Genomic DNA, 47,088 nt, shown 5'->3' on the forward strand with positions numbered 1-47,088 from the left:
GCCTAATGCTGGTCAATGTGCTACAAGTTTTACTTTAAATACTACAATTATTCCTGATAGTGGTTTTACATTTACTTATAGCGTTAATGATGATTTTGATGTAGAACAAACCATAACAGTTCAAACAAATGGTGGAAGTGGTCAATTTTTATACAGTTTTAACAATGCACCATTTCAAAGTAATGCAACTTACACAACATCACTAGTGCAGCAAGTTTTAGTCAAAGTTAAGGATGTAACAGATACCGGAGATTGTTTTGTTATAGAAGAATTAGTTTTACTATGGAATTACCCCAAATTTTCACACCAAATGGTGATGGATATAACGACAATTGGAACATAACTTCTGATAAAGAAATCAAAATTGAAATTTATGATCGTTTTGGTAAAGTGCTAAAGGTTTTGAAAAATAACGAAACTTGGAACGGAACTTTCAAACAGCAACTTTTGCCAGCTTCTGATTATTGGTTTGTAATTTATTACAACGCTAAAGTTTTTCGAAGTCATTTTAGTTTGAAGCGGTAAAATAGATTAAATTTTAATTAGGATTTAAGTTTAATTTTAACTATATTTAAACTGATTATATTCTATGCCGAAACACGATAAGCATAATGAAGCGAAATCATAAAAAATAAATTTAAAACTCAAACCGAAATAATAATAATGACTAAATCAGAAACTTTAGAAAAATTAAAATCGATTGTTAAACCTTTTGTTAAGAACGAAGAAGCCTTTCAAAACATCACTGAAGAAACCGATTTCATTAATGATTTACAAATAAATTCGGCCAATTTGGTAGACATAGTTTTAGATACAGAAGAAGCTTTTGATATTGAAATTGACAATGCTTCGATGGAGAAAATGCTTACTATAAAAGCGGCTTTAGAAATAATAAACACCAAATTAACAGAAAAATAATGATTGGAAACGACATTGTAGATTTGGCTTTATCGCAAATAGAAAGCAATTGGAAACGCAAAGGTTTTATAGATAAAATTTTTACAGTACAAGAGCAATCCGCTATAAATTCTTCTGAAAATCAAGAGATTATGATTTGGAATTTATGGAGTAGGAAGGAAGCAGCTTACAAAATCTACAACCGTCAAACCGGAATTAGAAACTACAATCCCATACAATTTGAATGCTCCGATTTGGATTTAGAAATAGGAAAAGTAGTATTTGACAACAAAGTTTTTTTTACCAAAACCGAAATTACTTCGGACTATATTTATACAGAATCAGTTGTAAAAATCATTGATTTTGATAAAATTAAAACCATTGCTCGACCAGAAAATATTCAAAAGGAAGAAGGAATTCCGTATTATTTTGATGTTTTAGATTTAGTAAATAAACCACTTTCGATTACACATCATGGACGTTTTGAGAGGATTATTTCTATTTGATGAAATTATTGTGTGTTTATTTAATTTTGGAAATTGTTTTGGTTTTAAAATAACTATAGATGAAGGTACACAGTAGAAACTTCTTGATTGTCTTTTCGTTCTAGTTTATGAGTATAATTTGGAAATGGAAGCACCAAAGATTGTTCCTCTTTAAATGAATTGGATTCCTTGTTTATCCATGTTAACAGCAATCGACCAGTAGATAATTTGAATAATGGAATAGTCTCTTTTGATTTAAATACAATAGAATCTTCATTTTTAGATAACTCAGTAAATACCCATTCGTTATTTTTATCTGTAATTGTGTAGATCCATTCCTTATGTAACTGTTTAAAATAAATAGTATATACCCAAATCGTTTCCTTAACCTTTATAGTAATAGCAAACTGTTGCTTTAATGAAACGTTATTTAATTTAATTCCTATGCTTCCAACTGCATTTTTTGGTGGTGTTTCTATTGGTATATTTTGAAATTTATGTTCCTCAAGAATATTACTTTCTCTAGAGTTAGTCCAATAATAATAGGGAATTGCCAAATTAACATCGATTGGATAAGCAGTGTAATTGTAAAAGTCAACATTGTTGCATACTACCCAAAAAAATAATAGTTCAACTTGTTTGTTAATTGCTTCATAATCTTCAATATAGCAATCGATACTTCCTAATTGATTTCTAAAAAAAATGCGATTATTTTTCACAAATTCTTTGTTGGTTGTCGCCAGAATAATTGTTAAATCATTATTGAAATCAATTTTTGGGTCTTCGTTAAAATCATGACGAAGTGCTATTGAAAAAAAGTGTATCATTTGGTTTGGTTATAATGAAGTTTGATAATACAGCTGCTGTTAAAGCCAGCGGTAATTATTTTTTTATATTTCTAGTAACCAGTTGAAATATTACGCTATAAAAACTCAATAAATATTTTATACATAACGCTAACAAATAGTAATGTAGTACTTAGATCGTAATAGATTTTCAAAAAGGCATACTGTATCGAATCATGAACAAATAAACTTAGCAATAGTTTTTTATTGTATTGTCAATTAGTGCAATGCCTTCGAAAAAAAACTTAAAACTAAATGATTATTTATCACTTTACTTCAATCCCAAACGAGATTTTAGTTTAAGAAACAAAAGTGCAATGGTGTAAGCATCATCGGTTGTAGAAATTCGTTCTGTTTTGGCAATTTTAAATAAATGAGACAATTCATCCAAAGAGAAGTTTTTATCATTTATATCATGAAGTTTTTTATACATGACTTCAATATCAAGGGCTTCATTTTTTAGCCTTCCACAAGCTAATTTTTCCAAAGCTACATTGATCATCTCTACATCAAAGTTGATGCGATGCCCAACCAAAGTGGAATTACCAATAAAATTAATAAAGTTTTCTATCGCTGCTGGTTCGGCTAATTTTGGCTGATTACTTTCTAATAAAAAATCATTGGTAATGCCATTATCATGCAAATATTTGTATTGTGGAATTGCAATTTCAAAAGTATCACCTATATAAATGTTATCGTTAACAACACCAATAGCTCCAAAAGAGATTATCACATCTTTACTAGGATTTAAACCAGTAGTTTCAACGCTTACAGCCACATATCGATTTGATTTTTTATCAAATTTAGATACATAGTTCTTCCAAAATTCTGGGTGTTCTTTGCTAATATTTTTTAACCAGTCGAGCATAATTATGAAAATTGTGTCAGTTGAAACCTATCTTTTATCAATTCTTCCAAATCACGCATAGGAGCAAGGGCATTTTTTAATTTCTCTTTATCTACTTTATTCAACTCGTCCAAATTGATGTATTGTCCCGAACTATCATTTTTTAATCCTTCTAAAGTTCTAAATTTTGAAAGTACTAAAAAGGCATCAGCACAATTTAAATACACTTCAGAAAACTTAGGATCAACCATTGCTAATTGTTTATATCGTAAGTAAGTACTATTAATTCCTTTGATGTTATTGCTTAAAACCAACATTCGTGCGCCATCAATTAAAGGCATTAAAGCTCTAGTTTTAATATCAAATTTACCTTTGTTTTCGCCTTCTTCCTCAATGTTAAATTTCTTAAAAAAGTTAAGTGGAGTAGGTTTCTTTAAAGCATCGTTTCCTAAATAATCAAAGAAAAGAACATTATTTTTGGCATTTTTAAAAATGGTATCGGTAATAGCATCTTCAATTTTTTGTTCGCCAAACGCCATTTCATAATCAAAGAAAACACTACTAATTTCGTTAGAATTTTCACCTGGAGTATTCATCCAGCTGTTGTATTGTTTTGTCCAATCAGTCAGTGATTTACACCATAACATATTACTTGCCATGTGACCTTGTGGACAAAAAGAAAAACCTACTTTTTCTAATGTAGCCGTAGTCTTTTTAGCCATTTTTAAAAAGTAGTCTTTTACATCACGATACTTATCAGCAGAAACGTCTTCAAAAACCAAAATACTATCTTGATCAGTGTACAATAACTGTTCCTTTCGGCCTTGACTTCCTATACTTAACCAAGCAAATCGGGCTGGAGGCGAACCCAAATCTAGAATTGCTTGTTCGACTGCGCGTTTTACAATAGCAAGTGTAATCTCGCCGGCAATGCTATTAATGTGCGTAAGCGGAATATTTTTATTTATGGAGGATTGGACAATATCGGTTAGTTTATCACGAACCAATTTCAATTCTTTAGCCGATTGCGAACGTTTAATTTCTTTAAGCAAAACACCTGGATTGTTGGCTTGAGCAACTACTAAATCATGTTCAGAAATAATGCCTTTCACATCAGATTTATCTGTTCCGTCTTGCGTTACACAAAGATGCGTTACACCATGTTTTAACATGACCAATTGCGCTTCGGCAACAGAAATATTCTCGGCAACAGTAATAACAGGCGATGCCATTATTTTATCAATGGTATTTGACAACGGAAAACGACCAGTGGCAACTTTAGATCTAAAATCTTTATCGGTGACAATACCAACTGGATAACTTTGTTCGGTAATTAAAACACTGTCCAACATATTGTCTGTAACTAATTGTGCTGCTTCTTTAATAGTAATTTCAGTACTAATTTTTAAAGGAGTTTTATTGTAGGATAGCGATTGAAAATAAAGCATATCAGATTGATTGTCTGAAAAACCTACGTTATCCGAAATTAATCCATGATTTTGACTGTCAGAATTACTTTTGGTATTTGCAGCAAAACTTTCTAATAAGAAATTTAAAACTTCAGAATTTTGAGCAACAAAGGGTTTAAAAGTGGCAATAGGAATGGCGTAAACAATAGATTCTTCGCGTGCTTTTGCATTCATTTGATAATTGTTTTTCGCAAAAAACGGACGCAATCCAAAGATATCGCCAGCATAACATTTATTTAAAAGCGATTCTTCTGCATCAGAAATAACCGTCAAATGAATTACGCCAGAGGCAACAACATAAAAACAATCGTGCAAAACATCATTTATTTGAAACAATGACTTGTGCTTTTCTAGATTGATTACACGAATTGTATTGGCAATTTTAATTAAATCCTCGTAAGGTAAATAATTGAATGGCTCATACTCTTTAAGAAAATCGGCTACACGCTGTGAAATCGCATTACTCATAATCAAACATATTTTTATAAAAATAGAAAAAAACACTGAAAGTGCAAAAGTAATAAAGATATAAATTGAAATTGAATTAAAAATGTCGTTTTATAGCTATGTCAATTCATAAATTATTTAATTTTACAATTCAAATAGTTAGTATGATAACAAGAAATAACAATAAAAATTATTTAGTAATAGTTTGTTTTCTAGTATGTTGGACTACAATTGTAAGTCAATTTATACTAATAATTCAAAATAGAGTAGTGTCAATAGCCGAAACGCTGGCTAGATTTTTCACTTTTTTTACTATTCTTACTAATATTATAGTAGCTATAACATTTACAGTCATTTGGCTTCAACCAAAAAGCAGAATAAATTTCTTTTTAAAACCTAATACTCAAACGGCAATTGCAGTATATATTTTTGTAGTAGGTTTTATTTACAACACAATTCTCAGATTTATTTGGCAACCACAAGGAATTCAGAAAATAATTGACGAAATGTTGCATTTAATTATTCCCACAGTTTATATTTTATACTGGTATTTTGAAGTTAAAAAAACAGCGATTATTTGGAGAAATATTTTAGGCTGGTTGATTTATCCAATACTTTATTTGATTGTAATTATGATTAGAGGAACTTATTCTAATTATTATCCGTATCCCTTTGTGAATGTTTCAGAACTTGGATTAGTAAAAGTTGCTATAAATTCTGTTTATCTAACAATTTTTTTCGGAACAATGTCGGTAGTTTTTGTTGGAATAGCGAAGTATATTAGCAGCAATAAGAAATAGTTCATACAAAAAAGGTTTGATTATTAAATATTCTATTTTACATAATATAAATTATAGTTCAAAATAATGATAATAAGAAGAGATGCTTTTTAGCAATTAATCAGCTTCATTCATAACTTTTATTCGGTATATTCTTCCAATAGCGATTGTAAGTTTTAAAGAATAATCTTCAATTAACCAGCTTCTATAGTTTTTAGTAACGTTTCCTAAGCAAACACAATATTGACGAATTCTATATTCGATATCGTCGTTCAATTCTTTAGATAATTTTCGGGCGTCAATTAATTCTTCGGTATTTTCAACACACATTGTTGCATGTTGTTCTAACGATTTTTCTAAAATTGATTTGGCTTTCAAATTGTTTTTGACTGTAAATTTAAATTCTTCATTGATATCCATAGAAATATCAATTGATTTACTGAATTTTTTACGTAATTCTTCGGGCATTACATATTTGAAATTGCTCTCAATGTCAGCATCTTCGCGAAGGCTTTCTAAATAATATTCTGGCGATTTAAAGATGTGTTGCCAATCCATTGGATTATTCCATAAACCAAATCGTAAAGCGTTGTTACCTAAGTCAATAACATTAAAATTATCTTTATGAGGTAATTTTCTAGATCCACGACCAATCATTTGAAAATAAAGTGTTAACGACTTTGTAGCACGATTTAAAATAATTGTTTCAACTGTTGGTTCGTCAAATCCTGTGGTTAAAATTCCAACTGAAGTTAATATTGCATCAGGAGTTTTCTTAAACCAGGTTAGAATTTCTTTTCTGTCTTCGGTTGTTGTGGTATTGTCTAAATGTCTAATATTGTAGCCAGCATGTCTAAAACTCTCGTAAACATGCAAGGAAGTATTGATTCCGTTGTTAAAAATCAAGGTTTTCTTTCCAAGTGATTTTTCGGTATACGCATGCAATAATTTTTCTTGCATCACCATATTACTGTACAAATCATCGGACGATTTTACAGTATAATCGCCGTTAATTCCGACTTTTAAAGAAGTTAAACCAACATCATAACTGTAAGTTGTTGCCTTTGCAAGAAATCCATTATCAATAAGATTCTGAATGGTATCGCCAACTATCAATTCGCTATAGTTTTCATACATTGGCAACTTAATATTAGAACTTAATGGTGTTGCTGTAACGCCTAGTATAAAAGCATTTTCAAAGGCACTAAACAACTTTCTAAAAGAGTTGAAGTGAGCTTCGTCAATTATCACTAAACCAATATCTTGTATTTCTAACTTTTCGTCGTTAAGTCGGTTTTTTAAAGTTTCAACCATGGCCACAAAACAAGAATACTCTTCTTGATCTGGAAGTTCCTTAATGGCGCTATTTATAATTTTATTTTTAACATCAAATGTCTTTAGCATTTTGGATGTTTGCTTACAAAGTTCAATTCTGTGGGTTAAAACAATCACTTTTTTATTGTGTTGTTCTAAATATCTTCTGGTAATTTCAGAAAAAATAACTGTTTTTCCGCCACCAGTTGGCAATTGATAAAGTAAATGATAATTATGAGGTGCGTTGTCTAGCCGTTCGAATATCTTGTCGATATCGCCTTTTTGGTAACTATAAAGTTCCTTTTTATCTTCAATTTCGACAAGTAAATCTTTTTTAGACATAGTAATTTTTACAATTTTGCAAAATTACGTCTAAAAAAGAGTTTCAACGCTATGTTTTTAGAAATATATCAAAAATTTAATAATCAAATCGTTCTACGATGGCATTGAATTCATATTTATTAATCCAATTTTGTCGTACAGATTCCTCTTTTATAGCCACTACTCTACTTTTAAAATCCTCTAGAATACCTTTTTCTATCATAAAACTTATAGCTTGTTCAAACGAATTTAACATACTTTTATAGAATGCTTCTTGGTTTATTTGTCTTTCGGAAGAAAGAGTTTGTGCAATTTCTACATTATAAAGCATTACATCTACAATTATAAAAGCATCTACACCAAGTGAAATAAAGTGTTTTATAAATTTTTGAGCAGTAGAACGACGCATTTTGGGTTTTTTACCACGAATTGGATAATATTCGTTAGAGATTTTAAGCTTGGCATCTTTAACTAAATTTCGTTCGTTTGGGTTAAAAACAAAATCATAATAGACTTTTACATCTTTAAATTTGTCATATAACTCAATAAGTTGCTCTTCAAGTTGCTCTTTATTTAATTCAGATAAATACTTTTTTAGATCTCGTTTGCTCATAATAAATGCTAAATTATTACAAAAGTAAGTTACTTTATGGTTTTAAATTAATCCTATTAGCTTAATTTTGCAATCTAAATAATTACTATGATTAAGATTTTCAAATTTACAGCAATTTCTGAAGGAATTTCCTATTTGGTTTTATTTGCCAATATGTTGTTTATTAAACCTAATAACTTTGATTTATACAAAACCTTGCTTTTTCCAATAGGAATGGCACATGGTATTTTATTTATTGGCTATATAATTTTAGCCTTTCTTGTTAAGAAAAGTCAGCGTTGGTCAATAAAAGATTTTTTGATAGTTCAAGTGGCGTCACTATTGCCTTTTGGAACTTTTTACATTGAAAAAAAGTATGTAAAAAATGCATAATTTGTTAGAAAAAATATTTGGTTGGTTGTATCCATTGCTTCGTAAAATGAGCTTTGGAGAAACGCTTTCGTCGTATATTAGTTTGGTGATTAATATATTGATTTTATGTGTTTTAGCCTATTTTATTTATATTCTTTTTAGATTAATTTTAGTTACTGTTATGGCAGTTGTTGCTAAAAAAACCAAAACTAATTTTGATGATTTATTAGTTTCCAATCAAACTGCCAAATATATTGCACATCTTACACCATTTCTATTTATTTTCAAATCGGTTCCTGTAATTTTAGAAAATTATGTGTATTGGGAATCAGTTTTTGGAAAATTAGTCGGAATTTATATTATTTTATTAACACTTTGGATTGTTCGAAGTGTGTTAAAAGCTATAAGAGATTACTTAAAAGAACAACCTAGATATAGTGACAAACCTATTGATAGCTACATCCAAGTAATAATGATAGTTTTATGGATATTTGGAGTTGGGGTAATTATTTCTAAAATATTTGACATCAATACCAATACATTATTTGGTACTCTTGGAGCAATTTCGGCAATTGTAATTTTGATTTTTAGAGATACCATTCTTGGGTTTGTAGCAAGCGTTCAGGTTTCGCTAAACGATATGGTTCGAATTGGTGACTGGATAACGTTTGATAAATTTGGTGCCGACGGCGATGTAATCGAAATAAATTTGGCAACTGTAAAAGTTAGAAATTTTGACAATACAACCACAACAATTCCCACATACAGCTTGATTTCAGATTCTTTTAGAAATTGGCGTGGTATGCTAGATTCTGACGGAAGACGAATTAAAAGACATATTCTTGTTAAAGCCAAAAGTATCCGTTTTTTAACCGAAGAAGATTTGGATAAAATGAAAGAAATTCAATTGATATCCAATTATATAGACATCCGTCAAGATGAAATAAATAAATATAATAAAATTTATAATGTAGATAAATCACTTTCTATAAATGGGCGAAACATGACCAATTTTGGACTTTTTAGAAAATACATTACCAATTATCTTGAGAATTATCCTAGTTTAAATAAAAACATGATTTTATTATGCCGTCAATTGCAACCTACGGCACATGGAATTCCTCTAGAAATTTATGCCTTTACAAAAGACCAACGATTTCAAGAATATGAATATGTCATGGCAGATATTTTTGACCACATTATAGCTTCAATTTCTTACTTTGATTTAGAAATTTATGAAATGCCCACAGATAAAAACAACTTCGAAGCGTAATTATTTTTTTAATCTGTCTTCTACATATTCAATTTTTGTTTTTCCATGAGGATGTGGTTTTCCGTTCAATCCAACACTTACCATTGTTATTGTATCAATAGAAATAATGGTTTCTTTGGTCATCATGTTTCTAACTTGGCACATTAGTGTTAATGAAGTTACACCAAATTTTATTACATCAATTCCAATTTCTACAATATCACCTTGTTTAGCCGAGCTTCTAAAGTTTATTTCCGACATGTGTTTGGTAACAATTCTTGGACTTTCAAGTTGTATTATAGAATAAAGAGCAATTTCTTCATCAATCCAAGCCAATAAACGCCCACCAAATAAAGTACTGTTGGGATTTAAATCTTCGGGTTTAACCCATTTTCTAGTATGAAATCTCATTTATAATTTAATTTTTATGCTACAAATTTAAGGATTTCAAATCGTATTTATCAAGTTTTGTAGCTATTGTAAATTTTAAACTCAAATCTTTAGTTTGATTATTCTTGTTAAAAATAGAATGGATAGATTTATGTTATTGATCAAATTTATTTAACATATTTAGTTTAATAAATTAATAGTTATTCAGTTATAAAATTAATTTTTAAAAGTTAAAGTGTATGTTTTAATGGTATTTGTACTTTAAAAAGTTGTTAATTTAGTGTAAAACATTATATTTGCAAACTAAAATAGTTTTTAACTTAATAAATAATATGAAAAAAATTACATTATTGTCTTTAATGTTGGCCTCAACAGCAAGTTTATTTGCACAAGATAAAGAAGTAAAAAAAGACACAGCTTCGTCTGGATACAATCAATGGACAATTGAATTAACAGTAGGTCAAGCAAAAGGTGTTAAACCATATTCTGTGGGATATTATTCTAGTGACGCTGGTTCTTTTCTAGGTAAACCACAAGCTAATGGATATTCATTATCTGCACGATACATGATTAGTCCAAAATTTGGTTTTAAAGGTGGTTTACATTATGACGAAATAAAAAATATTAAAAATAACGGAAGTATTCCTTTCAAAATGCAACAAATGGGTTTGTCTATTGAAGGTGTTATCAATGCAAGTAGATTGTTTGACATACAAGAATCTTTATCAAGATTTGGATTGCTTTTTCATGGTGGTATAAGAATTGATGCAATGACATCTAAAACTGTAGATCAATTTTCTTACCAAGATCATAATTTAAATATGACAGAATATAATGGTGGATTAGTTGTTGGTGTATCGCCTCAATTTCGTTTTTCTAAAAAAATGTCATTATTATTGGACGTAACTATTCAAAACAGTTACAGACAACATTTCAATTGGGACGGATCATATTCTGACGCTTCTAATAATCTAAACGGACAATTAGTAACAACTTCATTAGGTTTAACTTATTCGTTGGGTAGAAATGATATTCATGGAGATTGGGCTATTATTAAAGACAAAAATATCGAGCAAATTGAAGCGTTAGATAAAAGAGTTGGCGATATGGAAACTCAAATGAATGATACAGATAAAGATGGTGTTCCAGATTATTTAGATCAAGAAAACAATTCAGTAGCAGGTGTTGCTGTTGATACTAGAGGTAAAATGGTAGATATCAATAGAAATGGAGTTCCAGATGAGTTGGAGCGTTATATTGATAAAACATCTAAAGAAAATACAGATAAAAATAACGTTGACATGGTTAAACGTTTGATCAATGAAGGTTATGTAACAACTTATTTTGATACGGCTAAAGTTAATCCAACAAATGTTTCTACAGAAGGAATTGATTTTATTAGAACCTATTTGAAAAATAATCCTTCAGCGTCTATTGATATTTATGGTCATGCAGACGAAGTTGGATCTACTGAACTTAATAATGCTTTATCTAAAGGTCGTGCAGAAGCTGTAAAAGCAATCTTAGTGAAAACTGGGATTAGTGCATCTAGATTAAACATAGTTTCATCAGGAGAAGATACTTCTGTAGATGTAGATTCTGAAGGTGCAAGAAAACTTGTAAGAAGAGTAACATTCAAAATCAAAGAATAATTAACAATTTATTCTTAATAAATATAAATCAACCTCTGTTTTTTGACAGAGGTTTTTTTATAACTTTAAATAAAAAATGGAAACTAGAAATTTATTGATTTTAGAATTAAGAAGTGAAGCAATTGGAATGGTTTCCAATCAATCATCGCCTGAGGAATCGTTTCAAAATAAAACCTTACGCCCTATTTTAAAATTTCAAAATGATATATTTATTGAAGTTTTTAGAAACTATGCGATCAAACAAAAGAACGTTTTTTTTACGTTGTCACCAGATAAGAAAAATGCTTACATTGAAAATGTAATTCAGCGTGATATTAAATTTAGAAATTCGCTAAAAGGAATGGTTATCGGATTATTTACAACAGATGAATATAATGAATATATAAAAAATTCATCTAATCTAAATAAAAGGATGATGAATATGTTGATAGAACGATTAAAAAGTCAGGTGCTTTTGTTTGAAAATGCAACATTATAAACAAGATTATATTAATGAAAAAACATTTTTTATCATTACTCTTTTTGTTAAGTCTTTATTCCTTTTCTCAAGAAAAACAATCAAATAAAAAATATGATTTAGCTTTTTCTCCAGGAATTATTTGCCAAGGAAATATGTTTAACGAATTAAATGTAACAGTTGGAAAAATCTCCACGGAAAATTGGACAGTCGGAATTGTTGGTTGGCGAATAGGAATTGAATCAAATTTTAAATACAACAGCGAATTTATCATTGCACCCAAAGTTGGATATGACATTTCTATGACATATTTTACCGTAAGACTTTCGGCTGTTAATTATTTTCAAAATAATAAATCTGAATTTAGAATTTTACCAGAAATGGGTATAAGTCTAGGAGGAAGTTTTTGTTTGACCTATGGATATGGAATTAGCCTAAAAAATTCTGAAATTGCAGGAGTTTCCAATCATAGAATTGGTTTAAGTTTTAATATCAACAAACAACTCAATGATGCTTTTTAATTAGTTCTTCAAAAACTCATAAATCACTTTCCAACTAATAGTTTGAAGAATAATATTTTTTTGTAAATCTTCTACTTTAGAGTTTAGTTCTGTTGCACCTAAAATTTCATCATTGTTAATAAAAATTCCTTTTGCACCGAGATTTTTAGCAAATTCCATATCGGTTAATCGATCGCCAATCATGAAGGAATTAGCTAAGTCATATTCTGAATTGTTGATGTATTCTGTTACCATACCAATTCCTGGTTTTCTAGTTGGTTTTTTATCTGCTGGAAAAGAATCATCAATAAAAACTTTAGTAAAAACAATGCCTTCATTTTTAAAAGCTTTCAGAATTTTATTGTGAATGTTCCAAAAGGTAATTTCGGGTAAAACTTTGGTTCCTAATCCGTCTTGATTGGTAACCATAACCAATTCATAATCTAAATTACGAGCTATTTTCCCCAAATATCGAAATACCTCGGGATAAAATTCTAACTCTTCAAAAGTGTCTAAAACATAATCTGGCGCTTTGGCTTCCTTAACAATTGTTCCGTCACGATCAATAAAAAGTATTTTTTTCATTTTATGAATTTTGATTCAAATCTAAATAAAAGGAGCAACACAGCTTAAAGAAATTTTATAAATTTTCTAACTTGTGTTGCATTTTTTTTTAAAGTATGTTATTAATCTTCTTGTGCTTCGCCTCCACTCTGAGTTTTCTCTGTACTCGGTCTTATTTCTGTATGACGAATTTCACCGCCAGAAGTTCCGGTTTGTTTTCCTAAGATGACAGCAACAACAGCAATCGTTAAGGCTAAAAATGAAACTAAATTTGCTTTAGCTTTCTTTTTAACATTAAATACCAAACCTACAATTGAAACTATGCCTAGAAGATATAGTACAATTGCCAATTTTTCGGCCATTTCTTCGTGTTCATGAATTATTTTTTTTCCAATAGAAGGCATGTCTTCTACCATTTCTTCTGCGCCATCACCAGTTGCCATACTTGCAAAAGCAAATAAAGCGGTTACAATAAATATAATGTAAGCTGTGTTCATAATAGTATTGTTTTTTAAAACAAGTGCGGCAATCAAAATTCCCAATCCAAAAATCGTCCCAATAATTGGAAAATGGTTTACAACCAAGTGTAAATGTGCGTCATTCATAGTTAACAAGTATTTATTAATTTTTAAAAGCATTTTCAAATCCTATAGCAACAAAATAAGCTGCTGCTGCTGCTATCAATCCAATTAATGTAACTTTGAAAGCACCAATTATTGGAGGTTGACCAGTAACTTTAGCTTTAAAATAACCAAATATAAACAAACAAAGCGTTGTTATTGCCAAAGAAAGTTTCAATCCATCTATTGGTGTGTCAGTAATAAAATAAGCAGATAATGGCATTAATCCACCAATAAAGTAAGCAATTCCAATTGTTAATGCAGAGTTTCTAGCTCTTTTTGGATGTGGTCTTTCTAAACCTAGTTCAAATTTCATCATAAAATTGACCCATTTGGTTTTGTCTTTAGATAATTCATCTGCAAGAATATCTTGTCCTTCTCGACTTATGCCATAATCGGCAAAAATATCTTTTATCTCTTGCATTTCTTTTTCGGGCACCAACTCTACTTCTTCAAATTCTCGTTTTAACTCACTTTCGTAATGTTCCTGTTCGGTTTTTCCTGCAAGATAACCGCCCAATCCCATTGCTATACATCCAGCAACAATCTCAGCAATACCTGCCGTTAAAATAATATTATTGTTACTTACAGCACCACTCAATCCTGCTGCAAGTGCAAACGGAACGGTCAATCCGTCGCTCATTCCAATTACTGCATCGGTAATAAAATTGGAACTTTTTAAATGTTTTTCATCATGTAACATCATTAGGTTATTTAGTTTATAATATCAAAAACACCTTTAGTTAATAGTTTCGAGCTAGCATTGATTTCGTCATTAGGAATAACTTCAACAAAATTTTCTGATGAAGCTCCTTTTTCAACGAGAACTTTTTTAAATGAAAATCCTTTTGCATCTTCTTTCTTTAATAAAAGTACAAAATATTTTTGATTTTCAGTAATTAATGCCTCATTTGGAATTGCCAATCCTTTTTTGGAATCGGTAATTATTTGAGCTTCGACAAACATTCCTGTAAGTAATTTTTGCTTTATTGCATCGTCTAAATGTCCATGAATATTGATGGTTCGATCATTTCCTTCAATAGACTTTCCAACCAAATGTACTTCTGCATTAAAAACTTCTTTACTTGCTTCTGGAACAGTAAATTTGATTTTTTGACCAATTTTTATTTTCAAAATATCTTTCTCAAAAACAGCTAATTCTAAGTGCAAATGATTGGTATCAACAATTTCTAAAATCACATCGGAAGCCGCAATATACATTCCAACATTAGCATTCATAATTACAATATCACCAGAAATTGGCGAAAAAATAGTTACAACTGAAGTCAATTTTCCTTTTTCAACATTACTCGGATTGATGTTTAATAAAACTAATTTTGCTCTTAAACTTTGATACATTCCTTTGGTTTTTCGATAATCGCTTTCGGCTTTTAGGTAATTTTTTTGAGAAGTAATTTTCTCATCATACAATGTTTTTTGTCTTTCAAATTCCGATTTCAAATAAGTAATTTGTTCAGCAACTTCAAGATAATCTTTTTGAATGTCAAGAAATTCAGTATTTTCCATTGTTAAAAGTGCTTGTCCTTTTACAACTTTATTCCCAACCAAAAGACTTGTAGATTTTACGTAACCACCAATAAACGAAGTGATTTTGGCTCTATTTTGTGGCGGAACATCAATTCTACCCGAAGCTTTTACAGAAACATCAAAATCTTGTTCTACTGGAGTACCAATTTCCATTGCCATGGTTTTGAATTGATTTGTAGAAATCACAGTCAATCCGGTATCTTTTTCAGTTGGAGTTTCTGTCTTAGTTTCTTTACACGAAATTAGTAAAGAAGTAGCTGCTAAAATATATAGTATTTTTTTCATTATAAATTAATAATTAAGGTACTGTAAATCAAATTGGGTTTTGTTATATTGCAACACATTTTCAAGATAATCAACCTGAATTGTAGTGGCATTTTCTAAAGAAGTAATGTATTGAAAAAAATCAATTTCACCATGTTTGTAACTCATATCGGCAACTTTAATGATTTCCTTGGCTAGTTTTTCTCCATATTCTTTATAGTATTTAATACCTTCTTCGTGCTTGATCAACTCGCTTTTCTTTTGTGCGATAAACTGTTCAATTTTTGTTTGTTCGTTTTGCTTTTGTTGCTCCCAACTTTGTAATTCTAAATTAGCAACTTTGTTTTTAGCTTTTGCTCCTCCAAATAAAATTGGAACTGATAAACCCAATTGAAATCCGTATAAAGACTGTGATAAACCATTATTTTTTCCTTGAAAATACTCTAAATTTATATCGGGTAAATAGTGTTGTTTTTGAAGGTTTACATTCGACTGATATGCTTTTGTAATAGTCTCAAAATAATAATTATACAACTCTTTATTTAAACCATCAGCCAAAGTACTATTTGGAATTAATTTTTCATTTTTAATAATTGTTTTTTCATCAGATTGTAGTAATCCTTGAAGCAATTCATAATTAGCAATTTTATCTTTTTCAATTTGTGCTAATTTGGTTCTGATTTGACGAAATTTACTTTGTGCCGTTATTTTTTCAAGATAATTAGTCTCGCCCAATTCAAATCGTCTGTCACTTGCTTTCGAGAAATTTTGATACAAACTGTCTAGATATTTAAATAATTTTTCTTGATTTTGATAATAAACAATATGATTATAAACTTGTGCTACTTCATTTGACAATCTATTTTTAGTGATTTCAAAATTTGATTTTTCTCTTTCATATTCAGCAGAATATAATTTCTTTTGCGCACCATAAACTGTCGGAAAAGCAAATCGCTGTTGCACTCCAAAAACTTTCAAAGGTTCATTATTCAACGCCAAATTATTCTGATCATAACTGTAATAAATATTGGTTTTATCAAATGAATAAGCCGTTTTAATGTTTGCTTTTGATTTATCAATTTGCAATTGTGCTGCTTTGATTGATTTATTATTTAGATGCGCTTTAGCAATTAAACTATCCAATTCTGGAGTATTATTTTGAGAAAATGCGAGTGATGAACTTAATAATAACAAGATGATTGTTGTTTTTGCATGGATTTTAAACTTGGCTTTTTTACCTTCTTTTTTGTCCAAAAGTTTGTATAAAATGGGAAGCACAATCATAGTCAAAATAGTTGCTGTAAACAATCCACCAATCACAACTGTCGCTAACGGACGTTGCACTTCTGCTCCTGCAGATGAAGAAATTGCCATTGGTAAAAACCCTAAAGCTGCTGCAGCTGCAGTTAGTAAAACTGGACGTAATCTATCGGTTGTGCCTTTCAAAATTAATTCGTTTATATCTTTCATTCCTTGGTGTTTTAGTTCTTTAAAATGTTCTATAAGTACAATTCCGTTTAGGACAGCGATTCCGAAAAGTGCAATAAATCCAACGCCTGCCGAAATACTAAATGGCAAATCACGAATCCAAAGAAACAAAATTCCTCCCACAGCAGAAAGTGGAATTGCAGAGTAAACCATTAATGCTTCCTTTACTGAGCCAAACGCAAAATACAACAGAATGAAGATTAGAAATAATGCAATTGGAACTGCAATCAACAATCGCGCTTTGGCACTTTGAAGATTTTCAAATTGACCACCATAAGTTACATAATAACCTTCGGGTAATTTTATTTTTTCGGTTACAATTTTTTGAACATCGTTTACAACACTTTGTAAATCGCGATTTCTCACGTTGATTCCCACAACAATTCTTCTATGAGTATTGTCTCTTGAAATTTTTGCTGGACCTTCTGTATATTCAATTTCCGCCAATTCTTGTAACGGAATTTGTTCACCATTTGGAGTTGGAACATATAGATTTCTTAAATTATCAATATCTTGGCGATTGGTTTTATCCAAACGAATTACCAAATCAAAACGTTTTTCTCCTTCAAAGACAGTTCCAACCGTTTTCCCAGCAAAACCAAGAGCTATCATTTCGTTCAAATCACTAATATTTAATCCGTAACGTGCAATTTTTGAACGATTGTAAACCACACTCATTTGTGGTAAGCCTTCTGTTTTTTCAATAATAATATCGGACGCACCTTCCACATCTGCAATAGCATATTTTATTTGGTCCGCTTTTTTTGCTAAAACATTCAAATCTTCTCCGAATAATTTAATAGCAACATCACTCCTAGTTCCAGAAATCAATTCGTTGAAACGCATTTCTATAGGTTGCGTGAATTCGATTTCCATGTTTGGAATTTGTTTCTCTATTTCTGATTTAATTTTATCAGCCAGTTCATCTTTACTATCGGCAGAAACCCATTCGCCTTTAGGTTTTAGTTTTACAATAACATCCGATTCTTCCATACTCATTGGATCGGTTGGTACTTCGGCAGCACCAATTCTACTTACAACTTGTGTAACTTCTGGAAAATTTTTCAAAATTATTTTTTCAATTGTAGTTGTAGTTGCAATAGTTTTAGTTAGCGATGTTCCTGTTTTTAAAACTGGTTGAATCACAAAATCACCTTCGTCTAAAGTTGGAATAAATTCGCCACCCATAGTTGTAAAAAGTACAATTGCAAAAACTAATAAAGAGATTGCTCCATAAATTACTTTCTTAGTATTACTTAAAGCCCAAGTAATTACAGGCAAATACCAGGAATTCATTTTGGCAATTAATCGAGACGAAAAGGAATTTGGATTTTCTTCTTTAGGTTTTAAAAATAAGGATGAAACTACCGGAACATAAGTAAAACAAAGCAACATTGCTCCTACTAATGCAAAACTAAACGTCATTGCCATTGGCTTGAACATTTTTCCTTCAACACCAGTTAATGATAGAATTGGAATAAAAACAATTAAGATAATCAACTGACCAAAAACGGCAGAATTCATCATTTTGGAAGCACTTTTATAGGTGATTTCATCAATTTGAATTTGTCTGTCTTCATTCGTTAAATTAACTAAATGTCTTGATTTATAAGCAATTTGAAAAGCAATGAATTCTACAATAATTACGGCACCATCAATTATAATTCCGAAATCTATTGCGCCTAAACTCATCAAATTAGCATCGATTCCGAAGATGTTCATGAACGAAATGGCAAACAATAAACACAACGGAATTACCGAAGCAACCACCAATCCTGAACGCCAATTTCCTAATAAAAGAACGACAACAAAAATCACTATTAGACAACCTAAAATAAGATTTTCAGCAACGGTAAACGTAGTTTTTCCTACCAATTCGCTTCGTTCTAAAAAGGGATTGATGTAAACGCCTTTTGGTAATGTTTTTTGAATTTCAGCAACTCTAGTTTTTACATCGCCAATCACTTGTTTTGAGTTTCCACCTTTTAGCATCATTACTTGACCAAGTACTTTTTCGCCTTCACCATTTCCGGTAATTGCTCCAAAACGATTGGCACTTCCAAAACCAATTTGCGCCACATCTTTTACATAAACCGGAATTCCATTGGAGTTTTTAACTACAATATTCTCAATATCTTCAAGTGATTTTACTTTTCCTTCGCCACGAATAAAATAACTTTGATTTACCTTTTCAATATATGCGCCACCAGCAATACTATTGTTATTCTCTAAAGCATTGAAAACATCAATAGTTGAAATATTCATCGCTTTAAGTTTGGACGAATTTATGGCAACTTCGTATTGTTTTAAATATCCGCCCCAAGTATTTATTTCTACAACACCTTTTATTCCAGATAATTGACGTTTTACAACCCAATCTTGAATGGTTCTTAAATCGGTTACAGAATATTGATTTTTATATTCGGGTTTTACATCTAAAACATATTGATAAATTTCGCCTAATCCAGTTGTAATTGGTCCCATTTCTGGAGTTCCAAAGCCTTGAGGGATTTTTTCGGAAGCTGATTTTATTTTTTCTGCTATTAATTGTCTTGGAAGATACGAACCCATATCGTCTTCAAAAACTATGGTTACTACCGAAAGTCCAAATTTTGAAATAGATCGAATTTCTTTAACGCCAGGCAAATTTGCCATTTCTATTTCTACAGGATAAGTAATAAATTGTTCTATATCTTGTGTAGAAAGATTTCTAGAAGTTGTAATTACTTGCACCTGATTATTAGTTACATCTGGAACGGCTCCAATTGAAATTTGAAAGACAGAATATACTCCAAATCCGAAAATTCCCAGAGTAAATAGTAAGACTATTAGTTTATTTTTTAAGCTAAAAGCGATGATTTTTTCAAGCATTTTTATATTCTTTTTCTTATGACAAAGATAGGTAAGCTATAAAATTAATGCTTAAGATACACTTAATATAAGATTAGGGAATGCTTAAAATTAGGGTTGTTCCAACATGTTCTTCACTTGAAATAGTGATTGAAATGGATAGTAAATCGCACAATCGTTTAACAATTGATAAACCCAAACCGGTGCCTTTAATTTCGGGATGATTGACCACATCAGATCTATAAAAAGAGTTAAATATTTTGTCTAAATCTTTAGATTGAATTCCAATTCCATTATCGGTAACGGTACAAATTATTTTATCGTTTTGTTTAGAAAGTGACACATTAATTACTCCATCATCATTAGAGTATTTTACAGCATTTGAAATAATATTACTAATTACAATAGAAAGTAAATAAGTATCCGATTTGGTATAGAAATCAGCATCAAATTGTGATTCAATTTTTAAATTTTTAGATTTAATTTTTTCAGAAGAACGAGCAATTGTATCTAAAACTATTGAATTTAAATAAACCGATTCGTTTTGAATATTTTTCTTTTGGTTTTCAAATCTTGCTAGTAAAAGTAATTGATCTACCAAATTGTTTACGCGATTGACTTCATTGATGCAAAAATTGATTTTATCTTCATACTCTTTTTGTTCTCTTGGTTTTCTAATTAAAACTTCCATAGTTCCTTTGATTACGGCTAATGGTGTTCTTAGTTCGTGAGAAACATCAGATGTAAATTCTTTTTCACGCTCTATTGCATTTTCAATTCGATCTAGTAAATTATTTATTGTTTCAGAAAGTGTAAATAATTCGTCTTTATTGTAAGGCAATTCAATACGTGATTTTAGATTGTCTTTTGTAATTCGGCTAGCAGTATCGATAATAGATGTTACTGGTTTTATGCTTCTGCCTGCAATTAATCTTGCAATTAAAAACAAAACCACCAAAATTAATGGATATGCAATTATTAAAATATTGGACAAATTGGTGATTACCATCAAAGAATCTTCAAGCGACATGGCAATTATAAGGAATCCTACTTTTTTTTCATTTTCAATAAGAGGAACTTGAATTTGACGAATAGCGTTTTTTGAAAGTTTGGCGTCAAATAATTCATTATTGGCAATTTTTGTATTTAAAACTAAAGATTGATTTTTAAGATTTGGAGATTTTGCAACCAATCGACCTTTAGTATCAACAAACTGAACAAAAACCGGATTTACATCTAGAGTATTGTGTTCGCGCTCGTTCCATTCGTCTTGATGGGTTAAAATTATTTGGTTATTTTTAATTTCAATTTCAGTTAAATGTTTGCTCACTTCTAACGAAATATCGTTGTTAACATGATTGTAAACACTTATTTTTACTATCGAATAGATTACAAAAAACACTACAAATACTAATAAAGCAGTACTTATAATGTAATTGAATGCAATTCTGTTTTTAAATGAAAATGGCGTCATATTATTTTGTATCGTTAGCAATATAACCTACACCTCGAATGGTTTTTATGCAATCTTCATCTTTAGACAGACTTAATTTTTTTCGGATAGCATTCATAAAAACATCAATTACGCCGGTGTCATATTCAAAATGGATGTTCCAAACGTCTTCAATAATTTGAGTTCTAGTACAAACTTTACCTTTGTTTTTAATTAAATACACCAACAATTCAAATTCTCTTTGTGTTAATACGACTTCTTTACTATCTGAAAAAACTTGATGTTTACTAATGTCAATTTTTATAGTATCCAATGACAATTGTTTACTTTCGTCTAAAGTTCTAAAATGAATTTTAATGCGTTCTAATAATTCTTCAAAACTAAAAGGTTTTTTAATATAATCATTAGCACCAGCTTTTAAACCCTCGATAGTTTCTTGAATTGTGTCTTTGGCAGTGAGGAAAATAATAGGTGTTTTTAAATCATTTTTTCTGATGGTTTTACAAACATCCAATCCTACCATTTTGGGCAACATCCAATCTAACAAAATTAAATTAGGTGCTTTGTTTATGGCATAATCTAACCCTTGTTCCCCATTATTAGCAACAATTATTTCATAACCTTCTTCTTCAAGTCCTTGCTTTAGAAAGTCAGAAATTCCTTTTTCATCTTCAACAATTAAAATCTTCATAGTTATTGCATTACAAATTTAAATCCTAAAGTTCCAATATTAGAACTTAAACCATCACTCCTATTGTAGTGATTGAATCTAAAATCAATATTTTTCAAACCAAATTTCCAAATTTTAGTAGTAGTAAAAAGATCGGTATAGGTTACTCCAAATCCATATTGATTGGCATTAAATGTTGACAAATCATAATCAGAAGTATAGTATTGTTCTGTGGATAAATGCTTTTCGAAAGGAGCAAAATACTTAGATTGTGTTTGTGTATAATAACGATACATTGGAAAAACCGTAAATTTATCTGTGATTTTTATTGGCAATTCAACCGAAGCTGTATGCGCTGTAATATCCCAATTGTCAGTATAATAACGGTAGTATGTTCTTAAAATAAATCGTACGTTGATGTAATAATTCCAACGCAATCCTATTGGTAATTTAAACCTTCTGCTTGGTAATTTTTCTATTGCATCAGCCAATCTGTAAACACCTTGATTAGCACTATTTTCATAATTTGGAACAAAAGCAAGATTTCCGTAGTAATAATCGGGTTTATCTGCAAAGTAAATTCGTTGGTAAGGTGTAGAAAGTTTTCCTTCTTGTTGAACCAAATCAAAGAAAATTGAAAATTGCATTTTCTTGGTAAGCACTTGTGAAAAACTTATTGAAGCCGAATAGGAATTTCTAGCTGTACTGTTCCAAGCGGTAAAACTTGGAGTGTAAGATGGATTGAAAATAAAATAATTACTATTTCTTAATTCACCAGGATAAATTGGTCGCCATTGATCTAAATAAGCATTGGCTTTAACTGAAATTTCAGAATTTTTATCGTTAAATAATTTTGTAATTCCACCACCAAAACCTACAGAAGTATAATCATATTCATTAGAGAATGCTACATCTGCTGTCCAAATGAAATTTCTGTTGTCACTACTATGGCTATAATTTGCAACTAATGAAATCAATGCATCCGACTCTGATGCGCCAGATGAACTTTGCCAAGGTGTTGGATTTTTAGAATCATACGGATTAATATTACTTGATGATGCAGATGTGTAAGCAGACAATCCTGCATCAATAGTAAGCACATCATCATCGTTCATTGGCATTGCAACAATAATATTAGAAGCAACATCGGTCAATTTTTCTGAACCAATTCCACCAGAAACAGCCGAATGAGCGCCATCTTGATTGTAGTAACTAAGCATAAAATCAACTTCTGTCGATTCTAAAACTCGCTTTTTAAAGACAACTGTAGTATCTTTTGCTACTTCTTTATCTTGAGAAAAGGCAAACCCTGAAATAAAGAAAAGTGCTATTATTAATTTATTTTGCATCAAATTTTTGAGTATAAATATTAATTACAACCGCAACCACCACCAGATTTTCCTCCGTTGGCTCCAGCAGCAGCTTCACGATAAACTTGAAAAGCCGTTTCGTAGCGCTCTGGTGTTTTGGCCGATAGTTTCATTTCGGCATCGTTTATCTTTTGTTTTTCATATTCTTTTACCGAATTACATGATTGTAAACCGATTGCTACTATAGAAAGTAGCGTTATTTTCTTTATCATTTTGTTCAATTTTATGATTTATATTTTTCTACATCAATTCCTTTAGAAGTATGAATTTTTCCCTTATCATCAACAATAATGCATTCTATTCCTTTTAATTGGTTTACTAAATCCAAACCAACATCTACACCAAGTACAAAAATTCCTGTTGCAAGCGCATCTGCAATTTCTGTTTGTTTTGCAAAAACAGAAACACTTACCACACCAGTTGCTGGATAACCTGTCCTAGGATCAATTATATGTGAGTATCGTATTCCATTGAAAATAACAAATTTTTCATAACTCCCAGAAGTTTCAACGGCACTATTTTCTAGCGGAAAAGTTGCAAATACTTTGTTTTTGTTCATAGGATTTATAATGCCTACAGTCCAAAGTTTTCCATCTATTTGTCTTCCCCAAGTATTGATATCGCCAGAAACATTTACAATTCCAGAGGTACAACCTTTACTTTGTAATAAGGCTTTAACTTTATCGGCAATATAACCTTGACCAATTCCGCCAAGACCTAATTTCATTCCATCCAATTTTAGGAAAATAGTTTTTTCTTTTTCATTTAAAATAATGTTTTGATAACCAATTTTTTCAACCGATTTTTTTATAGCTTCTGGAGTTGGCATTTTTTTCATGCTTCCATCAAATTTCCAAATCTTATCCATCGATGCATATGAAATATCGAAAGCGCCGTTGGTTAACTTTGAAATTTTTATAGAACGTTCTACCAATTCAAAAACTTCATCCGAAACTTTAACTGGTTTTAATCCTGCATTTCTATTGACTTCTGATATTTGTGTCGTTGGAATCCAATCTGAAATTAAATTTTCAATTCGTTTTACTTCGCTAATTGCCATATCTATATATGCATTTGCTTCAATCGTATTTTTAGCAACAACCGTCATTTCAAACGGACTTCCAAGCATGGACAACTTTCTCTTGTGAACAATTTGTCCAAAAGAAAAATATGTTAAAAACAAAAGAATTAGTATAAAAGACTTTTTCACTATTTAAGTAAGGCATTAATTATTTTTACATATTCTTCAGCAGAAACATTTTTAAAACCAGTCATTCCAATCACTCTGCCAGTATTGTCTAGAAGTACTACAAGCGGAAAATTACCCGATTTATTATATTTCTCAGCCAATCTGTTATTACTTGCTGTAAGTTCTGGTGATAAAACATTTCCTTTTTTCTTCGGAAAATCAGCTTTTACCAATACCCATTTTTTTTCAGATTCTGTTTTAAAGATTTCTGATTTCCAAACGATTTTATCAAGTTTCATGCATGGTCCACACCAATCAGAACCCGAAAAAACCAATAAAATATTCTTTCCCTCTTTAGCTGCTTGAGCTTTAGCTTCTTCAATGTCAGATTTCCATTCTTGTGAAAAACCTAACGTAGTGATTAGTAGCGCAATTATAAATGTTATTTTTTTCATAGATTGTAATTATGGTCGTTTTAGGTAATTTATTTATGTAAATTTATACTATATAATTAAACGAAATATGAACCATTATATTTTTAAGCTAAAATTAATTTAAAAATAACTCTCAACTTAAATTCTAAAAGTTATTTTTACAAGAACAAACTCAACCCTAAATTACACCTTAATTATGCAATTATTTAGTAAACAATCGCCATTTTACAATCTTGCAATTTTTTATTTATTTGTAAGTATTATTACTAGAATAGTATTGCTTTTTCATCCAATAACACAAACTAGCTTTACTTTTTTTGATAGTATTAAAATATTTTTTTTAGGCTTAATTTCAGATGCCTTTGTATTTGTTGTAGCAAGTGCTTTATTATGGATTTATCTACTTTTTTTATCAAATTCAAAGTTTAATAAACCATGGGGTTACATTATATTTGGTTTTTTTATAGCACTTTTACTTTATGTTCTATCAGGAAAATCAATTCTGCATGAATATGGCGGTTCGTTACCAGAAATTGGTATTAGCTTTATTGCTCTAAAAACAATTTTATTTGGATTAATGTTATTTTTGCCAAAATACAGAAGCAAAATTAGATTCGCTTTGTACTCACTAACCCTATTTATTTTTGTTTTAATAATTATTCAAAATGGAATTAGTGAGTACTTTTTCTGGAATGAATTTGGTGTTAGATATAACTTTATTGCAGTTGATTATTTGGTTTATACCAATACCGTAATTGGTAATATTATGGAATCCTATCCTGTAGTTCCGCTTTTTATTGGTGTTGGTATTTTGGCATTAATATTCACTATTTTAATTGTAAAGAAATCTAAAAATTATCTTGATGAACTCCCAAATTTCTTGGATAAAATTAAAAATTTTGGTGTTTATATTGTACTTTTTTTAATTTCAATAATTGCAATTCCTAATTTGGCTAAACTTCAAAATTCTAGTAATGTTTTTACTAATGAATTACAGTCTAACGGATTGTATAAATTTTATTTGGCGTTTATGAATAGTGAATTAGACTATAATAAATTCTATAAAACCTTGCCAGAGAATGAAGCTTTTGCTTTACTAAAAAATCAAATCCCTACTATTTCTAGAGAATCTACTTCAAGAGATATTAAAAGTAATACGATAGAAAATCATAAAAATGTGGTTTTAATTACAATAGAGAGCTACAGTGCAGAGTTCTTAAAAACCTATGGAAACGATCAAGGAATAACACCTTTTATTGATTCATTGGCAACTAAAAGTTTACTGTTTTCTAATTTATATGCAGTAGGAAATAGAACTGTTCGCGGACTAGAAGCAGTGACTTTGTGCTTTCCTCCTACTGCTGGTGAAAGTATTGTGAAGCGTGTTGACAATAAAAACAAATTTTCAACTGGAAGTATTTTCAAAAAAAGAGGTTATGCAGTAAAATATCTTTACGGTGGCGATGCTTTTTTTGATAATATGGAAGATTTTTTCGCAGGAAATGGATATGATATTGTAGATAAAAAAACACTTAAACCTGAAGAAATTACATTTTCTAATGTTTGGGGTGTTTGTGATGAAGACATGGCAAATAAAGCAATAAAAGTAATGAATGAAGAGTCTAAAACTGGAAAACCTTTTTTTAATCATTGGATGACGGTGAGTAATCATAGACCTTTTACATATCCTGATGGAAAAATTGATATTTCTGGTTCGGCCAAGTCTCGTGAAGGTGGCGTTAAATATACCGATTATGCATTAGGGAAATTCTTTGCAATGGCTAAAAAGCAATCGTGGTTTAAAAACACCATTTTTGTTATTGTAGCAGATCATTGTGCATCAAGCTCGGGCAAGACTGAGCTTCCGGTAGATAAATATAGAATTCCGGCAATGATATATGCACCAGGATTTATTGAACCTAAGCGATATACTAATTTAATGTCGCAAATTGATCTTATGCCAACGCTATTTGGTTTGCTGAATTTTAATTATCAAAGTAAATTTTATGGTCAAGATGTCTTAAAATCAGATTATAAACCTAGAGCTTTAATTGCAACTTATCAAGATTTAGGATTAATAAAAGATAATGTTTTAACAATAATTTCACCTGTTAGAAAAGCCAAACAGTTTCAATTAACACTGCAACCTAAAGGAGGTTTAAATACAGATTTTCAATTGTTTTATGAGCAAAAACCTTTAGCTAAAGAGCGATTAGATTTGATAAACGAAACCATTTCTTATTATCAAACAGCTTCCTATTTATTAAAGAAAAAGAAATATCAAAAATAATTTTTATAATTTGATTACAAAAAGAAAACTCCATGAATTAATCCTTTAAAAAGATATTGTCATGGAGTTTATTAGTTAAAGTCTAACTTAACTTTTACAAATGTAGCACTTAAAAAATTGAACCTATATACGTAGTTTTACGTGTTTTTTTTACTTTATTTTAAATTACAAAAGCCCATTATATTTTCTTATAAACCATTCTGCCGCTAGTAAAATTGCAATTAAAATTAGTAACCAAATCCAATCTATAAAAGGTGTTTTTGTAACTATGCTTTTTTGAATTGATTTATAATCGGGGTTATCTAACAATGATTTTATTAAAACATCAACTTGATTGGGAACAAAAGTTGTACCTTTTGTTTGTAAAGCTAATTGCTTCATTTTGGACAAATCAGGATTTACAAATTGTTTTTCAATATCAAAATCTAAAATTTCAAATGTACTTGAATAGGATGCATTAGAATTTAATTCCTTTACTATAAACGAATAATTTCCTGGTAATAGTCCATCTAAATTTACTTTAAAACTGTTGGTTGTTTTTAATAAATCATATCGTTTAGTTTGCTTGGTTTTATTGTTTGTAACAGCAATTGTTAAACGTGCCTTTTCATCAAATTCGTAGTTTTTATTAAAATATTGTGCCGTAATTTCAAGTGCATCACCAGAATTGTAGAAGCGTTCGTGATTTACAATTAATGATTTTTTAGAATCATTAGAAGCTAAAAACTGTATGGTTTTGTCAATAAAAACGTCAAACTCTTCAAATGATTTTTTGTCAATAAAACTTTGAGCACGCCATTTCCAAATGTTTTCGCCAAGTAAATATGCATTTCTTTTTCCTAAATTATCAGAAAAAGCTAGTAAAGGTTGGTTCGTTGCAACAGCTCTAATTCTAGATGAAAGTAATACCGAAATAGCATTGTTGGCTGTAATTGTACCATAAAGATTTTCTAAAGGCGGAAAATTTTCAAATCCAATATTTTCTGTAGCAAATGAATTAAAATTATTCTCAAAATTAGCTAAGTAATCTTCCTTTTGAGATGACATTTTAAAATTTAAATCGTTTTGTTGTTGATTTAAAAAAGTAAAATCTGTTGTATTTCCTGTAATAATAAAAGTATTAATCTTTAAATTTTTATTAGACTCGAAAACTTGTTTAAAAGCAGTTGTTGGTTGATATAAAATTAAAACATTATAATTATTTAATAAATTGATTTGATTGGGTTTAAGTAAAGTTACTTTACGTTGCGCATTAGTTTCAATGGCTCTTTTTAAGGCACCCAAATCGGGATGATTAATCGCCGAAATAATAGCAATTTCCGATTTTTGATCTATAATTTCTACTGCAAATTTCTTAGAATTATTGTAGGTGTTTTTCTCAGATTGTGAGGAGGATAACTGCGCATTAAAAACTTGTAATCCGGTTTTATCTGCTGGCAATAATGCTGTTAAAACTTGGGATTTAGTAGATGTAGAAAAAGTAACTGCTTGTTTAAAAAGAACATTGTTTCCTTGTGCAATAGAAAAATTTGCGGTAATAGTTTTGTTACCGGCATAGTTTAAAAATATTTCAACAGGAAATTTGTTTTTGTGAAACGCATACTTATTTACATTAATTTGATTTATTTTTAGATCTAAATAAGTTGTTGTATCGCCTACAACTACTGGATAAATTTTATTGTTGGCATCAAAGCTAAATACATAATCTGAACCCGATGTTTGGTTTCCATCTGAAACTAAAATAGTAGGAAATTTTAGGTTTTTATTAATACTTTTAATATTCAAGGCAACTTGATCAATATTGGTTTGATTTCCTTTAAAATTTAAATCTTTTTCACTTTCTAAAGGTTGAAAATCAGAATCAAATTTGTAGGATTGAATTTCATATTTTGCAGCCAAATCTGAATTAGCAATTAACTTTTCATATACTTCTTTCGCGTCAACATTGGCTTTTAAGTCGGTCATTGAACTAGAATTATCAATAACTATAGGCAATGGCGTTTTTATAGTTTCGAAAGTATTTCTTGAAACTATAGGATTTATAAGTAGTAAAAGCAAAAAGAAAATTGATAAAAAGCGTAAAACTGCTACAAACTTAATAATTTTAGACTTATTATTTACTTTATAAAAATATTGAAAATACGACAAACAACCAGCTATTATAACTGAAAGTAATACAAGAACTATAGTGGAATTAGTCATTTATTTAAAGATTTCAGTTGCAGTCTCAGTTTACAATAATCTGCCTATTGAAAACTGAGACTGTTTACTTTTTTTAGGTAAGCATTCCTCCACACACATTAAGTACTTGTCCCGACACATAAGCACTCATATCTGAGGCGAAGAAAAGACAGGCATTTGCAACATCTTCTGGAGTTCCGCCACGTCTTAAAGGAATAGAATCTCTCCAACCCTGAACTACATCTTCATTTAATTTGGCCGTCATTTCTGTTTCAATAAATCCAGGAGCAATAGCATTACAACGAATATTTCTTGAACCTAGTTCTAGTGCAACAGATTTTGTAAAACCAATCATTCCAGCTTTAGAAGCGGCATAATTAGCTTGTCCTGCATTACCTTTCACTCCTACTACACTACTCATATTTACTATTGATCCTTTACGATTTTTAAGCATGATTTTTTGAACCGCTTTTGTCATATTAAAAACCGATTTCAAATTTATTTCTATCACTTTATCAAAATCTTCTTCACTCATTCTCATTAATAAATTATCTTTTGTGATGCCAGCATTATTAATTAAAATATCAATATTTCCAAACTCTGCCATTACATCATCAGCAAGTTTTTGAGCTTCATTAAAATCGGCAGCGTTAGATTTATATCCTTTAGCTTTAATTCCTAAAGCGTTCAATTCGTTTTCTAAAACTAATGCAGACTCGGCAGACGAACTGTATGTAAAAGCCACATTTGCACCATGTTGAGCAAATACTTTGGCAATTCCGCTTCCTATTCCTCTACTTGCACCAGTTATAATAGCTACTTTTCCTTCAAGTAATTTCATATGTGTTAAATTTATTTGTTAGTAGTTTTACATAGAGTATCGATTTTTACTTATTTGTGTTTATTAAAAAAAACAATTTGTAAGTAAAGATGTTCTATATAAAAAGTTTGTGTTATGTTTGATTTTTAAAAGCCAAATATAGCACTATTTTAATATTCAAAAAAAAATTAGAGCATAGTTTAAACCTTTTTTAATAGTATTAGTCAAATAAAAACCAACCAGACTTAATGATTTCCAATTCAGATAATTTTCAAAGCATTTATAATCAGTACAAAGTATTGGTTTATAATGTGGCGCTTAATTATTTGCAAAATGTTGAAGATGCAGAAGAAATTACTCAAGATGTTTTTGTTCAAGTACACAACTCAATAGATTCTTTTAATCAAAAATCATCTTTAAAAACTTGGATTTATCGAATAACAATTAATAAAAGTTTGGATTTAATAAAACATAAAAACAGTGCCAAACGCTTTTTTATATTTGGACAAAAATCGAATAACGAACATGAATTGAACAATATTTCTACTTTTGAACATCCTGGAATTGTTTTAGAAAATAAAGAAAATGCAGCAATTTTATTTAAAATTATTAATGAATTGAAAGAAAATCAAAAAACTGCTTTTATCCTTTCAAAACTTGACGGATTGAGTAATCCTGAAATTGCTGAGATTATGAATGTTAGTATTTCATCTGTAGAATCATTGATTTTTAGAGCAAAAGTTACTTTGAAAGAAAAATTAAGTGCAAATCTTGAATTATACCACAAGAAATAAATACAATTATCGTCTAACTAATTATGGAAAGAGAAGATTTTATAAATCAAATTTTAAGCAGCGTTGATGGAATTACAAAAGTAAATCCAAGCGATAATCTTTATCATGGTATTGAACAACGCATTACTAATGAAACTAAAATCTCATCTAGAACGTTGTGGCTTGTTGCGGCATCAATTGTAGTTTTAATTTCTTTAAATATTTTATTGTTGAATGATAAATTTAAACCAATTCAATCTGAAATGGCTAGTTTAGAACGTTCTATCAATAAAAGCAATCAATTATACAAATGATTATGAATAAAACAAAACTCCTAAGCTTTGCTGTATTAGCTTTGCTTTTATTAAACTTTGGAATTCTTGGATTTTTATTTTTTTCTAAAGATAAAGAAGGTTTTAACGGAAGAAAAATGCCGAGAGAAATAGTAATTGATAAACTTCACTTTGATAAAAATCAGACAGTTACTTACGGCAAAATGATATCAAAGCATCAAGAAACAATAAGAAATATTGATGATTCTATTAGAACTACCCGAAATCAATTATATAAATTGTTAAATGCTGAAACTATAGATTCTTCTAAAAGAGATAGTTTGTATGAGAAATTTGCAGGTTTTCAAAAGCAAATTGAAACTACACATTTCAATCATTTTTTAGAAATAAAAAGCATTTGCAAAGAAGCGCAATTAGATGAATATAAAGATCTAACACAAGAATTGAGTACAATATTTAACAACCGAAGAAAACCAAGAAATGAATAAAAAATTGCAATTTATATTTTTATTTATTCTTTTCACTGCTTCTATTTTTGCTCAAAAAAGTAATGATTCTTTATTTTTTGGAATTAATTTTAAATGGAAATTGCAACCTTTAGAACTCAATCAAAATTATAGTTCTAATAAAGATACGTTGCAGATAAACGTATTAAAATTTTATATTTCGGGAATTGAAATCAATTATGCAGATGGAACTTTTTTTAAAGAAAAAAATAGTTATCATTTAATTGATATTGAAAATTTCAAATCTTTTTCAATATCTAAATCCCAAAGAAAACCAATTTCTAAACTAAGTTTTAATATAGGAATTGATAGTACAGCATGTGTTTCTGGTGCATTATCTGGCGATTTAGATTTGCAAAAAGGAATGTATTGGGCATGGCAAAGCGGTTATATAAATATGAAAATTGAAGGAAAAAGCAACAGTTGTAAAACGAGAAAAAATGCTTTTCAATTTCATATTGGCGGTTATTTAACCCCAAATTATGCCATGAGAAAAATCAAAATCAATAGTAATAGCAAAAAACAAATTGATTTAGTAATGGATTTATCAAAACTATTTGAAGAAATAAATTTATCCGAAACAAATTCAATTATGATTCCTGGAAAAGATGCTATGAGAATAGCTGATTTATCTGTTAAATTATTTTCGGAAGAATGAAGAAAATTAGGTTAGTAGTGATTTTTGGAATTTTATTTTTTTCTATTTTAGGATTTACTAATTTGGGCTTCACACCAATTTATTTTGAAATTCCAACAGGATTTCCCAAACCAGTATATGATTTTAAAGCAAATCCTTTAACCAAAGAAGGTTTTGAATTGGGTAGAAAATTGTTCTATGATCCAGTTGTATCTAAAGATTCGACTATTTCATGTGCTAATTGCCATTTACAACAAACAGGTTTTACACATGTTGATCACGATTTAAGCCACGGAATTAATGGGAAAATTGGAATTCGAAATTCATTAACCCTACAAAATCTGGCTTGGAGTAAATCATTTATGTGGGATGGTGGCGTAAATCATCTTGATGTTCAGGCAATTGCTCCCATTACAAGTGAAGTAGAAATGAATGAAACACTTGAAAATGTTGTAGAGAAACTTAATAAAAACCAAGACTACAAAAAATTATTTCTAAAAGCTTTTGGTTCACCAAATATTACTGGACAACTTACTTTAAAAGCCATTTCACAATTTGTAGTTTCACTAACAACCTCCAATTCTAAATACGATAAAGTGATTAGAAAAGAAGAACAATTCACAGAAATAGAAGAAAAAGGATATGAATTATTTAAACAAAACTGTGCTTCATGCCACACAGAGCCGTTGTTTACAAATTATGCCTTTAAAAATAATGGATTGCCTTTAGATAAAACCCTAAATGATTTAGGGCGAATGAAAATTACACAAAACCCAAAAGATTCGTTGAAGTTTAAAGTTCCAACGCTTCGAAATGTTGAGTTTACATTTCCTTACATGCACGATGGAAGATTTAAAAATTTAACTGATGTTTTAAAACATTATAATTTAGGAATTCAAAAAAGCAAAACATTATCTGAAGAGTTACAAAAACCAATGAATTTATCAGATAATCAACGAATAGAAATAATTTCCTTCTTGAAAACATTGACCGATAAAACGTTTTTATTTAATCCAAAATATGGATTTCCTAAAAATAAATAATATAGTACCGCAAGAATAGAGCTATTGTCTCGTCTAAACCAAAAAACTAAAACTATTTTCTATGAAAAAACTACTTTCTATTTTATTATTAACATCCTTTTTTGCTCATTCACAGACCAATCCTGCAATTACAAAATGGCTTCAAAATACAACAATAACAGGTAATTACTATATGTCAGGTAATTCGACAGCAATTTCAAACGGAATTTTAGTTAATTGTCAACAAGTAAGATATTCTGCAACAAGTGTTTATGTAAATGCTACCGGAATGCCAGCTTATAAAGTTGGACCGTATTTAGATAATAATCCAAATCAAGCTGGAAATCAAAATGCAATTTTTAAACTTCCATTAAACCCAACACCAAATACAGGAACGGCAACAGCAACTACTGGAGGAAATATTGGTATTTTTATTAATGGCGTTGCTATGTTTGATTTTAGAGATGGTGTTGCTTGGAGTTCAACTACAAATGCACCTTGTGGTGGACCAGGAAATACTGCTTGTACAGGAACTCCATCTTGGTATAGAGATGCAATTGTTGCAGAACGACCAGGATTTGATTGTTCTAAAGGACATCCTGCAGGAACAAATTATCATCATCATCAAAATCCGAGTGCATTTGACATGGATTTAGTAGTACTTTCCAATGTATGTAATTTATACGATGCCGATGGTTTGTATACAATAAATACAACTCAACATTCACCATTAATTGGATTTGCTTATGATGGTTTTCCAGTATATGGTGCTTATGGATATGCCAATGCAGATGGAACTGGAGGAATTGCCAGAATAAAATCGGGATATCAATTAAGAAATATTACAGTTAGAACACATTGGGCAGATGGAACAGATGTTGGCGATGGTCCAGCAGTAAGCACTACTTATCCGCTAGGTTATTATAGAGAAGATTATGAATGGATTTCTCATGCTGGTGATGCAGGTTATTTGGATGTTCACAATGGAAGATTTTGTATTACTCCTGAATATCCAAATGGAATATATTGCTATTTTGCAACCGTAGATGCTAATCATAATTCGGCTTATCCTTATTTAATTGGACCAACTTACTACGGAAATAAAACTGGTGCAAAAGTAACAACTGTAACCGAAACTACTTCAACTTATACTCCATCACTAGGATTGGTAAATTCTTATCTTGAAAATACAGAAATTAAAATTATTCCCAATCCTGCATCAGATATAGTTGCAATTCAAATAGATGGATTGGTAGTAAATAATTTAAAAATTGATTTGTATGATATTTTAGGTAAATTAGTAAAATCTACCGAAATTAATAAAGGACAATCTATTGCCTATTTTGATGTTCAAGATGTTTATAATGGAACTTATTTTATTAAAATTTCAGACGGAATTAATAGTGTTTCTAAAACTATAATTATAAGTAAATAAACTTAAACGGTTTAAAAAAAATTAAGACAATAACAAAATATGATAAATAAAATTCTATACCTATTTGCAATTGCATGCCTTACATCTTGTGGAAGTAGTGATTCTGACTATCAAGTAGTTGTGTCCTACCCAAGTATAACTGCAAATTTTGGAAATTCAATAGACTTAAATAATTTAGCCAATTATGCTAATCAAGACATTCCAACATATATCGTTAAGGATAATTCTACTGGAAATCCTATAACTAATAAAGGTGCAACTTTAGGAAGGGTTTTGTTTTATGATAAAAAATTATCTTCTAACAATTCCATTTCTTGTTCAAGTTGTCATCAACAAGCCAATGCATTTAGTGATACCGCGGTTTCAAGTATAGGAATTAATGGTACTACAGGAAGACATGCAATGCGATTAATAAATTCAAGATTTTCTGTAGAAAGTAAGTTTTTTTGGGATGAAAGAGCGGCATCATTAGAGTTGCAAACTACGCAACCTATTAGAAATCATGGTGAAATGGGATATAGTGGTACTAACGGAGATTTATCATTTAATGATTTAATTACCAAACTTAATGGTGTTGACTATTATAAAGAATTTTTTAAATATGTATATGGAAATGAAGAAATTACAGAAAGTAAAATTCAATCTGCATTGGCACAATTTATAAGAAGTATTCAATCTTTCGATTCTAAATATGACGCAGGTAGAATACTAGCTGCTAATGATGGACAACCATTTTCTAATTTTACTGCTCAAGAAAATAACGGAAAAACTTTGTTTTTAATGCCTCCCACATTTGATGCTACCGGAAATAGAACTGGAGGCGGATTGGGATGTGCCGCTTGTCATGCACCACCAGAATTTGATATTGATCCAAATACCAAAAATAATGGAATTATTGGAACAATTGGAAGCAATGTTATTGATATTACAAATACTCGTGCTCCTTCACTTCGCGATTTAGTAAAACTTGACGGAACTACTAACGGACCAATGATGCATACCGGTGTTATTACAACACTACAAACAGTTATTGGTCATTATGGCACGATAAATAGCGCACCAGGAAATACTAATCTAGATCCAAGATTAACACCAAATGGGTTTGGACAACATCTAAATTTGACTGCTACAGAAGTAAATGCGGTTATTTCATTTCTTAAAACTATGTCTGGTACAAATGTTTATGTAAATAGCAAATGGTCTAATCCGTTTAGTAATTAATTTATAGTCCTGTATTTGCATAAAAAATGCCCCAAAAAGTTTCTAACTTTTTGGGGCATTTTTATATATAAATAAGTTTTGAAAACTATCCCAACACTTCTTTTACTTTTTTACCAATTTCAGCTGGAGAATCTACAACGTGAATTCCACATTCTCTCATAATTCGTTTTTTAGCTTCTGCTGTATCGTCTGCACCACCTACAATTGCACCTGCATGACCCATTGTACGACCTTTAGGAGCAGTTTCTCCTGCAATAAAACCAATAACTGGCTTGCGGTTTCCATCAGCTTTAATCCATTTTGCAGCATCAGCTTCTAGTTGACCACCAATTTCACCAATCATAACAATACAATTAGTTTCTGGATCATTCATCAATAATTCAACAGCTTCTTTTGTTGTTGTTCCAATGATTGGATCGCCACCAATTCCGATAGCAGTTGTAATTCCTAATCCTTGTTTTACAACTTGGTCTGCAGCTTCATAAGTTAATGTTCCCGATTTAGAAACAATTCCAACAGTACCTTTCTTGAAAACAAAACCTGGCATAATACCAACTTTAGCTTCTCCTGGAGTTATTACACCTGGACAGTTTGGACCAATTAATCTACATTCTCTATCTTTAATGTAAGCATACGCCTTTATCATATCTGCAACAGGAATTCCTTCTGTGATACAAATAATAACTTTAATTCCTGCATCTGCGGCTTCCATAATTGCGTCTGCAGCAAAAGCTGGTGGAACAAAAATAATTGTTGTATCGGCACTTGCTTGTTCTACAGCATCTTTTACTGTATTAAAAACTGGACGATCTAAATGGGTCGAACCACCTTTTCCAGGAGTTACACCACCTACAACATTTGTTCCGTATTCAATCATTTGAGAAGCATGGAAAGTTCCTTCGCTACCTGTAAATCCTTGAACTATAATTTTTGAATCTTTATTTACTAAAACGCTCATGATATATTTTTTATGTAGTTTTATTGTTTGTTGTGCAAAAGTATAAAATAGTAATTAGTAATTGGTAATTAGTAATTAGTTTTTTAACAAAAATTTGCTAAATTTATATGTATAGTTTTATGAAAACTGGCTCATTTGATATCCGCGATACAGTTTTCCATCTTTTATTTCCCAGATAACAAAGAAATGAGCCAAAAGCATTTCTTCTCTTGGATTTTCAATTGTTTTTACAAAATGCGAATAGCGAACAGAAACCATATTTCCTTCTTCAATAACATGTGTAATTCGCATTTTAGACCGAACATAAGCTTTACTTAGCTCTTCTGTCAAATTTAAAACATCATGATAATTAAGCAAAACAAATCCCTTGGTGCTGTTCCATTCAATAACTAAATCGGTGTGTAAAAACTCTTGAACTTCATTTTTTCGCAAAATCACATCCGATTTATAGAAATCTAGCACTAATTCTTTTGGTGTCATTACTTGTTGTTTTTTATTAGTTCTGGAATACGTTTTATATAGGCCAGTTGTTTTAGTTTCTCTCTAGATTCTTCTATTGGTGTGCCAAAATAAGATTTTCCGCCTTCAATAGATTTAGTTACTCCTGTTTGACCCAAAACTACCGCTTTAGCTCCTATGGTTATGCCACTTGTAGTTCCGACTTGACCCCAAAGCGTTACTTCGTCTTCAATAATTACACAGCCTGCAATGCCAGTTTGTGCAGCAATTAAACATTTTTTTCCTATAATAGTATCGTGTCCTACGTGAACTTGATTGTCAATTTTTGTGCCTTCACCAATTGTTGTATCACCTGTAACGCCTTTATCAATAGTACAAAGTGCACCAATACCAACATTATTTTCTATAACAACTCGACCTCCAGAAAGCAATTGATCGTAACCTTCAGGACGTTTTTTATAATAAAACGCATCGGCTCCAAGAATGCTTCCAGCTTGAATAATTACATCATTACCAACAATACAATTGTCATATATTGAGACATTTGAATAAATAATACAATTTGTACCAATAGTTACATTGTGTCCAATAAAGCAATTGGGCTGAATAACTGTTCCTAATCCAATAGTAGCAGATTCTGAAATTGAAACACTAGCAAATTGAAATGGTCTAAAATGTTTTGTCAATGTATTAAAATCTCTAAAGGGATCATCAGAAATTAGTAATGCTTTTCCTTGAGGACATGCTACTTCTTTATTTATTAAAACAATTGTTGCAGCAGATTGTAGTGCTTTGTCATAGTATTTTGGATTATCTACAAAAACAATATCACCTTTGGTTACAACATGAATTTCGTTCATTCCCAAAACTGGAAAATCATCGCTACCAATATATTGGCAACCGATGATTTCTGCAATTTCTTTTAAAGTATGTGTTTTAGAAAACTTCATTTTTATAGTATTTATTCCAGCGAAGTATTAAGAGTCACAATAAGTAACTAGAAATAAGACTTTTAACTATTCTTTTACACGCTCCATGTATGAACCAGAAGCAGTATCTATTTTAATTTTATCACCTTCATTAATAAACAAAGGTACATTTACTGAAGCTCCAGTTTCAACTTTAGCAGATTTAGTTGCGTTGGTTGCTGTATTACCTTTTACTCCTGGCTCTGCATAAGTAACCTCCAATACAACGGAAGCTGGCATATCTACTGATAATGGTAATTCAGTTTCTGCATTGATGATTACTTTTACAGTTGTTCCTTCTTTCAATAAATCTGGAGCATCTAAAATGGCTTTATTTAATTGAATTTGTTCATAATTTTCAACATGCATAAAATTATACAAATCACCTTCAGCATATAAGTATTGATATTCATGTGTTTCAACACGAACTTCATCAATTTTATGTCCTGCAGAAAAGGTATTGTCTAAAACCTTACCATTAGTTAAACTTCTCAGTTTAGTTCTAACAAAGGCTGGTCCTTTTCCTGGTTTTACATGAAGGAATTCGATAATTTTATATATATCATGATTAAATTTTATGCATAATCCGTTTCTAATATCTGATGTAGATGCCATTTTTTATTATTTTTTATTTATTTTCTTAGTTCTATTTTCTATATTTTTTTCTTCTAATATCCTCCAGAATATCCTTTCATGATTCCTCTAGAAGAATTTCTTATGAAATCTAATATTTCGTCGCGTTCTGGAGAAGCAGCCATTTCGGCTTCAATTATTCCAACTGCTTGTGAAGTATTGTAATTTTTTTGGTATAAAATTCTATAAATGTCTTGAATTTCTCTAATTTTATCAGATGTAAAACCTCTTCTTCTTAGTCCAACTGAATTTATACCTACATAAGATAAAGGTTCTTTTGCTGCTTTGGTATAGGGCGGAACGTCTTTACGAACTAGCGATCCTCCCGAAATCATGGCATGATCGCCAACATGAATAAATTGATGCAAGGCAGCTAATCCTCCAATTATTGCATAATTACCAACAATTACATGACCGGCAAGAGCAACTCCATTTACAATAATTGCATTATCACCAATGTGGCAATCGTGAGCAATGTGTGCAGTCGCCATGATAAGGCAATTTTTTCCAATCTTTGTTTGACCAGAAGCTATAGTACCTCTATTTATTGTAACACATTCTCTTACAGTAGTATTATCGCCTATTATTGCAAGTGAATCTTCACCTCCAAATTTTAAATCTTGTGGTACAGCAGCAATAACTGCTCCTGGAAAAATGCTACAATTTTTACCTATTCGAGCACCTTCCATGATGGTTACATTGGATCCTATCCAAGTTCCTTCACCTATTTCAACATTATTATGTATTGTTGTAAAAGGTTCAATAACTACATTTTTTGCAATTTTTGCGCCTGGATGAACGTATGCTAATGGTTGATTCATATATCTTTTTGTTTATGGTTTGTGGTTTGTTGCTTATGGTTTTTCAACTATAAGCTATAAACTATAAACTTTTAAATTATTGTTTTTTAGCTATTTGAGCCATCAGTTCAGCTTCGGCAACTAAACGTCCGTTAGCATAAGCATTGGCTTGCATGTGACATATTCCACGACGTATTGGTGTAATAAGTTCACATTTGAATATTAAAGTATCTCCAGGAAGCACTTTTTGCTTAAATTTAACATTATCTATTTTCATAAAATATGTTAAATAATTTTCTGGATCGGGAACTGTACTTAGTACTAAAATTCCACCAGATTGTGCCATTGCTTCTACTATTAAAACTCCAGGCATTACTGGTGCATCTGGAAAATGTCCTACAAAGAAATTTTCATTCATTGTTACATTTTTCATACCTACAACATGCTTATCACTCATTTCTATAATTCTGTCAATTAATAAAAATGGTGGTCTGTGTGGTAAAATACTCATAATTTTATGAATATCCATTAAAGGTTCTAAATTTAAATTATAAACTGGAACCTGATTTTTTTGCTCAATTTTAATCATTTTAGACATTTTCTTAGCAAACTGTGTGTTTACATAATGTCCGGGTTTATTAGCAATTACTTTTCCTTTAATTCTAATTCCTATTAAAGCCAAATCGCCAATTACATCAAGTAATTTATGACGAGCCGCTTCATTAGGATAATGTAAAGTAAGGTTGTCTAAAATTCCATTTTCTTTTACTGAAATGTGTTCTTTACCAAATGCTTTTTTTAAATTTTCCATTGTTGATGCCGATATTTCTTTATCAACATATACAATTGCATTATTTAAATCGCCTCCTTTTATTAAGCCTTCATCCAATAATGTTTCTAATTCATGCAAAAAACTAAAAGTTCTAGCATCGGCAATTTCTGTTTTAAAATCGCTAATGTTCTTTAAAGTAGCATTTTGAGTACCCAATACTTTAGTACCAAAATCTACCATGGCAGTAACTTGATAATCATCTGCTGGCATAACAATTATTTCGCTTCCAGTAGTTTCATCAACAAATGAAATTACTTCTTTTACTACATAATAATTTCTTATGGCATCTTGCTCTTCAACTCCAACTTTTTCTATTGCTTCTACAAAAAACTTAGATGAACCATCCATAATTGGTGGTTCAGATTCGTTCAATTCTATAATAACATTATCAACGTCAAGTCCGACAAAAGCAGCTAAAACATGTTCTGAAGTTTGAATTTTAACTCCTAGTTTTTCTAAATTTGTACCACGTTGTGTATTTACAACATAATTGGCATCAGCTTCAATGATAGGACATCCTTCTAGATCAACTCTTACAAAAGTAAATCCGTTGTTTATTGGCGCTGGTTTAAAAGTCATTTTAACTTCTTTACCAGTATGTAATCCTACTCCTGTTAGTGATATTTCACTTTTGATGGTTTTTTGCTTAACCATAATAATAATTCAATTTAATATGTTTTCTAATCTATTTTTTCTTTAAATCTTCTATATCGGATACTATTTTAGGTAAATTTCTAAAATGAACATACGACTTTGTAAAATCTCCATAGTTAAAAGCTGGAGTTCCTTGAACGGTTTCACCATCGGCAATGCTTTTTCCGATTCCAGATTGCGCCTGAATTCGCACTCCATTTCCAATAACAATATGTCCTACAATACCTACTTGACCACCAATTAAACAGTTTTTACCAATTTTAGTAGAGCCAGCAATTCCAGTTTGAGATGCAATAACAGTATTCTCTCCTATTTCAACATTATGAGCAATTTGAATTTGATTATCAAGCTTTACTCCTTTTCTAATAATTGTTGAACCTAGTGTGGCTCTATCAATGGTTGTACAAGCACCAACTTCTACATTATCTTCTAATATAACATTTCCTATTTGTGGAATTTTACTGTAAGTACCATCTTCTAATGGTGCAAAACCAAATCCATCGGAACCAATTATTGAACCCGAATGAATGACACAATTGGCACCAATTTCGGTTTCTGAATAAATTCTAACGCCTGCAAAGAACACACAATTATCACCAATAACAACATTATCGCCAATAAAAGTGTTAGGATAAATTTTTACATTATTCCCAATAGTAACATTTTTACCTACATAACAAAAACTTCCTAAATACAAATTCTCGCCATAGGTAACGTTTTCTGAAATTACAGAAGGTTGTTCTATTCCAGATTTCATCAATTTTACTTGGTTGTAATATTCTAAAAGTTTAGAAAATGACTGATATGCATCTTCAACCTTAATTAAAGTAGTAGTTATAGGTTGTTCTGCCTCGAAAGAAGTATTAACTATTGTAATTGTTGCTTGTGTAGAATAGATATAATTTTGATACTTTGGATTGGATAGAAAAGTAAGCGAACCCTCAGTTCCTTCTTCAATTTTAGCCAATTTATGTACCTCCGCATTAGGATTACCTATTACTTCGCCATCTAGTATACCTGCAATTTGTTCTGCTGTGAATTTCATCCCTACAAAAATATAAAATTTAATTGAAATGTTATGATTCTAATAACACTTTTGGAAAACACATAAAATACTTGATTACTGCTTTAGATAATGCTCTTACCTGCAACTGATCTGACGAATCTACTAAATTTTCAATTGTTTGATCTTTTTTCAATATACTTATTGGTTCGGTTTCTTTATTATATGCCTGATTTTTTAACTTTCCTTTAAAGACAAAATAAGTTGCATCTCTCTCAGAAATGTTATACAATTTAGCCAATTTTATTTTTAAATCACTTATTTTTTCAACTTCTGCCTTTTCATCGAGCATTACTATTTTTAATAAATCTCTGTTGATTATCATTTTACTTAGGGAACTCAATACAAAATCATCATTAAATTGCCATGATTTTATTGCGCTCATAACATCATAATCGTCTAATAACGCAAAAGTTTTTAATACCGAATTATCAAATTCATCTACAGTAATTTTATGCTGCAAGAAAAAAGACAACGGCTCACTACAATTTAATTGTGTTCCTCTGTGAGTTAATTCTTTGGCACGTTTCAATATTTTGGTCAAAATAAGTTCGGCAACAACTGATGTTTTGTGTAAATAAGCCTGCCAATACATAAGCCTGCGAGCTACTAAAAACTTTTCTACAGAGTAAATGCCTTTTTCTTCAATTACCAATACATCGTCTTGAACGTTCATCATCTGTATCAATCGATCGCTGTTGATGTTTCCTTCTGCAACACCACTGTAATAACTATCACGCTTCAAGTAATCCATTCTATCCATATCTAATTGACTAGAAATCAATTGTAACATGAACTTTCTATGGTATTCGCCTCTAAATATTTGAATTGCCAAACTCAACTCTCCGTCAAATTCGACATTTAGTGCATTCATAAAAAACAACGAAATTTCTTCATGATGTACATCTTCTACAATACTATGTTCCATGGCATGCGAAAACGGACCATGACCAATATCATGCAACAAAATAGCAATATAAAGTGCCGTTTCCTCTTTGTCGGATAATGCTACTCCTTTAAATCTAAGCGTTTGTACTGCTTTTTGCATAATATGCATACAACCCAAAGCATGTTGAAAACGTGTATGATTTGCGCCTGGATAAACTAAATAGGACATTCCCATTTGAGAAATACGTCGCAAACGCTGAAAATAAGGATGCTGAATTAAATCGTAAATTAATGAATTAGGAATGGTTATAAAGCCATATATAGGATCGTTAAATATCTTGAGTTTATTAGTAGTAATCACAAATAAATTATTTTATTTTCACAAATGTAAGGTAAATGTTAAAAACAAAAAACTATTTTTTTCCGAGTTGTATTTTAAGTCGAAAATTTATATAAATTTACTAAATTTGATTAATCAATTTATAGTTTTGACACACTATAAACGTTTAAAAATAAACTGAATTTAATTTTTAAAAACTATGCAAAAAATAACACCTTTTCTATGGTATGATGGAAAAGCTGAAGAAGCTGCTCTTTTTTATACTTCTATTTTTAAGAATTCCTGTTTAGAAAATGTCAATCCAATGATGACTAATTTTCAATTGAACGGATTGCATTTTTCGGCTTTAAATGGCGGATCGTTATATAAATTCTCTAATGCTATTTCTTTATTTGTAACCTGCAATAGCAAAGAAGAAATTGATTATTTATGGGAAAAATTTTCCGAAAGTGGTACTGTTGTAATGAATCTTGGTTCTTATCCTTGGAACGAAAAATACGGCTGGATTAAGGATAAATATGGTTTATCATGGCAACTATTTTTGGGAGATAAAGAGCAAGAGATTACACCTTCATTACTTTTTGTAAACCAACAATTTGGTAATGCCGAAGCAGCTATAAACCTTTATACATCAATATTTGATGGGTCTAAAATTATAAGTCTGTCAAAATACGGTGACACAACTCCCGAATATAAAAACAATATTATACAAGCCGAATTCAAACTAGAAAATCAAACATTCAAGGCAATGGAAAGTCACGCCAATCACGATTTTCAATTTAACGAAGCGTTCTCTTTTGTAATAAATTGCGAAGATCAAAAAGAAGTAGATTTTTACTGGGATAAACTAACGCAAGATGGCGGAAAAGAAAGCCAATGTGCTTGGTTAAAAGATAAGTTTGGTGTTTCTTGGCAAGTAGTCCCGAAGCTTTTGATAACATTATTAAATGATAAAGATCGTGAAAAATCAAACCGAGTTATGAATGCTATGCTGCAAATGAAAAAAATTAATTGTCAAAAACTACAAGACGCATACGATGGAAAATAAAACGAAAATTACAGTAGAATGCATTGTTAACAGCACAATAGAAAAAGTTTGGAATTACTGGACAACTCCCAACCATATTGAACAATGGAACAATGCTTCACCCGATTGGCATACTCCAAAAGCAATAAACGATTTAAAAGTTGGCAGAAATTACATCTTTACAATGGCAGCGAAAGACGGCAGCATGAGTTTCGATTTAGAAGGAACGTACACCGATATTTCTATACATAAATCAATAAAATCTATCCTTGCCGATGGACGAACGGTTTCGGTAGATTTTATAACTCTTGGTGAAAATGTTGAAGTTGTAGAAACCTTCGAAGCAGAATTTGAAAACCCAATAGATTTGCAACGTCAAGGTTGGCAGAATATTTTAGATAATTTTAAAAAATATGTAGAAAATAATTAACTCCTTTTACCAGCTAATTTTATTTTACTCTTTTAAAAGTCACTGTATTTTCTTTAGTAAATTTAGTTGGCCTAACGTTTTCTAAATCTCCTCCAGCAATACTTAGCGTATTATTGTCTATAATTTTAACCAACATCAGCATCTTCTTAGTTTCAACTTTTTGCTTTTTAATGGTTATAATAAGGTCTAATTTTATGGGATTAGCATTTTTATCAACAGCATATTTCATCGAACCTTTTGTTCCATTTATATCAAATTCCTTTCCTCCCATTTTCTCGGCATCCTTAAACATAAAAGCATATCCATCGGCTTCAAAAATAAATCCAGAATTCTTTTCGGTCTTATCCTCACTTTTCCATTTCCCAACAAAGTTAAAATCTGCTGAGTTATCTCTAAAAGTAAAAGAGCAAAAAAGCGTTGCTACTAGAACTAAAACTAAATATTTTTTCATGATTTTTAATTTATTTTTTATTAGTTATCCAACATCAATTCTTTAATATATTTTACTGGAGCGCTACCATAACTTAAGAATTTTTCGTGAAATTTCTTTAAGTCAAATTTATCGCCATCTTTCTTTTTTAGTGTTTCTCTAAAATCATAAATCTCGGTATAACCTGTAAAGTAAGAACACAATTGAACTTGAGATAAAGTAACACGTTTCCATTTGCCATCGGCTTCGGCTTGTTGCTGAAAAGCTTCTTTTGTTAGCAAACTAATAGCATCTTCTTTACTCATGTTTTTGGTGTGAACGCTATAATCTAAAAGGGTATTGCAAGTTGTTCTTAAATTCCATTTGTAATACATCAACCACATTTCGTCAGAGTTTTTGTAACCGCTTTCCAGCATCATTCGTTCGCTATAAACTGCCCAACCTTCTACCATTGCTCCGTTTCCTAAAATAGATTTGATAATACTTGGCGATTGATTGCTATAAACCAATTGCGTATAATGTCCGGGAACAGCTTCGTGAATGTTCAAAATTTGCAAAATATAATCGTTGTATTCTCTCAAATAACTTTCAGATCGAGCAGCATCCCAACCCGACATACTTCCTAAATTGTAATAGGTATTGGCATTTTTATCATAAGGTCCAGGCGACGAAATAGAAGCTCCAGCAACACCAGCCATGTAATCGGGCTCTTTTCTAACTACTAACGGTTTAGAAGGGTCAATATAAAGTAAGTTTTTCGCTTTTACATAAGCCGTAAGTTCTGGAATTTGCTTTTCTATTTCCGATTGGAATTTCTCTGGCGTTGTATGTTGCAACGATATTTTATCAATAACTTGACGAATTACAGCCAATTTATCAGATGGTTTTGCTGCTGAACCAAGATATTTCGTCCAAAATTTATTGGCTAAAACAAACATCTTTTCGTGCAATTCTTTCTTGTGTGCCAATGCTTTTTGATAAATTTCATCGGCTGAGTAACTTGACTGAATGTCAAAATCAAATTTCTTAGCATACAATTCTTTTCCTAATCTAAAGGATCTCGGCGTTTTGTTGTCCAATTTTTGCAACCAAGCAACATAACTTTTAATGGCTTCAACCGATTTTTGTGCTTTGTTTAAAATAGTCGTTTTTTCGGTTTCTGATAATTTGCTTTTTTCTAAAGAAGCTTTCAAATCGGATTCAAATACTGAAATTCCACCCAAATTTTGATCTATTGCCAATTGCGTATGCTCAACCGTTGGATTTTTAATATTCTTTTTTGCTGCTTCATAAAATGCTGGAATGTTGTTCATTTTACTCCCAAAATTCTTCAATCTAATTTCTAATGTGTCATAACTT

48 protein-coding genes and 1 pseudogene are annotated in these 47,088 nt (G+C 30.4%); 20 read left to right on the forward strand and 29 right to left on the reverse strand.

Annotated elements, in window-relative coordinates; genetic code table 11:
• From ACH2CG_RS04920 to ACH2CG_RS04935, 4 genes are all read left to right on the forward strand, one after another.
• On the forward strand, window positions 1-343 hold a 343-nt coding region (locus tag ACH2CG_RS04920; protein WP_395062790.1), incomplete at its 5' end, for a hypothetical protein.
• On the forward strand, window positions 283-525 hold the full coding sequence (locus tag ACH2CG_RS04925; protein ID WP_395062792.1) for a T9SS type B sorting domain-containing protein: 243 nt from the start codon (window positions 283-285) through the stop codon (window positions 523-525). The genes ACH2CG_RS04920 and ACH2CG_RS04925, both read left to right, overlap by 61 nt.
• A gap of 138 nt (window positions 526-663) precedes the next feature.
• Window positions 664-918, forward strand: a complete 255-nt coding sequence (locus tag ACH2CG_RS04930) for an acyl carrier protein (RefSeq protein WP_395062794.1) — start codon at window positions 664-666, stop codon at window positions 916-918.
• A complete protein-coding gene (locus ACH2CG_RS04935; RefSeq protein WP_395062796.1) occupies window positions 918-1,403 on the forward strand; it encodes a 4'-phosphopantetheinyl transferase superfamily protein in 486 nt (161 codons plus the stop codon). Before ACH2CG_RS04930 ends, ACH2CG_RS04935 begins: the two co-directional genes overlap by 1 nt.
• A gap of 53 nt (window positions 1,404-1,456) precedes the next feature.
• Here the strand turns inward: ACH2CG_RS04935 and ACH2CG_RS04940 are convergent, their stop codons facing one another.
• The 3 genes from ACH2CG_RS04940 to ACH2CG_RS04950 form a co-directional block, all read right to left on the reverse strand.
• Complete coding sequence (locus ACH2CG_RS04940) at window positions 1,457-2,209, reverse strand: hypothetical protein (protein WP_395062798.1); 753 nt, start codon at window positions 2,207-2,209, stop codon at window positions 1,457-1,459.
• A gap of 289 nt (window positions 2,210-2,498) precedes the next feature.
• Window positions 2,499-3,095: a PolC-type DNA polymerase III gene (locus ACH2CG_RS04945; protein ID WP_395062800.1), complete on the reverse strand. Its 597-nt coding sequence runs from the start codon at window positions 3,093-3,095 to the stop codon at window positions 2,499-2,501.
• Between the two features lie 2 nt (window positions 3,096-3,097).
• Window positions 3,098-5,011 carry a DUF294 nucleotidyltransferase-like domain-containing protein gene (locus tag ACH2CG_RS04950; RefSeq protein ID WP_395062802.1) on the reverse strand — a complete coding sequence of 638 codons (1,914 nt, stop codon included), beginning with the start codon at window positions 5,009-5,011 and terminating at the stop codon, window positions 3,098-3,100.
• A 143-nt stretch (window positions 5,012-5,154) separates the two neighbouring features.
• On the opposite strand from ACH2CG_RS04950, the gene ACH2CG_RS04955 reads away from it, so the two are divergent.
• Entirely contained in the window at window positions 5,155-5,790 is a 636-nt protein-coding gene (locus ACH2CG_RS04955; protein WP_395062804.1) for a Pr6Pr family membrane protein, read from the forward strand.
• Window positions 5,791-5,886: 96 nt separating this feature from the next.
• Here ACH2CG_RS04955 and ACH2CG_RS04960 read toward each other — a convergent pair whose 3' ends face one another.
• Window positions 5,887-7,425 (reverse strand): DEAD/DEAH box helicase, encoded by a 1,539-nt coding sequence (locus ACH2CG_RS04960; RefSeq protein WP_395062806.1) that lies wholly within the window; start codon window positions 7,423-7,425, stop codon window positions 5,887-5,889.
• 76 nt (window positions 7,426-7,501) lie between these two features.
• Window positions 7,502-8,017, reverse strand: a complete 516-nt coding sequence (locus tag ACH2CG_RS04965) for a DUF6155 family protein (protein ID WP_395062808.1) — start codon at window positions 8,015-8,017, stop codon at window positions 7,502-7,504.
• 87 nt (window positions 8,018-8,104) lie between these two features.
• Between ACH2CG_RS04965 and ACH2CG_RS04970 the strand changes: the two genes are divergently transcribed.
• Both ACH2CG_RS04970 and ACH2CG_RS04975 read left to right on the forward strand, forming a co-directional pair.
• Complete coding sequence (locus tag ACH2CG_RS04970; protein ID WP_395062810.1) at window positions 8,105-8,389, forward strand: DUF3817 domain-containing protein; 285 nt, start codon at window positions 8,105-8,107, stop codon at window positions 8,387-8,389.
• Entirely contained in the window at window positions 8,382-9,641 is a 1,260-nt protein-coding gene (locus ACH2CG_RS04975; protein ID WP_395062812.1) for a mechanosensitive ion channel family protein, read from the forward strand. Before ACH2CG_RS04970 ends, ACH2CG_RS04975 begins: the two co-directional genes overlap by 8 nt.
• Here ACH2CG_RS04975 and ACH2CG_RS04980 read toward each other — a convergent pair whose 3' ends face one another.
• Complete coding sequence (locus tag ACH2CG_RS04980) at window positions 9,642-10,031, reverse strand: acyl-CoA thioesterase (protein WP_395062814.1); 390 nt, start codon at window positions 10,029-10,031, stop codon at window positions 9,642-9,644. It lies immediately after the preceding gene.
• A gap of 311 nt (window positions 10,032-10,342) precedes the next feature.
• Between ACH2CG_RS04980 and ACH2CG_RS04985 the strand changes: the two genes are divergently transcribed.
• From ACH2CG_RS04985 to ACH2CG_RS04995, 3 genes are all read left to right on the forward strand, one after another.
• Entirely contained in the window at window positions 10,343-11,662 is a 1,320-nt protein-coding gene (locus ACH2CG_RS04985; RefSeq protein WP_395062816.1) for an OmpA family protein, read from the forward strand.
• A 76-nt stretch (window positions 11,663-11,738) separates the two neighbouring features.
• Entirely contained in the window at window positions 11,739-12,140 is a 402-nt protein-coding gene (locus ACH2CG_RS04990; RefSeq protein WP_395062818.1) for a glyoxalase, read from the forward strand.
• A 14-nt stretch (window positions 12,141-12,154) separates the two neighbouring features.
• Complete coding sequence (locus tag ACH2CG_RS04995) at window positions 12,155-12,640, forward strand: hypothetical protein (protein WP_395062820.1); 486 nt, start codon at window positions 12,155-12,157, stop codon at window positions 12,638-12,640.
• Window positions 12,641-12,646: 6 nt separating this feature from the next.
• On the opposite strand, the pseudogene hisB reads toward ACH2CG_RS04995, so the two are convergent.
• The 11 genes and pseudogenes from hisB to ACH2CG_RS05050 all read right to left on the reverse strand — a co-directional run.
• Window positions 12,647-13,204: pseudogene (gene hisB, locus ACH2CG_RS05000) on the reverse strand (histidinol-phosphatase); the annotation flags it as partial.
• A 101-nt stretch (window positions 13,205-13,305) separates the two neighbouring features.
• A complete protein-coding gene (locus tag ACH2CG_RS05005; RefSeq protein ID WP_395062822.1) occupies window positions 13,306-13,788 on the reverse strand; it encodes a hypothetical protein in 483 nt (160 codons plus the stop codon).
• 16 nt (window positions 13,789-13,804) lie between these two features.
• Window positions 13,805-14,509 carry a VIT1/CCC1 transporter family protein gene (locus ACH2CG_RS05010; RefSeq protein WP_395062824.1) on the reverse strand — a complete coding sequence of 235 codons (705 nt, stop codon included), beginning with the start codon at window positions 14,507-14,509 and terminating at the stop codon, window positions 13,805-13,807.
• An 8-nt stretch (window positions 14,510-14,517) separates the two neighbouring features.
• On the reverse strand, window positions 14,518-15,636 hold the full coding sequence (locus ACH2CG_RS05015) for an efflux RND transporter periplasmic adaptor subunit (protein WP_395062826.1): 1,119 nt from the start codon (window positions 15,634-15,636) through the stop codon (window positions 14,518-14,520).
• Between the two features lie 6 nt (window positions 15,637-15,642).
• Window positions 15,643-19,974: a CusA/CzcA family heavy metal efflux RND transporter gene (locus ACH2CG_RS05020; protein ID WP_395062828.1), complete on the reverse strand. Its 4,332-nt coding sequence runs from the start codon at window positions 19,972-19,974 to the stop codon at window positions 15,643-15,645.
• A 73-nt stretch (window positions 19,975-20,047) separates the two neighbouring features.
• Window positions 20,048-21,427: an ATP-binding protein gene (locus tag ACH2CG_RS05025; protein ID WP_395062830.1), complete on the reverse strand. Its 1,380-nt coding sequence runs from the start codon at window positions 21,425-21,427 to the stop codon at window positions 20,048-20,050.
• A gap of 1 nt (window position 21,428) precedes the next feature.
• The gene (locus tag ACH2CG_RS05030; protein WP_395062832.1) at window positions 21,429-22,097 is read right to left on the reverse strand and encodes a response regulator transcription factor; all 669 of its coding nucleotides are present in this window, start codon (window positions 22,095-22,097) and stop codon (window positions 21,429-21,431) included.
• A 2-nt stretch (window positions 22,098-22,099) separates the two neighbouring features.
• A complete protein-coding gene (locus ACH2CG_RS05035) occupies window positions 22,100-23,425 on the reverse strand; it encodes a DUF3570 domain-containing protein (protein ID WP_395062834.1) in 1,326 nt (441 codons plus the stop codon).
• A gap of 20 nt (window positions 23,426-23,445) precedes the next feature.
• The gene (locus ACH2CG_RS05040) at window positions 23,446-23,658 is read right to left on the reverse strand and encodes a DUF4266 domain-containing protein (protein WP_395062836.1); all 213 of its coding nucleotides are present in this window, start codon (window positions 23,656-23,658) and stop codon (window positions 23,446-23,448) included.
• 11 nt (window positions 23,659-23,669) lie between these two features.
• Entirely contained in the window at window positions 23,670-24,656 is a 987-nt protein-coding gene (locus ACH2CG_RS05045; RefSeq protein WP_395062838.1) for an FAD:protein FMN transferase, read from the reverse strand.
• Window positions 24,656-25,090: a thioredoxin family protein gene (locus tag ACH2CG_RS05050; protein ID WP_395062840.1), complete on the reverse strand. Its 435-nt coding sequence runs from the start codon at window positions 25,088-25,090 to the stop codon at window positions 24,656-24,658. Before ACH2CG_RS05050 ends, ACH2CG_RS05045 begins: the two co-directional genes overlap by 1 nt.
• A 175-nt stretch (window positions 25,091-25,265) precedes the next feature.
• Between ACH2CG_RS05050 and ACH2CG_RS05055 the strand changes: the two genes are divergently transcribed.
• The gene (locus ACH2CG_RS05055) at window positions 25,266-27,359 is read left to right on the forward strand and encodes an LTA synthase family protein (protein ID WP_395062842.1); all 2,094 of its coding nucleotides are present in this window, start codon (window positions 25,266-25,268) and stop codon (window positions 27,357-27,359) included.
• Between the two features lie 165 nt (window positions 27,360-27,524).
• Here ACH2CG_RS05055 and ACH2CG_RS05060 read toward each other — a convergent pair whose 3' ends face one another.
• Both ACH2CG_RS05060 and fabG read right to left on the reverse strand, forming a co-directional pair.
• The gene (locus tag ACH2CG_RS05060; RefSeq protein WP_395062844.1) at window positions 27,525-29,561 is read right to left on the reverse strand and encodes a hypothetical protein; all 2,037 of its coding nucleotides are present in this window, start codon (window positions 29,559-29,561) and stop codon (window positions 27,525-27,527) included.
• Between the two features lie 73 nt (window positions 29,562-29,634).
• On the reverse strand, window positions 29,635-30,381 hold the full coding sequence (gene fabG / locus ACH2CG_RS05065) for a 3-oxoacyl-[acyl-carrier-protein] reductase (protein ID WP_395062846.1): 747 nt from the start codon (window positions 30,379-30,381) through the stop codon (window positions 29,635-29,637).
• A 227-nt stretch (window positions 30,382-30,608) separates the two neighbouring features.
• Between fabG and ACH2CG_RS05070 the strand changes: the two genes are divergently transcribed.
• The 7 genes from ACH2CG_RS05070 to ACH2CG_RS05100 all read left to right on the forward strand — a co-directional run bounded on the left by ACH2CG_RS05070 (window position 30,609) and on the right by ACH2CG_RS05100 (window position 36,247).
• Entirely contained in the window at window positions 30,609-31,154 is a 546-nt protein-coding gene (locus ACH2CG_RS05070) for an RNA polymerase sigma factor (RefSeq protein WP_395062848.1), read from the forward strand.
• 23 nt (window positions 31,155-31,177) lie between these two features.
• Window positions 31,178-31,447, forward strand: coding sequence for a hypothetical protein (locus ACH2CG_RS05075; protein WP_395062850.1), 270 nt, complete (start codon window positions 31,178-31,180; stop codon window positions 31,445-31,447).
• Between the two features lie 2 nt (window positions 31,448-31,449).
• On the forward strand, window positions 31,450-31,914 hold the full coding sequence (locus ACH2CG_RS05080; RefSeq protein ID WP_395062852.1) for a hypothetical protein: 465 nt from the start codon (window positions 31,450-31,452) through the stop codon (window positions 31,912-31,914).
• Entirely contained in the window at window positions 31,907-32,590 is a 684-nt protein-coding gene (locus ACH2CG_RS05085) for an MbnP family protein (protein ID WP_395062854.1), read from the forward strand. The genes ACH2CG_RS05080 and ACH2CG_RS05085 overlap by 8 nt, the downstream gene beginning before the upstream one ends.
• A complete protein-coding gene (locus tag ACH2CG_RS05090; protein WP_395062856.1) occupies window positions 32,587-33,612 on the forward strand; it encodes a cytochrome-c peroxidase in 1,026 nt (341 codons plus the stop codon). Before ACH2CG_RS05085 ends, ACH2CG_RS05090 begins: the two co-directional genes overlap by 4 nt.
• Before the next feature lie 61 nt (window positions 33,613-33,673).
• Window positions 33,674-35,026 (forward strand): YHYH protein, encoded by a 1,353-nt coding sequence (locus tag ACH2CG_RS05095; protein WP_395062858.1) that lies wholly within the window; start codon window positions 33,674-33,676, stop codon window positions 35,024-35,026.
• 39 nt (window positions 35,027-35,065) lie between these two features.
• Window positions 35,066-36,247: a cytochrome-c peroxidase gene (locus ACH2CG_RS05100; RefSeq protein WP_395062860.1), complete on the forward strand. Its 1,182-nt coding sequence runs from the start codon at window positions 35,066-35,068 to the stop codon at window positions 36,245-36,247.
• Between the two features lie 85 nt (window positions 36,248-36,332).
• On the opposite strand, the gene sucD is transcribed toward ACH2CG_RS05100, so the two are convergent.
• The 8 genes from sucD to ACH2CG_RS05140 form a co-directional block, all read right to left on the reverse strand.
• The gene (sucD, locus tag ACH2CG_RS05105) at window positions 36,333-37,205 is read right to left on the reverse strand and encodes a succinate--CoA ligase subunit alpha (protein WP_395062862.1); all 873 of its coding nucleotides are present in this window, start codon (window positions 37,203-37,205) and stop codon (window positions 36,333-36,335) included.
• A gap of 117 nt (window positions 37,206-37,322) precedes the next feature.
• The gene (locus ACH2CG_RS05110; protein ID WP_395062864.1) at window positions 37,323-37,685 is read right to left on the reverse strand and encodes a nuclear transport factor 2 family protein; all 363 of its coding nucleotides are present in this window, start codon (window positions 37,683-37,685) and stop codon (window positions 37,323-37,325) included.
• Window positions 37,685-38,614, reverse strand: coding sequence for a UDP-3-O-(3-hydroxymyristoyl)glucosamine N-acyltransferase (locus ACH2CG_RS05115; RefSeq protein ID WP_395062866.1), 930 nt, complete (start codon window positions 38,612-38,614; stop codon window positions 37,685-37,687). Before ACH2CG_RS05115 ends, ACH2CG_RS05110 begins: the two co-directional genes overlap by 1 nt.
• A 66-nt stretch (window positions 38,615-38,680) precedes the next feature.
• On the reverse strand, window positions 38,681-39,247 hold the full coding sequence (efp, locus tag ACH2CG_RS05120) for an elongation factor P (protein WP_395062868.1): 567 nt from the start codon (window positions 39,245-39,247) through the stop codon (window positions 38,681-38,683).
• Window positions 39,248-39,300: 53 nt separating this feature from the next.
• Window positions 39,301-40,086, reverse strand: a complete 786-nt coding sequence (gene lpxA, locus ACH2CG_RS05125) for an acyl-ACP--UDP-N-acetylglucosamine O-acyltransferase (protein WP_395062870.1) — start codon at window positions 40,084-40,086, stop codon at window positions 39,301-39,303.
• 76 nt (window positions 40,087-40,162) lie between these two features.
• Complete coding sequence (locus tag ACH2CG_RS05130; RefSeq protein WP_395062872.1) at window positions 40,163-41,551, reverse strand: bifunctional UDP-3-O-[3-hydroxymyristoyl] N-acetylglucosamine deacetylase/3-hydroxyacyl-ACP dehydratase; 1,389 nt, start codon at window positions 41,549-41,551, stop codon at window positions 40,163-40,165.
• Window positions 41,552-41,582: 31 nt separating this feature from the next.
• On the reverse strand, window positions 41,583-42,596 hold the full coding sequence (gene lpxD / locus ACH2CG_RS05135) for a UDP-3-O-(3-hydroxymyristoyl)glucosamine N-acyltransferase (protein WP_395062874.1): 1,014 nt from the start codon (window positions 42,594-42,596) through the stop codon (window positions 41,583-41,585).
• Between the two features lie 31 nt (window positions 42,597-42,627).
• Window positions 42,628-43,863 carry an HD domain-containing protein gene (locus tag ACH2CG_RS05140; protein WP_395062876.1) on the reverse strand — a complete coding sequence of 412 codons (1,236 nt, stop codon included), beginning with the start codon at window positions 43,861-43,863 and terminating at the stop codon, window positions 42,628-42,630.
• 178 nt (window positions 43,864-44,041) lie between these two features.
• Between ACH2CG_RS05140 and ACH2CG_RS05145 the strand changes: the two genes are divergently transcribed.
• Window positions 44,042-44,890 (forward strand): VOC family protein, encoded by an 849-nt coding sequence (locus ACH2CG_RS05145; RefSeq protein WP_395062878.1) that lies wholly within the window; start codon window positions 44,042-44,044, stop codon window positions 44,888-44,890.
• Complete coding sequence (locus ACH2CG_RS05150; RefSeq protein ID WP_395062880.1) at window positions 44,880-45,299, forward strand: SRPBCC domain-containing protein; 420 nt, start codon at window positions 44,880-44,882, stop codon at window positions 45,297-45,299. Before ACH2CG_RS05145 ends, ACH2CG_RS05150 begins: the two co-directional genes overlap by 11 nt.
• 19 nt (window positions 45,300-45,318) lie before the next feature.
• Here ACH2CG_RS05150 and ACH2CG_RS05155 read toward each other — a convergent pair whose 3' ends face one another.
• Together ACH2CG_RS05155 and ACH2CG_RS05160 are read right to left on the reverse strand one after the other, a co-directional pair.
• Complete coding sequence (locus tag ACH2CG_RS05155; RefSeq protein WP_395062882.1) at window positions 45,319-45,750, reverse strand: hypothetical protein; 432 nt, start codon at window positions 45,748-45,750, stop codon at window positions 45,319-45,321.
• A 20-nt stretch (window positions 45,751-45,770) separates the two neighbouring features.
• A partial coding sequence (locus tag ACH2CG_RS05160; protein ID WP_395062884.1) for a DUF885 domain-containing protein occupies window positions 45,771-47,088 on the reverse strand: 1,318 nt, incomplete at its 5' end.

The sequence above is a fragment of the Flavobacterium sp. genome, assembly GCF_043778725.1.
Classification (GTDB): Bacteria; Bacteroidota; Bacteroidia; order Flavobacteriales; family Flavobacteriaceae; genus Flavobacterium.

What these genes read in the sequence shown, in the direction of transcription:
- ACH2CG_RS05145 (WP_395062878.1), top strand. Translation starts at nt 44,042, where the DNA reads ATGCAAAAAATAACACCTTTTCTATGGTATGATGGAAAAGCTGAAGAA.
- ACH2CG_RS04980 (WP_395062814.1), bottom strand. Translation starts at nt 10,031, where the DNA reads ATGAGATTTCATACTAGAAAATGGGTTAAACCCGAAGATTTAAATCCC.
- ACH2CG_RS04970 (WP_395062810.1), top strand. Translation starts at nt 8,105, where the DNA reads ATGATTAAGATTTTCAAATTTACAGCAATTTCTGAAGGAATTTCCTAT.
- ACH2CG_RS04965 (WP_395062808.1), bottom strand. Translation starts at nt 8,017, where the DNA reads ATGAGCAAACGAGATCTAAAAAAGTATTTATCTGAATTAAATAAAGAG.
- ACH2CG_RS04955 (WP_395062804.1), top strand. Translation starts at nt 5,155, where the DNA reads ATGATAACAAGAAATAACAATAAAAATTATTTAGTAATAGTTTGTTTT.
- ACH2CG_RS05075 (WP_395062850.1), top strand. Translation starts at nt 31,178, where the DNA reads ATGGAAAGAGAAGATTTTATAAATCAAATTTTAAGCAGCGTTGATGGA.
- ACH2CG_RS05025 (WP_395062830.1), bottom strand. Translation starts at nt 21,427, where the DNA reads ATGACGCCATTTTCATTTAAAAACAGAATTGCATTCAATTACATTATA.
- ACH2CG_RS05150 (WP_395062880.1), top strand. Translation starts at nt 44,880, where the DNA reads ATGGAAAATAAAACGAAAATTACAGTAGAATGCATTGTTAACAGCACA.
- ACH2CG_RS05085 (WP_395062854.1), top strand. Translation starts at nt 31,907, where the DNA reads ATGAATAAAAAATTGCAATTTATATTTTTATTTATTCTTTTCACTGCT.
- ACH2CG_RS04990 (WP_395062818.1), top strand. Translation starts at nt 11,739, where the DNA reads ATGGAAACTAGAAATTTATTGATTTTAGAATTAAGAAGTGAAGCAATT.
- ACH2CG_RS04950 (WP_395062802.1), bottom strand. Translation starts at nt 5,011, where the DNA reads ATGAGTAATGCGATTTCACAGCGTGTAGCCGATTTTCTTAAAGAGTAT.
- ACH2CG_RS05020 (WP_395062828.1), bottom strand. Translation starts at nt 19,974, where the DNA reads ATGCTTGAAAAAATCATCGCTTTTAGCTTAAAAAATAAACTAATAGTC.
- ACH2CG_RS05005 (WP_395062822.1), bottom strand. Translation starts at nt 13,788, where the DNA reads ATGAATGACGCACATTTACACTTGGTTGTAAACCATTTTCCAATTATT.
- ACH2CG_RS05035 (WP_395062834.1), bottom strand. Translation starts at nt 23,425, where the DNA reads ATGCAAAATAAATTAATAATAGCACTTTTCTTTATTTCAGGGTTTGCC.
- fabG (WP_395062846.1), bottom strand. Translation starts at nt 30,381, where the DNA reads ATGAAATTACTTGAAGGAAAAGTAGCTATTATAACTGGTGCAAGTAGA.
- ACH2CG_RS05055 (WP_395062842.1), top strand. Translation starts at nt 25,266, where the DNA reads ATGCAATTATTTAGTAAACAATCGCCATTTTACAATCTTGCAATTTTT.
- ACH2CG_RS05110 (WP_395062864.1), bottom strand. Translation starts at nt 37,685, where the DNA reads ATGACACCAAAAGAATTAGTGCTAGATTTCTATAAATCGGATGTGATT.
- ACH2CG_RS04930 (WP_395062794.1), top strand. Translation starts at nt 664, where the DNA reads ATGACTAAATCAGAAACTTTAGAAAAATTAAAATCGATTGTTAAACCT.
- ACH2CG_RS05090 (WP_395062856.1), top strand. Translation starts at nt 32,587, where the DNA reads ATGAAGAAAATTAGGTTAGTAGTGATTTTTGGAATTTTATTTTTTTCT.
- ACH2CG_RS05015 (WP_395062826.1), bottom strand. Translation starts at nt 15,636, where the DNA reads ATGAAAAAAATACTATATATTTTAGCAGCTACTTCTTTACTAATTTCG.
- ACH2CG_RS05070 (WP_395062848.1), top strand. Translation starts at nt 30,609, where the DNA reads ATGATTTCCAATTCAGATAATTTTCAAAGCATTTATAATCAGTACAAA.
- ACH2CG_RS04940 (WP_395062798.1), bottom strand. Translation starts at nt 2,209, where the DNA reads ATGATACACTTTTTTTCAATAGCACTTCGTCATGATTTTAACGAAGAC.
- ACH2CG_RS04960 (WP_395062806.1), bottom strand. Translation starts at nt 7,425, where the DNA reads ATGTCTAAAAAAGATTTACTTGTCGAAATTGAAGATAAAAAGGAACTT.
- ACH2CG_RS05050 (WP_395062840.1), bottom strand. Translation starts at nt 25,090, where the DNA reads ATGAAAAAAATAACATTTATAATTGCGCTACTAATCACTACGTTAGGT.
- efp (WP_395062868.1), bottom strand. Translation starts at nt 39,247, where the DNA reads ATGGCATCTACATCAGATATTAGAAACGGATTATGCATAAAATTTAAT.
- ACH2CG_RS05060 (WP_395062844.1), bottom strand. Translation starts at nt 29,561, where the DNA reads ATGACTAATTCCACTATAGTTCTTGTATTACTTTCAGTTATAATAGCT.
- ACH2CG_RS04945 (WP_395062800.1), bottom strand. Translation starts at nt 3,095, where the DNA reads ATGCTCGACTGGTTAAAAAATATTAGCAAAGAACACCCAGAATTTTGG.
- lpxD (WP_395062874.1), bottom strand. Translation starts at nt 42,596, where the DNA reads ATGAAATTCACAGCAGAACAAATTGCAGGTATACTAGATGGCGAAGTA.
- ACH2CG_RS05010 (WP_395062824.1), bottom strand. Translation starts at nt 14,509, where the DNA reads ATGATGTTACATGATGAAAAACATTTAAAAAGTTCCAATTTTATTACC.
- ACH2CG_RS04935 (WP_395062796.1), top strand. Translation starts at nt 918, where the DNA reads ATGATTGGAAACGACATTGTAGATTTGGCTTTATCGCAAATAGAAAGC.
- ACH2CG_RS04975 (WP_395062812.1), top strand. Translation starts at nt 8,382, where the DNA reads ATGCATAATTTGTTAGAAAAAATATTTGGTTGGTTGTATCCATTGCTT.
- ACH2CG_RS05130 (WP_395062872.1), bottom strand. Translation starts at nt 41,551, where the DNA reads ATGGTTAAGCAAAAAACCATCAAAAGTGAAATATCACTAACAGGAGTA.
- lpxA (WP_395062870.1), bottom strand. Translation starts at nt 40,086, where the DNA reads ATGAATCAACCATTAGCATACGTTCATCCAGGCGCAAAAATTGCAAAA.
- ACH2CG_RS05095 (WP_395062858.1), top strand. Translation starts at nt 33,674, where the DNA reads ATGAAAAAACTACTTTCTATTTTATTATTAACATCCTTTTTTGCTCAT.
- ACH2CG_RS05040 (WP_395062836.1), bottom strand. Translation starts at nt 23,658, where the DNA reads ATGATAAAGAAAATAACGCTACTTTCTATAGTAGCAATCGGTTTACAA.
- ACH2CG_RS04925 (WP_395062792.1), top strand. Translation starts at nt 283, where the DNA reads ATGGAATTACCCCAAATTTTCACACCAAATGGTGATGGATATAACGAC.
- ACH2CG_RS05080 (WP_395062852.1), top strand. Translation starts at nt 31,450, where the DNA reads ATGAATAAAACAAAACTCCTAAGCTTTGCTGTATTAGCTTTGCTTTTA.
- ACH2CG_RS04995 (WP_395062820.1), top strand. Translation starts at nt 12,155, where the DNA reads ATGAAAAAACATTTTTTATCATTACTCTTTTTGTTAAGTCTTTATTCC.
- sucD (WP_395062862.1), bottom strand. Translation starts at nt 37,205, where the DNA reads ATGAGCGTTTTAGTAAATAAAGATTCAAAAATTATAGTTCAAGGATTT.
- ACH2CG_RS05115 (WP_395062866.1), bottom strand. Translation starts at nt 38,614, where the DNA reads ATGAAGTTTTCTAAAACACATACTTTAAAAGAAATTGCAGAAATCATC.
- ACH2CG_RS05030 (WP_395062832.1), bottom strand. Translation starts at nt 22,097, where the DNA reads ATGAAGATTTTAATTGTTGAAGATGAAAAAGGAATTTCTGACTTTCTA.
- ACH2CG_RS05100 (WP_395062860.1), top strand. Translation starts at nt 35,066, where the DNA reads ATGATAAATAAAATTCTATACCTATTTGCAATTGCATGCCTTACATCT.
- ACH2CG_RS04985 (WP_395062816.1), top strand. Translation starts at nt 10,343, where the DNA reads ATGAAAAAAATTACATTATTGTCTTTAATGTTGGCCTCAACAGCAAGT.
- ACH2CG_RS05155 (WP_395062882.1), bottom strand. Translation starts at nt 45,750, where the DNA reads ATGAAAAAATATTTAGTTTTAGTTCTAGTAGCAACGCTTTTTTGCTCT.